This is a genomic window from Streptomyces sp. NPDC107471 (genome assembly GCF_055582845.1).
This window is the reverse complement of the sequence record NZ_JBVJPC010000002.1, coordinates 1-55,927: the sequence shown is the minus strand read 5'-3', so window position 1 is coordinate 55,927 and position 55,927 is coordinate 1. Positions and strand designations below refer to the sequence as shown.

General features: G+C 71.2%; 51 protein-coding genes and 1 pseudogene (1 of these 52 cut by a window edge). 25 read left to right on the top strand and 27 right to left on the bottom strand.

The window, feature by feature from the left end; all coding sequences use genetic code 11:
- Window positions 1–1,870, top strand: the 3' portion of a protein-coding gene (locus ACZ66S_RS05090) for a P-loop NTPase family protein (RefSeq protein ID WP_469899763.1). It extends 650 nt beyond the left edge of the window; the window shows 1,870 of its 2,520 coding nt (coding positions 651–2,520); its start codon lies beyond the left edge, outside the window; its stop codon occupies window positions 1,868–1,870.
- A 75-nt stretch (window positions 1,871–1,945) separates the two neighbouring features.
- On the opposite strand, the gene nucS is transcribed toward ACZ66S_RS05090, so the two are convergent.
- On the bottom strand, window positions 1,946–2,617 hold the full coding sequence (gene nucS, locus ACZ66S_RS05085; RefSeq protein ID WP_469899761.1) for an endonuclease NucS: 672 nt from the start codon (window positions 2,615–2,617) through the stop codon (window positions 1,946–1,948).
- Window positions 2,618–2,872: 255 nt separating this feature from the next.
- Here nucS and ACZ66S_RS05080 point away from each other — a divergent pair, with 255 nt between their 5' ends.
- Window positions 2,873–3,265 (top strand): SCO5389 family protein, encoded by a 393-nt coding sequence (locus ACZ66S_RS05080; RefSeq protein ID WP_007384741.1) that lies wholly within the window; start codon window positions 2,873–2,875, stop codon window positions 3,263–3,265.
- An 87-nt stretch (window positions 3,266–3,352) separates the two neighbouring features.
- Here the strand turns inward: ACZ66S_RS05080 and ACZ66S_RS05075 are convergent, their stop codons facing one another.
- A complete protein-coding gene (locus ACZ66S_RS05075; protein WP_469899759.1) occupies window positions 3,353–4,381 on the bottom strand; it encodes an LLM class flavin-dependent oxidoreductase in 1,029 nt (342 codons plus the stop codon).
- 223 nt (window positions 4,382–4,604) lie between these two features.
- On the opposite strand from ACZ66S_RS05075, the gene ACZ66S_RS05070 reads away from it, so the two are divergent.
- Window positions 4,605–4,946, top strand: coding sequence for an ATP/GTP-binding protein (locus ACZ66S_RS05070; RefSeq protein WP_469899757.1), 342 nt, complete (start codon window positions 4,605–4,607; stop codon window positions 4,944–4,946).
- 4 nt (window positions 4,947–4,950) lie between these two features.
- On the opposite strand, the gene ACZ66S_RS05065 is transcribed toward ACZ66S_RS05070, so the two are convergent.
- From ACZ66S_RS05065 to mce, 7 genes are all read right to left on the bottom strand, one after another.
- Window positions 4,951–5,829, bottom strand: coding sequence for an ABC transporter permease (locus tag ACZ66S_RS05065; protein WP_469899756.1), 879 nt, complete (start codon window positions 5,827–5,829; stop codon window positions 4,951–4,953).
- Window positions 5,826–7,100 carry an ABC transporter ATP-binding protein gene (locus ACZ66S_RS05060; protein WP_469899754.1) on the bottom strand — a complete coding sequence of 425 codons (1,275 nt, stop codon included), beginning with the start codon at window positions 7,098–7,100 and terminating at the stop codon, window positions 5,826–5,828. The genes ACZ66S_RS05065 and ACZ66S_RS05060 overlap by 4 nt, the downstream gene beginning before the upstream one ends.
- 112 nt (window positions 7,101–7,212) lie before the next feature.
- On the bottom strand, window positions 7,213–7,983 hold the full coding sequence (locus ACZ66S_RS05055; protein WP_469899753.1) for an ABC transporter permease: 771 nt from the start codon (window positions 7,981–7,983) through the stop codon (window positions 7,213–7,215).
- Between the two features lie 2 nt (window positions 7,984–7,985).
- On the bottom strand, window positions 7,986–8,945 hold the full coding sequence (locus ACZ66S_RS05050) for an ABC transporter ATP-binding protein (RefSeq protein WP_469899752.1): 960 nt from the start codon (window positions 8,943–8,945) through the stop codon (window positions 7,986–7,988).
- 156 nt (window positions 8,946–9,101) lie between these two features.
- Window positions 9,102–10,037: a coiled-coil domain-containing protein gene (locus ACZ66S_RS05045; protein WP_359432135.1), complete on the bottom strand. Its 936-nt coding sequence runs from the start codon at window positions 10,035–10,037 to the stop codon at window positions 9,102–9,104.
- 183 nt (window positions 10,038–10,220) lie between these two features.
- Window positions 10,221–14,099 (bottom strand): polarized growth protein Scy, encoded by a 3,879-nt coding sequence (gene scy / locus ACZ66S_RS05040; RefSeq protein ID WP_469899751.1) that lies wholly within the window; start codon window positions 14,097–14,099, stop codon window positions 10,221–10,223.
- A 232-nt stretch (window positions 14,100–14,331) separates the two neighbouring features.
- Window positions 14,332–14,772, bottom strand: a complete 441-nt coding sequence (gene mce / locus ACZ66S_RS05035) for a methylmalonyl-CoA epimerase (RefSeq protein ID WP_469899749.1) — start codon at window positions 14,770–14,772, stop codon at window positions 14,332–14,334.
- A gap of 148 nt (window positions 14,773–14,920) precedes the next feature.
- Between mce and ACZ66S_RS05030 the strand changes: the two genes are divergently transcribed.
- From ACZ66S_RS05030 to ACZ66S_RS05020, 3 genes are all read left to right on the top strand, one after another.
- A complete protein-coding gene (locus ACZ66S_RS05030) occupies window positions 14,921–16,123 on the top strand; it encodes an acetyl-CoA C-acetyltransferase (protein ID WP_469899747.1) in 1,203 nt (400 codons plus the stop codon).
- A 34-nt stretch (window positions 16,124–16,157) separates the two neighbouring features.
- A complete protein-coding gene (gene meaB / locus ACZ66S_RS05025) occupies window positions 16,158–17,114 on the top strand; it encodes a methylmalonyl Co-A mutase-associated GTPase MeaB (protein WP_053851462.1) in 957 nt (318 codons plus the stop codon).
- Window positions 17,115–17,240: 126 nt separating this feature from the next.
- A complete protein-coding gene (locus tag ACZ66S_RS05020) occupies window positions 17,241–18,428 on the top strand; it encodes an MFS transporter (RefSeq protein WP_469899746.1) in 1,188 nt (395 codons plus the stop codon).
- An 8-nt stretch (window positions 18,429–18,436) separates the two neighbouring features.
- Here the strand turns inward: ACZ66S_RS05020 and ACZ66S_RS05015 are convergent, their stop codons facing one another.
- Window positions 18,437–19,084: a PepSY domain-containing protein gene (locus tag ACZ66S_RS05015; protein ID WP_469899745.1), complete on the bottom strand. Its 648-nt coding sequence runs from the start codon at window positions 19,082–19,084 to the stop codon at window positions 18,437–18,439.
- Window positions 19,085–19,219: 135 nt separating this feature from the next.
- On the opposite strand from ACZ66S_RS05015, the gene ACZ66S_RS05010 reads away from it, so the two are divergent.
- Window positions 19,220–19,888: a response regulator transcription factor gene (locus ACZ66S_RS05010; protein ID WP_469899744.1), complete on the top strand. Its 669-nt coding sequence runs from the start codon at window positions 19,220–19,222 to the stop codon at window positions 19,886–19,888.
- Window positions 19,885–21,429, top strand: a complete 1,545-nt coding sequence (locus ACZ66S_RS05005; protein WP_469899742.1) for a sensor histidine kinase — start codon at window positions 19,885–19,887, stop codon at window positions 21,427–21,429. The genes ACZ66S_RS05010 and ACZ66S_RS05005 overlap by 4 nt, the downstream gene beginning before the upstream one ends.
- A gap of 13 nt (window positions 21,430–21,442) precedes the next feature.
- Here ACZ66S_RS05005 and ACZ66S_RS05000 read toward each other — a convergent pair whose 3' ends face one another.
- From ACZ66S_RS05000 to ACZ66S_RS04985, 4 genes are all read right to left on the bottom strand, one after another.
- Window positions 21,443–21,919, bottom strand: coding sequence for a MarR family winged helix-turn-helix transcriptional regulator (locus ACZ66S_RS05000; protein ID WP_468381853.1), 477 nt, complete (start codon window positions 21,917–21,919; stop codon window positions 21,443–21,445).
- Window positions 21,920–22,011: 92 nt separating this feature from the next.
- Window positions 22,012–22,809 (bottom strand): AIM24 family protein, encoded by a 798-nt coding sequence (locus ACZ66S_RS04995; protein WP_469899740.1) that lies wholly within the window; start codon window positions 22,807–22,809, stop codon window positions 22,012–22,014.
- Window positions 22,806–23,456 carry an AIM24 family protein gene (locus ACZ66S_RS04990; RefSeq protein WP_469899739.1) on the bottom strand — a complete coding sequence of 217 codons (651 nt, stop codon included), beginning with the start codon at window positions 23,454–23,456 and terminating at the stop codon, window positions 22,806–22,808. Before ACZ66S_RS04990 ends, ACZ66S_RS04995 begins: the two co-directional genes overlap by 4 nt.
- Entirely contained in the window at window positions 23,456–24,088 is a 633-nt protein-coding gene (locus ACZ66S_RS04985; protein ID WP_393600764.1) for an AIM24 family protein, read from the bottom strand. Before ACZ66S_RS04985 ends, ACZ66S_RS04990 begins: the two co-directional genes overlap by 1 nt.
- A gap of 654 nt (window positions 24,089–24,742) precedes the next feature.
- On the opposite strand from ACZ66S_RS04985, the gene ACZ66S_RS04980 reads away from it, so the two are divergent.
- The 9 genes from ACZ66S_RS04980 (at window position 24,743) to ACZ66S_RS04940 (ending at window position 31,840) form a co-directional block, all read left to right on the top strand.
- Window positions 24,743–25,087: a DUF3817 domain-containing protein gene (locus ACZ66S_RS04980; protein ID WP_469899738.1), complete on the top strand. Its 345-nt coding sequence runs from the start codon at window positions 24,743–24,745 to the stop codon at window positions 25,085–25,087.
- Complete coding sequence (locus ACZ66S_RS04975) at window positions 25,084–25,377, top strand: MTH1187 family thiamine-binding protein (protein ID WP_053847384.1); 294 nt, start codon at window positions 25,084–25,086, stop codon at window positions 25,375–25,377. The genes ACZ66S_RS04980 and ACZ66S_RS04975 overlap by 4 nt, the downstream gene beginning before the upstream one ends.
- A gap of 146 nt (window positions 25,378–25,523) precedes the next feature.
- Window positions 25,524–26,279 carry a hypothetical protein gene (locus ACZ66S_RS04970; RefSeq protein ID WP_469899736.1) on the top strand — a complete coding sequence of 252 codons (756 nt, stop codon included), beginning with the start codon at window positions 25,524–25,526 and terminating at the stop codon, window positions 26,277–26,279.
- Entirely contained in the window at window positions 26,276–26,956 is a 681-nt protein-coding gene (locus tag ACZ66S_RS04965; RefSeq protein ID WP_469899734.1) for a DUF4166 domain-containing protein, read from the top strand. The genes ACZ66S_RS04970 and ACZ66S_RS04965 overlap by 4 nt, the downstream gene beginning before the upstream one ends.
- Entirely contained in the window at window positions 26,953–27,603 is a 651-nt protein-coding gene (locus ACZ66S_RS04960) for a TetR/AcrR family transcriptional regulator (protein WP_469899733.1), read from the top strand. Before ACZ66S_RS04965 ends, ACZ66S_RS04960 begins: the two co-directional genes overlap by 4 nt.
- Window positions 27,604–27,635: 32 nt before the next feature.
- Window positions 27,636–28,535 carry an SMP-30/gluconolactonase/LRE family protein gene (locus ACZ66S_RS04955; RefSeq protein WP_469899732.1) on the top strand — a complete coding sequence of 300 codons (900 nt, stop codon included), beginning with the start codon at window positions 27,636–27,638 and terminating at the stop codon, window positions 28,533–28,535.
- Window positions 28,536–29,123: 588 nt separating this feature from the next.
- Window positions 29,124–29,633: a MarR family winged helix-turn-helix transcriptional regulator gene (locus ACZ66S_RS04950; RefSeq protein WP_086724885.1), complete on the top strand. Its 510-nt coding sequence runs from the start codon at window positions 29,124–29,126 to the stop codon at window positions 29,631–29,633.
- A gap of 43 nt (window positions 29,634–29,676) precedes the next feature.
- Window positions 29,677–30,015, top strand: coding sequence for a DUF3817 domain-containing protein (locus ACZ66S_RS04945; protein ID WP_469899730.1), 339 nt, complete (start codon window positions 29,677–29,679; stop codon window positions 30,013–30,015).
- 124 nt (window positions 30,016–30,139) lie between these two features.
- Window positions 30,140–31,840 carry an acyl-CoA mutase large subunit family protein gene (locus tag ACZ66S_RS04940; RefSeq protein ID WP_469899729.1) on the top strand — a complete coding sequence of 567 codons (1,701 nt, stop codon included), beginning with the start codon at window positions 30,140–30,142 and terminating at the stop codon, window positions 31,838–31,840.
- Window positions 31,841–31,864: 24 nt separating this feature from the next.
- Here the strand turns inward: ACZ66S_RS04940 and ACZ66S_RS04935 are convergent, their stop codons facing one another.
- Window positions 31,865–32,494 (bottom strand): TetR/AcrR family transcriptional regulator, encoded by a 630-nt coding sequence (locus ACZ66S_RS04935; RefSeq protein WP_469899727.1) that lies wholly within the window; start codon window positions 32,492–32,494, stop codon window positions 31,865–31,867.
- Window positions 32,495–32,725: 231 nt separating this feature from the next.
- Here ACZ66S_RS04935 and ACZ66S_RS04930 point away from each other — a divergent pair, with 231 nt between their 5' ends.
- The 4 genes from ACZ66S_RS04930 to ACZ66S_RS04915 all read left to right on the top strand — a co-directional run bounded on the left by ACZ66S_RS04930 (window position 32,726) and on the right by ACZ66S_RS04915 (window position 37,127).
- Window positions 32,726–33,703, top strand: a complete 978-nt coding sequence (locus ACZ66S_RS04930; RefSeq protein WP_469899726.1) for a tetratricopeptide repeat protein — start codon at window positions 32,726–32,728, stop codon at window positions 33,701–33,703.
- Between the two features lie 664 nt (window positions 33,704–34,367).
- Complete coding sequence (locus tag ACZ66S_RS04925) at window positions 34,368–35,009, top strand: DUF6230 family protein (protein WP_469899724.1); 642 nt, start codon at window positions 34,368–34,370, stop codon at window positions 35,007–35,009.
- Between the two features lie 185 nt (window positions 35,010–35,194).
- A complete protein-coding gene (locus ACZ66S_RS04920; protein WP_469899723.1) occupies window positions 35,195–35,803 on the top strand; it encodes a DUF6114 domain-containing protein in 609 nt (202 codons plus the stop codon).
- Complete coding sequence (locus ACZ66S_RS04915) at window positions 35,793–37,127, top strand: hypothetical protein (RefSeq protein ID WP_469899721.1); 1,335 nt, start codon at window positions 35,793–35,795, stop codon at window positions 37,125–37,127. The genes ACZ66S_RS04920 and ACZ66S_RS04915 overlap by 11 nt, the downstream gene beginning before the upstream one ends.
- Before the next feature lie 97 nt (window positions 37,128–37,224).
- On the opposite strand, the gene pyk is transcribed toward ACZ66S_RS04915, so the two are convergent.
- The 3 genes from pyk to pta all read right to left on the bottom strand — a co-directional run bounded on the left by pyk (window position 37,225) and on the right by pta (window position 42,108).
- On the bottom strand, window positions 37,225–38,652 hold the full coding sequence (pyk, locus tag ACZ66S_RS04910) for a pyruvate kinase (protein WP_469899719.1): 1,428 nt from the start codon (window positions 38,650–38,652) through the stop codon (window positions 37,225–37,227).
- Window positions 38,653–38,767: 115 nt separating this feature from the next.
- The gene (locus ACZ66S_RS04905; protein ID WP_469899717.1) at window positions 38,768–39,976 is read right to left on the bottom strand and encodes an acetate kinase; all 1,209 of its coding nucleotides are present in this window, start codon (window positions 39,974–39,976) and stop codon (window positions 38,768–38,770) included.
- Window positions 39,973–42,108 carry a phosphate acetyltransferase gene (gene pta, locus ACZ66S_RS04900; RefSeq protein WP_469899716.1) on the bottom strand — a complete coding sequence of 712 codons (2,136 nt, stop codon included), beginning with the start codon at window positions 42,106–42,108 and terminating at the stop codon, window positions 39,973–39,975. Before pta ends, ACZ66S_RS04905 begins: the two co-directional genes overlap by 4 nt.
- Before the next feature lie 197 nt (window positions 42,109–42,305).
- Here pta and ACZ66S_RS04895 point away from each other — a divergent pair, with 197 nt between their 5' ends.
- Window positions 42,306–43,331 carry an ATP-dependent 6-phosphofructokinase gene (locus tag ACZ66S_RS04895; RefSeq protein ID WP_469899715.1) on the top strand — a complete coding sequence of 342 codons (1,026 nt, stop codon included), beginning with the start codon at window positions 42,306–42,308 and terminating at the stop codon, window positions 43,329–43,331.
- 29 nt (window positions 43,332–43,360) lie between these two features.
- Here the strand turns inward: ACZ66S_RS04895 and ACZ66S_RS04890 are convergent, their stop codons facing one another.
- From ACZ66S_RS04890 to ACZ66S_RS04865, 6 genes are all read right to left on the bottom strand, one after another.
- Window positions 43,361–44,065, bottom strand: a complete 705-nt coding sequence (locus tag ACZ66S_RS04890; RefSeq protein ID WP_469899714.1) for a helix-turn-helix domain-containing protein — start codon at window positions 44,063–44,065, stop codon at window positions 43,361–43,363.
- Between the two features lie 418 nt (window positions 44,066–44,483).
- Window positions 44,484–45,326 carry a carbohydrate ABC transporter permease gene (locus tag ACZ66S_RS04885; protein ID WP_469899712.1) on the bottom strand — a complete coding sequence of 281 codons (843 nt, stop codon included), beginning with the start codon at window positions 45,324–45,326 and terminating at the stop codon, window positions 44,484–44,486.
- 2 nt (window positions 45,327–45,328) lie between these two features.
- Complete coding sequence (locus ACZ66S_RS04880; RefSeq protein WP_469899711.1) at window positions 45,329–46,189, bottom strand: carbohydrate ABC transporter permease; 861 nt, start codon at window positions 46,187–46,189, stop codon at window positions 45,329–45,331.
- Entirely contained in the window at window positions 46,186–47,547 is a 1,362-nt protein-coding gene (locus ACZ66S_RS04875; protein ID WP_469899710.1) for an extracellular solute-binding protein, read from the bottom strand. Before ACZ66S_RS04875 ends, ACZ66S_RS04880 begins: the two co-directional genes overlap by 4 nt.
- A 135-nt stretch (window positions 47,548–47,682) precedes the next feature.
- Window positions 47,683–48,372 (bottom strand): response regulator, encoded by a 690-nt coding sequence (locus ACZ66S_RS04870; RefSeq protein ID WP_469899708.1) that lies wholly within the window; start codon window positions 48,370–48,372, stop codon window positions 47,683–47,685.
- Window positions 48,369–50,324, bottom strand: a complete 1,956-nt coding sequence (locus ACZ66S_RS04865; protein ID WP_469899706.1) for a sensor histidine kinase — start codon at window positions 50,322–50,324, stop codon at window positions 48,369–48,371. The genes ACZ66S_RS04870 and ACZ66S_RS04865 overlap by 4 nt, the downstream gene beginning before the upstream one ends.
- Window positions 50,325–50,500: 176 nt before the next feature.
- Here ACZ66S_RS04865 and ACZ66S_RS04860 point away from each other — a divergent pair, with 176 nt between their 5' ends.
- Window positions 50,501–51,907, top strand: a complete 1,407-nt coding sequence (locus tag ACZ66S_RS04860; RefSeq protein ID WP_469900846.1) for a cation:dicarboxylate symporter family transporter — start codon at window positions 50,501–50,503, stop codon at window positions 51,905–51,907.
- 189 nt (window positions 51,908–52,096) lie between these two features.
- Here ACZ66S_RS04860 and ACZ66S_RS04855 read toward each other — a convergent pair whose 3' ends face one another.
- On the bottom strand, window positions 52,097–52,705 hold the full coding sequence (locus ACZ66S_RS04855) for a TetR/AcrR family transcriptional regulator (RefSeq protein WP_469899705.1): 609 nt from the start codon (window positions 52,703–52,705) through the stop codon (window positions 52,097–52,099).
- A gap of 119 nt (window positions 52,706–52,824) precedes the next feature.
- Here ACZ66S_RS04855 and ACZ66S_RS04850 point away from each other — a divergent pair, with 119 nt between their 5' ends.
- Entirely contained in the window at window positions 52,825–54,495 is a 1,671-nt protein-coding gene (locus ACZ66S_RS04850) for an MFS transporter (RefSeq protein ID WP_469899704.1), read from the top strand.
- A gap of 75 nt (window positions 54,496–54,570) precedes the next feature.
- Complete coding sequence (locus ACZ66S_RS04845) at window positions 54,571–55,368, top strand: DUF2127 domain-containing protein (protein ID WP_469899702.1); 798 nt, start codon at window positions 54,571–54,573, stop codon at window positions 55,366–55,368.
- On the opposite strand, the gene ACZ66S_RS04840 is transcribed toward ACZ66S_RS04845, so the two are convergent.
- Entirely contained in the window at window positions 55,334–55,747 is a 414-nt protein-coding gene (locus tag ACZ66S_RS04840; protein WP_469899700.1) for a hypothetical protein, read from the bottom strand. The two genes, ACZ66S_RS04845 and ACZ66S_RS04840, sit on opposite strands and share 35 nt — an antisense overlap.
- A 50-nt stretch (window positions 55,748–55,797) precedes the next feature.
- A pseudogene (locus tag ACZ66S_RS04835) lies at window positions 55,798–55,927 on the bottom strand (IS5/IS1182 family transposase); the annotation flags it as partial.

Genomic DNA, 55,927 nt, shown 5'->3' with positions numbered 1-55,927 from the left:
CACCCCCGAGTGCGCGTTCGTGATCGGCGCCACCCCCGACGTGCCCGCGCCCGCGGCCGACTCCGCCGTCGAGGAGGTCTTCCTCAGCGGCCTGGAGCGCGCCGACGGCGTGGAGCTCCTGGAGCGTTCCGTCGGCCGGGTGCTGACGGAGGAGGAGTCGAACTGGGCGGGCGACCTCTGGTTCGAGTCCGAGGGGCTGCCTCTGCGCTTCGTCCAGGCCGGCGCCCTGCTGCGGCAGCGCGACCGGCTGCGCGCCGGGGCGAACGCCGTCGACGAGTTCGGCGTCTTCGCGGACGCGGCCCCCGTCGACCCCTCGTTCGCCGCCGACGAGGGCGAGGACATACCGCTGCCCGCGCTCGGCGAGGCCGCGGCTCCCGCCCCGCTGCTCGCCTCCCGGCTCAGCGAGTCCGCGCGTGCCACCCTGCGGTTCGCCGTCGCGCTCGACGGCGAGGTGCCCCACCAGGCGCACCTGCCCGCGCTGATCGGCGACACCCACGCGGACGCCGCCCTCGGCAAGCTCGCGGACTGCGGCCTGGTCTCCCCGGTCGGCTCCCGCTACCGGCTCGCCGCCGGCGTCCTCACCCAGCTCGAAGCCGCCGGATACGGCGACGACACCGAGAGCCGCGCCCGCACCGCGGCCCAGCACTACGGCTGGTGGGCCGGCCACCCCTCGGTCACCCCCGAGCGGGTGTGCGCGGAGGCCGACGCCCTGCTCGCCGCCCTCGCCGTCCTGGTCCCGGTGACCACCGCGCCCGCCGAGGGCGAGGAGGCCGCCACCGTGCAGCTCGCCCGCACGGCGGCGCCCGCGTTCGCCGCCGGCGGCCACTGGGGCGCCTGGGAGCGTGCGCTGCGGGCCGGTTCCGAGGCCTCCCGGCTGGCCGGCGAGGTGTCCGAACAGGCCTACTTCCACCACGAGCTCGGCATCCTCGCGCTCTGCGGCGGACAGCTCGACCGGGCCCGCGCCGAACTGGAGGCCTCCGTCGGCCTGCGCGGCGCCCTCGCCGACAAGCGCGGCACCGTCGCGGGCCGCCGTGCCCTCGCCCTGGTCTCCGACCGGGACGGCAGCGCGCCCGGCCTGCCCGTCGCGCTCGGCGCCACCGCGGGCGAGGAGGTGCCCGACGCCCGGTACGACGAGTCCGCCTCGCCGCCCGGGGGCGTCCCCGCGGCCTTCCCGCCGCTCCAGCTTCCGGCCGACTCGCAGACCGTCGTCGTCCACCGCTCCGCCGGGCCCGCGCCCTCGCGCAAGGCCCGGGGCGGGCTCAAGGGCCTCGCCAAGCGCAACCTCGTCGCGGCCGGCGCGGGCGCGCTGCTGGTCGCGGTGCTCGGCACGGTCGTGACCCTGGGCGCCACCTCCGACAACGACCCGAACGGGCCGTCCGACCAGGTCGGCGTCAACCCGTCGGCCAGCGTCGGCATCGACGACGGCAACCTCGGCGCGGACGTCCCGAAGAGCGACGACGGCAAGAGCGACACCGGTACGGCCACGTCGCGTCCGACCGACCCGGGTCCCGACGGGACGTACGGGACGTCGGACGACCCGACCCCGACGGGCGGGGCGGAGCCCAGCGACGATCCGAGCGGGACGAAGGGGACGGGGGGCACGCCGAGTTCGCCTAAGCCGTCGACCCCCAAGCCCTCGACGACCAAGCCGTCGACGCCGTCCAGCCCGACGACTTCCGGTTCGTCGACACCGACGCCCACCCCGACGCCGACAGACCCGACCGAGACGCCTACGAGCACGCCCACCACCGAGCCCTCCACCTCCGACTCGGCCAGCGGTCCCGCCTCCACCGCCCCGGTGGAGACCAGCAGCTCGGCGAGCGCCCCGCAGAGCAGCGCCGTGAGCTCGCCGAGCGGTGCGGTCATCTAGGGACACCGCGCGACACAAGAGGGCCGGGTCCGTGCAGCGGACCCGGCCCTCTTCGTCGTAGTGCGGAAGGCGCTGTCAGAACAGGCGCAGCTTGTCGTCCTCGATGCCCCGCAGCGCGTTGTAGTCCAGCACGGTGCAGCCGATGCCGCGGTCGGTGGCCAGGACGCGGGCCTGGGGCTTGATCTCCTGGGCGGCGAAGATGCCGCGGACCGGGGCGAGATGGGGGTCGCGGTTCAACAGGTCGAGGTAGCGGGTGAGTTGCTCGACGCCGTCGATCTCGCCGCGCCGCTTGATCTCCACCGCGACCGTCTGCCCTTCGGCGTCCCGGCACAGGATGTCGACCGGGCCGATGGCCGTCATGTACTCGCGGCGGATCAGGGTGTAGCCGTCTCCGAGCGTTTCGATGCGGTCGGCGAGCAGCTCCTGAAGGTGTGCTTCCACGCCGTCCTTGATCAGGCCCGGGTCCACGCCCAGTTCGTGCGAGGAGTCGTGGAGAACTTCCTCCATCGTGATGATGAGCTTCTCGCCCGCCTTGTTGATGACGGTCCAGACGCCTTCCTCGTCGCCGGTCCCCTCCTTCAACGTGCAGGGCGGCGACATCCAGTTCAGGGGCTTGTAGGCCCGGTCGTCGGCGTGGATGGAGACGCTTCCGTCGGCCTTCACCAGGATCAGACGGGGGGCCGAGGGCAGGTGGGCGGTGAGCCGGCCCGCGTAGTCGACGGAACACCGGGCAATGACGAGACGCATGGTCGGCAACGCTACTCGACGGGCGCATGTCCACGCGATTCGGCCCGTAAGGCTGTGGAGAAACCCTGTTCACTTGTGGCCGATTGTGGGCCTGTTGGGAGTGCCCTTTGTTCGCATTCTCCTGGTGCCGTCACCGTCCGTTGCCTACCGTAGTGAACGGGAGGTCGCGAGGCGTGTACTGAGCGTGTCCGGCAGCGCGAACTCCCTTATCTGTCCGGCAACCCCTGAGGAATCAGGGGTGCGAGAGGAGAACCCATGTCGCTCGACGTCTCACCGGCCCTACTCGAGAAGGCCGAGCGAGGCGAGGTCGACGAAGCCGAATTCGTCGACTGCGTCCGGACCTCCCTGCCCTACGCATGGGAGATGATCAGCTCCCTGGTGGCCCAGCTAAAGGTCGACGGCGGCAACTTCGCCGACAACCAGACGCCCCCGCCGGACGAGCAGGCACGCGGTCAGTTGCTGCGTGCGCTTGCGAGTGACGCGATACGCGGCGCGCTGCAGCGGCACTTCGGTGTGCGGCTGGCCTTCCAGAACTGCCACCGGGTGGCGGTGTTCCCGTTGGACTCCTCCGTCGACGAGACGCTTGTCCGCTTCACCTCGGTGCGCAGTCAGTTGCTGAACCAGTCTCCGGAGTTCCGGGACTGCTGACGCGGCGCCGCTCGCTTGCCGCTCCGTACGCGGGAGGTGCATCAGTACCGGGGCGGCAAGCTCCCGCCGGACAGGGTTGTTCCGAATTCAGGTCAGATGCGGCAGCACCTCCGCACCCAGCCGCCGTACGTTCTCCTCGGTGGCCGCCAGGTCCCCCGAGCCCTCGACGAGCAGGGCGAAGCGGGAGACGCCCGTCCGTTCGCTGGTCGCCGCGAGGCGGTCGGCGGCGAGCCGCGGGGTGCCCACCGGGTGCAGCCCGCAGAGCAGTTCGGTGTAGGCCACCGGATCCCGCATCTGCCGTGCGCGGCCGTCGACCGTGACATGGGCGCCCAGCCCCTGCCTGAGCCAGCCCGGCATCGCCTTCACCAGGGCCTCCACCGCGTCCGTGCGCCGGTCCGCGATCTGGCAGACACCGGCCGAGACATGGGGCGCGTCCAGGACCTTCTCCGGAGCGTGGCCCGCGGCGCGCGCCTGCCTGCGCCACAGCGCGACCATCTCCGCCTTCTCCTCGTCCCCGACGTGCATCCCGAGCAGCATCGGCAGCCCGCGCTCGGCCGCCAGGCGGACGCTCGCCGGGGAGGTGCAGGCGACGATCACCTCGGGGCCCTCCGTCTCCGTGAGCGCCTCCGACGGCCGTGGCACGACCGGCACTTCGCGGAAACGGAAGCGCTCGCCGTCCGCCCCGACGGACGGTTCGCGCAGCCAGCGCACCAGCAGATCGAGTGATTCCGGGAACCCCTTCTCGTATGCCTCGAGACCCGACCCGAACACCTCCAGGTCGACCCACGGTCCGCCGCGCCCCACGCCCAGCGAGAAGCGCCCGCCGCTCGTCATGTGCAGCAGCGCGGCCTGCTCCCCGAGGGCCACCGGGTGCACCGTGGGCAGCACGCTCACGGCGGTGCCGACGCGGATACGGCGGGTGCGGCCCAGCAGCAGTGCGGCGAGTGTGATCGCCGACGGGCAGGTGCCGTACGGCACGAAGTGGTGTTCTGCCAGCCAGACCGCGTCGAGCCCGGCCTCCTCCGCGACCTCGGCCGAGCGGACCGCGCGGTGCAGCGCCTCCCCCTGGCCCTGCCCCGGGAACTGGGCCGCCAACACGAAACTTCCAACGTGCATGTGCTTTTCCTGCTTCCTTGGCTCCGACACGGAGCTCCCCCACCCGGCATAACCGCCTGACACGTGCCGAGGACACGGCCTGGCGGAGAGATTTGCCGATTGTCTGCAGAATCGTCGCCCCCGAGGGGGGACTTGTGGGGGTTGGTGCCCTACGCGTACCCGGCCGCGTCCCGCGTAGGCTGGACGCGGCCCCTGCTTCCTGTATAGCCCCGTGAGGTGTCCTGTGTCCCCGCGTCGCAACCGACCCAAGGGCTCCGGTTCGTCGGACCCGTCCGGCCGGAGTGCCGAGGACGACCGGTCCGGCCGGTACGGCGGCTTCCAGTCCTCGACGCACTGGCAGGGCGAGGACTGGAACGTCCGGCACGTGGCCGGGGCGAGCGCGCAGGGCAAGTCGTACCGGTGCCCGGGCTGCGACCAGATGATCCCGGACGGCGTCCCGCACGTGGTGGCCTGGCCGGACCACTCGGGTGTCGACGAGCGCAGACACTGGCACAAGGCCTGCTGGAACGCGCGGGACCGCCGCACCACGCGGGTGCAGCGGTCCCGTAACGCGCCGAGGTTCTAGCGGATCACACGTCCCGCTTCTCCAGCAGCACGAAGGCGGCGGCGAACACGGCGGCCGTCACGCCGAGGATGATCCACAGCGGGTCCCAGCCCGACGGGCCGGTCTCCGTGAGCGAGGTGGAGTAGAAGACGCTGAGCTGGCTCGGGATGGAGTACTCGAACAGCGCCTGGCGCAGGTCCTCAAGGGACCGCGAGAACATGAACAGCGCGATGACCAGCGGGGCCAGCAGGACACCGATCATGAGGGTGATCGCGCCCGCCGAGTGCCGGATGACCGAGCCGACGATCAGCGACAGCAGGCCGAGCAGCGCGATGTAGAGCGAGACGCCGACGGTGCCCTTCAGCCACTCCTGGCCGGTCGGCGTGCGGGCCCCGTCCAGCAGGGCCACGTCCGCGAGGGCGACGACGAGGACCGAGACCAGCGTGGTCACGAAGGCGACGGCGAAGAACACGACCGCCTTCGCCGCGAGGACCCGGCCCCGGGAGGGGCAGGCCACCATCGTCGTACGGATCATGCCGGTGCCGTACTCCGACGCCGTGGTCAGCACGCCGAGCGTGATGACGCACATGCTGCCCAGCAGCACGCCGAAGAAGCCGAACGACAGCGGGTTCTCGTCCCGCATGCTCTCCGAGGAGGCGTTGGCCGCGATCAGCGCGGCGGCCCCCAGCCCGATCCCGATCACGAGCAGCACGAACACGCCCAGCGTCCACATCGTCGACCGGACCGACCGGATCTTCGTCCACTCGGAGGCGATGGCGTGCCCGAGGTGCGTGCGCACGACGGGGATCGGTGAGGTGTAGCCGGCGTACGACGGTCCACTCGCCGCCTGCCAGTTCGGCACGGCGGCCTGGGCCTGCGGCATCGAGGGCTGCGGGGTGCTCATCGGGCGTCCTCGGGCTCGGTCGGGGTGGCGGGGGCGGAGGTCTGCGGGGCCGGTGCGGCCGCGGTCGCGGGCGGGGCCTGCGGCGGCGCGGGCGCGGCGGCCGGGGCCTGGGCGGCGGGCGCCTGCGCCGGCGGCTGGGGCAGGCCCTGGGGAGCCGCGGGGCCCGCCTGGGCGTACGGGTTGGGCATACCGGCGCCGGGACCGCCGTAGGGCCCCTGCGGACCGCCGAAGGGCGGCTGCCCGCCCTGCTGGGGCGGCGGCGGGGCGTACCAGCCCGGCTGGCCCTGGCCGGGGACCGGCATGGGCGGCTGTGCGCCCGGCGGCAGGGGCTGCATCAGGCCCGCCTTCTGGTCGGTGGTCGAGCGGTAGTCCACCGCGCCCTGCGTCATCCGCATGTACGCCTCCTCCAGCGAGGCCTGGTGCGGTGACAGCTCCCACAGGCGTACGTCCGTGGCGTGCGCGATGTCGCTGATCCGGGGGAGGGGCAGCCCCGTCACCCGCAGCGCGCCGTCCTGCTCCGGCAGGACGTGGCCGCCCGCCTCGGTGATCGCCGCCGACAGCTTCTCGCGGAGCTGCGGCTCGGTGTCCGGGGTGCGCACGCGCGCGAAGCCCGCGGAGTTCGCCGCGATGAAGTCCTGGACGCTCATGTCGGCGAGGAGCTGACCGCGTCCGATGACGATGAGGTGGTCCGCGGTCAGCGCCATCTCGCTCATCAGGTGCGAGGAGACGAAGACGGTCCGGCCCTCCGCCGCGAGCGCCTTCATCAGGTTGCGCACCCACAGGATGCCCTCGGGGTCGAGTCCGTTGACCGGCTCGTCGAAGAGCAGCACCTGCGGGTCGCCGAGCAGCGCGGCCGCGATCCCGAGCCGCTGGCCCATGCCGAGCGAGAAACCCTTGGAACGCTTCCTCGCCACGTCCTGGAGACCGACCACGCCCAGCACCTCGTCCACCCGGCGGGCCGGGATCCCGGAGAGCTGGGCCAGGCACAGCAGGTGGTTGCGGGCCGCCCGCCCGCCGTGCACCGCCTTCGCGTCGATCAGCGCACCGACCTGCCGGGCCGCGTTGGGCAGCCTGCGATACGGGTAGCCGCCGATCGTCACCTGCCCCGAGGTGGGGTTGTCCAGCCCGAGGATCATCCGCATGGTCGTCGACTTGCCCGAGCCGTTGGGGCCCAGGAAGCCGGTGACGGTACCGGGACGCACCTGGAAGGAAAGGTTGTACACAGCGGTCTTGTCGCCGTAGCGCTTGGTCAGGCCGACTGCCTCGATCATGCTCCGCACCCATCGCAAGGTTCAGGACAGCGGGGCACATGCCCCCCGTAAGAGTTAGGAGCTTATCGGGGCGCTGACGGTTCCGCTCATGGGCGGGACGGGGCTCCTCGCGTCACGCGTCCCGCTTCTTCAACAGGACATAACCGCCGATCAGGGCCGCCGCCACCCACAGCGCCATGATCCCGAGACCGCCCCAGGGACCGTAGGGGGTGTCGTCGTCGATCGGGGTGACCACCTGCATGATCTTGCTGCCGGCCTGGTCGGGCAGGAACCGGCCGATCTTCTTCGTCGCCGAGACATTGCCCAGGATGTTCGAGATCAGGAAGAAGAACGGCATCAGGATGCCCAGCGACAGCATCGGCGAGCGCAGCATCGCGGCCACGCCCATCGAGAACATCGCGATGAGGGTCATGTAGATCCCGCCGCCGATCACGGCCCGCAGGACGCCCGGGTCACCGATCTCCGCCCGGTGCGAGCCGAGCACCGCCTGGCCGAGGAAGAAGGTGACGAAGCTGGTGACCAGGCCCACCACGAGGCAGAGCCCGGTCGCCACCGCGATCTTGCTGACCAGGAAGGTGGCGCGCTGCGGCACCGCGGCCAGCGAGGTGCGGATCATGCCGGTGCTGTACTCGTTCGAGACGACGAGCACCCCGAACACGATCATCGCGAGCTGACCGAGGCTCATCCCGGCGAAGCTGATGAACGTCGGGTCGAAGGAGAGCTTGTCCTCCCGGCTCATGTTGTCGAACTCGTTCTTCGACAGCGCCGAGATCAGGATGCCGAGCCCGATGGTGACGACCACGGCGAGGGAGAGCGTCCACACCGTGGAGGCCACCGAACGGATCTTGGTCCACTCGGAGCGGATGACCTGGGTGGCCGCCATGGTCACTTCCCCTTCCAGCCGTCGCCCCATTGCTGGGGTGGTACGTCGACGGGTGCGTCGCTGTGGGCGTGGTACTCGACCGACTCCGCGGTCAACTGCATGAACGCCTCCTCCAGGGAGGCCTGTTGCGGGCTCAGCTCGTGCAGCACGATCTGGTGCTGGGCGGCCAGCTCGCCGATGTACTCGGACTTGCTGCCGTCCACCTCCAGCGCGCCGTTGCCGGTCTCCACGACGGTGACCCCGGCCCCGTGCAGCACGTCCAGCAGCCGCTCGCGCTGCGGGGTGCGGATACGGACGTAGGACCGCGAGTTCTGCGCGATGAAGTCGGCCATGGAGGTGTCGGCCAGCAGCCGGCCCTGGCCGATGACGACGAGGTGGTCGGCGGTCAGCGCCATCTCGCTCATGAGGTGGGACGAGACGAAGACCGTACGGCCCTGGGCGGCAAGGGACTTCATCAGGTTGCGGATCCAGTGGATGCCCTCGGGGTCGAGCCCGTTGACCGGCTCGTCGAACATCAGGATCCGCGGGTCGCCCAGCAACGCGCCCGCGATGCCGAGCCGCTGGCCCATGCCCAGCGAGAACCCCTTGGCCTTCTTCCTCGCGACGGCGGTGAGCCCGACCGTGTCGAGGACCTCGTCCACCCGCTTGCGGGGGATGCCGTTGCTCTGCGCGAGGCACAGCAGGTGGTTGAAGGCGCTGCGCCCGCCGTGCATGGCCTTGGCGTCCAGCAGGGCCCCGATGTACGTGAGGGGGTCCTTGAGCTGGTCGTAGTGCTTGCCGTCGATACGGACGTCCCCGGCGGTGGGCCGGTCCAGGCCCAGCATCATGCGCATCGTGGTCGACTTGCCCGCGCCGTTGGGACCGAGGAAGCCCGTGACGATGCCCGGTCTGACGGTGAAGGTCAGGTTGTTGACCGCCACCTTCTCGCCGTACCGCTTCGTCAGGCCCGCTAGCTCGATCATGCGGACCACGCTAGGGGCGCGCCGGGGCGGATGCCACTCCTATGGGCAAACGGAGACCGACGGATCCGGTAAGAAACCCGCACGCGTCCCGTGCACGGCGAGAGGCCCGCACCTGTCGGGGGAGAAGGTGCGGGCCTCTGGTGCCGTCAGGCGGTGTTACCGGGACTGCTGGGCCGGGACCCCACGGGAGATCGGCTCGTCGTCGGCCGGGGTGCCGGCGGCGGCCACCGCGGCGCCCGTGAGCGTGGCGAGCATCTCGCGCACGTTCGTGAGCTGAGCGTTGATCGAGTCGCGACGGTTCGTCAGAGCCGCCAGCTCGCGCTCGGATTCCGAACGGATGCGGTCGGCCTTGGCGTTGGCGTCGGCCACGATGTCCTCGGCCTGGCGCTGCGCGGTCTCCACCGTCTGGCGGGCGCGGCGCTCGGCGTCGGTGCGCAGCTTCTCGGCCTCCAGGCGCAACTGCTCCGCGCGGTGCTCGATCTCCGCGAGACGCTTCTCCGCCTTCTGCTGACGGGACGCCAGGTCGCGCTCGGACTGCTCCCGGCGCTTGGCGAGGTTCGTCTCGAAGTCGGCGGCGGCCTGCGCGGCCTTGGCGCGGGTCTCCTCGAAGAGGGCGTCCGCCTCCTCACGCTTGGACTGCGCGTCCTTCTGGGCCTCGGAGCGCAACTGCGAGGCGTCGCTCTTGGCCTTCTCGACGATCCGGACGCCCTCGTCCTCCGCCTTGGACTTGCGCTCCGCAGCGAACGATTCTGCGTCGTTGCGGACCTGCTGGGCCGCCGACTCGGCGAGTTCGCGGTGCTGCTCGGCCGCGCGACGGGCCTCCTCGCGCAGGTCCTTGGCCTCCTCCTCGGCGAGGCGGAGGATCTTCTCGACACGCGCGCCGAGGCCGGCGTACGACGGCTCGGCGTCGGAGACCTGGGCCTGGGCGTTCTGGGTCTCGAGGTGGAGCTCCTCGATGCGCTTTTCCAGGGCGGTGATGCGGGAGAGAGCGCTGTCACGGTCGGAGACGAGCTTGGAGATCCGTTCGTCCACCTGAGCGCGGTCGTACCCACGCCGCACAAGCTCGAAGCCGTAGGGGGAAGTGTCGCTCATGGGGTTCCTGTCAAATGAGACCGGTGAGGTGATAGGGGGAATCCTAGGGGCCGAAGCGGTGTGTCATCGAGCGGATACGTGTTTGATCTGGAGAATGACACCCCTTTTGAGTGGCTAACCCTCGGACGGCTTGCCAAAAAGTTGGTCAAAGGCCCCAGACGGCACCGGATTCCGACCAGTCGGTCAGCCGTCCGACGGCTTACCCGAACGAGGGGCGCCGACCGTGGCGCCCGCCTTGACGCCGCCGTCCTTGCCCGCCGTCGGGGCCTCGAAGGATTCCAACGCCTCCAGGACGTCCTGGACACGGGAGATCTCCGTATTGATGTCCTCACGGCGACGGACGAGGACCTCCAGCTCGCGCTTGCCCTCCTCGACCGTGCGCTTGGCCTCGCGGATCGCCTCGGCCTTGAGCTCCTCGGCCTCCCGGACCAGCGTGGCCTTCTTCTGCTCGGCCTCCTTGAGCAGCCCCTCGGCCTTCTTGACCGCGGCGATGCGCACCTTGCCGGCCTCCGAATTGGCCTCCGAGACCAGCTCCTTGGCCTTCGCCTGCGCCTTCGCGAGCTGCTCCTCCGCGGCCTTGATGAGCGCGTCGCAGCGGTCGCCGGTCGACTTCATGGTCTCCGCGGCCTCACGGCGGGCCCGCTCGTGCAGCGCCTCGATCTCGCCCGTGATCCGGTCGCGCAGCTCCTCGGCGCGCTCCCTTATGGCGGTGGCGTCCCGGCGGGCCCCGACGAGCAGCTCGTCCGCGTCCGTACGGGCCTTCTCCACACGTGAGTTGCCCTCGACCGTGGCCTCGGCCACCACCCGGTCGGCCTCCTTGCGGGCCGCGCCCACCATGGTGTCGGCCTGCGCCTCCGCGTCCGCGGTGGTCTTGAGCGCCTGCTGCTGCGCCTCGGTGAGCAGCTTGTCCGCCTCGGCGGTGGTCTCCGTGATGAGCGTGTCGACCTGCTCGGCCGCCTCGGAGCGCCGCTTGTTGGCGTCCTTGCGTGCCTCGTCGAGGGTGCGTTCGGCCTCCGTGCGCGCGGAGTTGACCAGTTCCTCGGCCGCGGCCGCCGCGTCCGCCCGGACCCGCTCGGCCTCGGTGCGGATCCGCTCCGCGTGCCGCTGCGCCTGACCCACCGTCTCGGCGGCCTCGGCCCGCAGCCGCTCCGCGTCCCCGGTGGCCTCCCCGATCAACTGCTCGGCCCGGGCGACCGATTCGGACCGCACGCGCTCGGCCTCGGCGACCGTCTCCGTGCGCAGCCGGTCGGTGTCGGTGATGGTCTCCTCGGTGAGCCGCTCCGCCTCGCTGCGCGCCTCGGTGATGAGGGTGTCGGCCTGCCGCGCCGCGTCCGAACGGATGCGGTTGGCGTCCTCGCGGGCCTCCGCCCGGGTGCGCGAGGCGTCCTGGTCGGCCTGGGCGATGGCGTCCGAGGCCTCGGTGCGGGCCCGCTGGGCGTGCTCGGACGCCTCCGAACGCAGCCGCTCCGCCTCCGCGATCGCCTCCGAGACGGTGCGCTCCGCAAGGGACTTGGCGGCGTCCGTCTCCTCGGCGGCCTCGCGCCGGATCCGGGCCGCGTCCTCGCTGGCCCGCTCCCGCTCGGAGTAGGCGTCCGAGCGGACCCGGTCGGCCTCCTCCTCGGCCTCGCGCCGGGTGCGGTCGGCCGCGTGCTCGGCGGCGCTGCGCAGCCCGGTGATCTCCTCCTGCGCCTGCTCGTGCAGCCCGGCGACGGAGTCGCGCACCTGCTGGGCGTGCTGCTCGGCCGCCGACACCATCTCCGTGGCGCGCCGGTCCGCCTCCTCGACCAGGCGCACCGCCTCGGCCTGCGCCTCCTCGACGCGGTTGCGCGCCGAGGCCAGCAGCTCCTCGCTCTGCTCGCGGGCCCGCTCACGCTCCTGGTCGGCCTCCTGGCGGGCCGAGCCGAGGTACTCCTCGGCCTCGCGGCGGCGCCGGTTGGCCTCCTCCTGCGCGGCGGCCAGCGTCTCGGACGCCTCGGCGGCGATCCGCTCGGCGGCGGTCTGCGCCTCCGCCCGGACCCGGTCCGCGGTGTCCTGGGCCTCCGTCTTGAGCCGCTCCGCCTCGGCGGCGGCCTCGGAACGCAGCCGTACGGCGACGGCCTCGCCCTCGGCGCGGGAGGCGGACGCGTCGGACGCGGCCTCGGTGCGCAGCCGGTCGGCCTCCGTCTCGGCCTGCTGCTGCAGGGTGCGGATGCGCTCGGCGGCCTCGGTGCGCAGCCGCTCGCTCTCCTCGGCGGCCTCGCGGCGGATCCGCGCGGCCTCCTCACGGGCCTCGGTCAGGGCCAGCTCGGCGGCGGCCAGACGCTCCTCGGCCTCGGTGTGCAGCCGGGTCAGTTCCTCGTCGGCCTCGGCACGGCGTGCCGCTATGGCCCGCTCGGTCTCCTCGCGCAGTTCGCTCGCGGTCCGCTCGGCGGCGGCCGTGATCTCCTCGGACAGCTCGACGGCCTCGGCGCGCTGCCGTTCGGCCTCGTTGCGGGTGCGCTCCAGGGTCTCCTCGGCCTGCCGGCGCAGCGTGGTGGCGCGCTCGATGGCCTCGGTGCGGACCTTCTCGCTGTCCGCGGTGGCGCTCTGGCGCAGCTCGTCGGCGTCGGCCTTGGCCTTGGAGAGCAGCTCCTCGGCGGTCTTGGCCGCCTCCTCGATCTGCTGGACGGCCTCCTTGCGGGCCTCCGCGCGGATCTTCTCGCCCTCGGCGACCGCGTCGGCGCGCAACTGCTCGGCCTCGCCGCGCAGCCTGCGGGCCTCCTCCTGCAGCTCGACCGTCTTGGCGCGGTACTCCTTGGTGTCGTCCTTCGCCGTGCCCTTGAGCTGTTCGGCGATGTCGTGCGCCTCGGCGCGCAGCCGGTCCGCCTCGGTCTCCGCCTCGCGGCGGATCCGCTCAGCTTCCTCGGCGGCGGCCTTGGTGGTCCGCTGCGCGTCCTCCTGCGCCTTGTTGAGGACGTCCTCGGCGGTCTTGGCCGCCTTGGAGAGCTGGGTGGCGCTCTCCTCGGCGGTGATCGTACGGGCCTTCTCGGCGGCCTCGGTGACGATCTTCTCGGCCTCGGCGCGGGCGTCCGCGACGATCTGCTCGGCGGCCTCCTTGGTCGCCTCGGCCTCCTGGCTGGCCTCGGTGACCAGCCGGGCGACCTGCTCCTTGGCCGTACGGGTGCGCTGTTCGTTGGCGGACTCCGCGCTCGCGAGCGTCTTCTCGGCGGCCGACTTCGCCTCGGTGAGCACCTTCTCGGCCTCGGCCTGCGCCTTGCGCAGCGCCTCCTCGGCCTCCGCCATCCGCTGTTCGGCGGCCCGGCTCAGCTCGGTGGCCTGGCGGCGGGCGCTGTCCGACTCGGTCGCGGTGGAGGTGCGCAACTGCTCGGCGTGCTCGGTGGCCTCCTGCGCCTGCGTGGAGGCGGCGTCCAGCAGGCGCTCGGCGTCCGCGCGGGCGCGGCGCAGCAACTGCTCGGCCTCCGCGCGGGCGGCCTCGGCCTCGCTCTGCAGACGCTGGCGGGCCTCGGAGGTGACCCGCTCGGCCTCGGCACGGGCGGCGGCCATGGCCTGCTCGGCCTCGGCGCGCGACTCCTCCAGGAGCCGGCGGGCCTGCGACTCGCTGCGGGCGCGCAGTTGCTCGGCCCACGCCACGTTCTCGTTGACGTGCGACTCGACGGTCTGCCGGCGCTCGGCCAGCTCCTGGTCGAGCTGCTGACGGCGGGTGACGGCCTCCTGGTGCAGCTCCGCCTGCAGACGCGCGGCCTGCTCGGCGTGCTCCTGGAGGATGCGCTGGGTCTGGGCGCGGACCTGGCTCAGTTCGCGCTCGGCGTCCTGGCGCAACTGGTCGGCCTGGATCTGCGCGTTCCGCAGCAACTGCTCGGCCTGGTAGCCGATGTCACCGCCGCCGAATTCGGGCCGGGACATGAGGGTGCGCCGCGCCTCGTGCAACTTGGCGCGCAGCACCTCGACCTGGTAGCCGAGGTCCTCGGCGTGCTGGATCGCCTTCTCCCGCTCGGTCTTCAGCCGATCCATCTCGGCCTCGAACCGAGAGAGGTGGTCGACGTCAGCCGCCGGCTCTCGCTCCTGGCGTTCGTAGCCCCGCACTGCGCGGTCCCATCCGTCCCCTGGTCGCAAGTCTTTCCGAACGAGCCCCGTCCATCCGCCGAACGGGGCCCCCGGGGAATGGTGTCAGATCAACGACGGAGCATGGGCTGCTGCCCGCCGCTCGTCCCCCGAAACCCGGACCCCGGCCCGGTCATGCCGCCATGGGCAGGACCCGGTCGCCCTGGGAAGAGCGGCGACCGCCCCCAACCCTACCGGCCCATATGTACGAGGGTCAGTGCTCAGGTGACTCAACAGGCGCCGAAGTGACCAGTTCTGTCAGTACGCCATGGCAATCCTTGGGGTGCAGGAAGGTGATCCGTGACCCCATGGAGCCGCGTCGGGGCTCCTCGTACAGGACGCGTACGCCCTTGTCGCGGATGTCCGCGGCCTCGGTGTCGACATCCGCCGTACCGAAAGCGATGTGGTGGACGCCCTCGCCGTTCTTGTCCAGCCACTTGGCGACGGTGGAGTCGGGGCGGGTCGGCTCCAGAAGCTGCAGGTAGGAGGCGCCGCCGTCGGAGGTGTCGTTGATCTTGAGCATGGCCTCGCGCACGCCCTGCTCCTCGTTGACCTCGGAGTGGAACACCTCGAAGCCGTAGGTGGCCCGGTAGAACTCGACGGTCCTGTCGAGGTCGAAGCAGGCGATTCCGATGTGGTCGATTCGCGTCAGCATGTAGTCAGTGCAGCGCTCGTGAAACGGTTACGCAACGTGCGCGCGATCACACCGACGGGGCGATGACGGCACGGAGTGCCACTCAGTACATTCGAAGTAAACCCTCGTTCACTCCTCGGCAGTGCAGCCGGTAAGGGGATCGCAGCTCATGTCTGGATCGAACAGCACGACCTCGGTGATCGTCGCGGGCGCCCGTACGCCCATGGGACGGCTGCTGGGCTCGCTGAAGTCCTTCTCCGGAGCCGACCTCGGCGGCTTCGCCATCAAGGCCGCCCTCGACCGTGCGGGGATCGGCGGCGACCAGGTGCAGTACGTGATCATGGGCCAGGTGCTCCAGGCCGGCGCGGGCCAGATCCCGGCCCGCCAGGCCGCCGTCAAGGCCGGCATCCCGATGAACGTCCCGGCGCTCACCATCAACAAGGTGTGCCTGTCCGGCCTCGACGCGATCGCGCTGGCCGACCAGCTCATCCGCGCCGGCGAGTTCGACGTGATCGTCGCGGGCGGCCAGGAGTCCATGACCAACGCCCCCCACCTGCTCCCGAAGTCCCGCGAGGGCTTCAAGTACGGGGCGATCGAGATGCTCGACGCCATGGCGTACGACGGCCTCACCGACGCCTTCGAGAACATCGCCATGGGCGAGTCCACGGAGAAGCACAACACCCGCCTCGGCATCGCGCGCCCCGAGCAGGACGAGTTCTCCGCCCTGTCCCACCAGCGGGCCGCCGCCGCCCAGAAGAACGGCATCTTCGAGGCGGAGATCACCCCCGTGGAGATCCCGCAGCGCAAGGGCGAGGCGGTCGTCCTCAGCAAGGACGAGGGCATCCGCGGCGACACCACCGCGGAGTCCCTGGGCAAGCTGCGCCCGGCGTTCACCAAGGACGGCACCATCACCGCCGGCTCCGCCTCGCAGATCTCCGACGGCGCGGCGGCCGTCGTCGTGATGAGCAAGGCCAAGGCGCAGGAGCTGGGCCTGGAGTGGATCGCCGAGATCGGCGCCCACGGCAACGTGGCGGGCCCGGACAACTCCCTGCAGTCGCAGCCGTCCAACGCGATCCTGCACGCCCTCAAGAAGGAGGGCCTGGAGGTCTCCGACCTCGACCTGATCGAGATCAACGAGGCGTTCGCGGCCGTCGCCGTCCAGTCCATGAAGGACCTCGGCGTGTCCACCGAAAAGGTGAACGTGAACGGCGGCGCGATCGCCCTGGGCCACCCCATCGGCATGTCCGGCGCCCGCCTGGTCCTGCACCTCGCGCTCGAGCTCAAGCGGCGCGGCGGCGGTGTCGGCGCGGCCGCCCTGTGCGGCGGCGGCGGTCAGGGTGACGCGCTGGTCGTGCGGGTACCCAAGGCCTGAGCCCCCTCAGGGAAACGCGTCGAACGGAGCTGTGATGCAGGACGTCTCCACCCTGGTGGCCCAGGCCAGGGAGGGCCGCCCACGGGCCGTGGCCCGGCTGATCTCCCTCGTGGAGGGGGCGTCCCCGCAGCTCAGGGAGGTCATGGCGACGCTGGCCCCGCTGACCGGCAACGCGTACGTGGTGGGCCTGACGGGCTCTCCCGGGGTGGGCAAGTCGACGTCCACCTCGGCGCTCGTGACCGCCTACCGCAAGCAGGGCAGACGGGTCGGCGTCCTGGCCGTCGACCCGTCCTCGCCGTTCTCCGGCGGCGCCCTGCTCGGCGACCGGGTGCGCATGTCGGAGCACGCCTCCGACCCCGGCGTCTACATCCGCTCCATGGCGACCCGCGGCCACCTCGGCGGCCTCGCCTGGGCGGCCCCGCAGGCCATCCGGGTCCTGGACGCGGCCGGCTGCGAGGTGATCCTGGTCGAGACGGTCGGCGTCGGCCAGTCGGAGGTCGAGATCGCCTCCCAGGCCGACACCTCCGTGGTGCTGCTCGCCCCGGGCATGGGCGACGGCATCCAGGCCGCCAAGGCCGGAATCCTGGAGATCGGCGACGTCTACGTCGTCAACAAGGCCGACCGCGACGGCGCCGACGCCACCGCCCGCGAGCTCAACCACATGCTGGGCCTCGGCGAGTCCCGCAAGCCCGGCGACTGGCGCCCGCCGATCGTCAAGACGGTCGCCGCCCGCGCGGAGGGCGTCGACGAGGTCGTGGAGGCACTGGAGAAGCACCGGGCGTGGATGGAGGAGCACGGTGTCCTCGCCGAGCGCCGCCGCACCCGCGCCGCCCACGAGGTCGAGACCATCGCCGTCACCGCCCTGCGTGAACGCATCGGCGACCTGCGGGGGGACCGGCGCCTGGACGCCCTCGCGGAGCGGATCGTCGCCGGCGAACTGGACCCCTACCGGGCGGCCGACGAACTCGTGGAGGGCCTGACCCGGGGCTGAGCCCCTGGTACGTTGACGCCCATGTTCCTCTCCTTGGCGTAGGGCACGCACCGGGCCGCGGTCCGAGCACACCGCTCCCGTGGCCCCTCGGTGTCCTCTCCCACGCCTCCTTCGAGGAACTCACCCATGTCTGCCTCCTATGCGCTGCTGCTGCGCATCCCGCACGCCCGCCGCACCTTCGCCACCGCCCTGCTCGGCCGGCTGTCGTACGGCGTCGTCCCGCTGTCCGTGATGCTCGCCGTGACCCGGGCATCGGGCTCGTACACGGTGGCGGGCGCCGTGATGGCGCTCTTCGGAGCCACCGTCGTCCTCCTGGCCCCCTCGCGGGCCGCCCTCATCGACCGGTACGGGCCGCGCCGGGCGCTCGTGCCGCTGCTCGCCGCCTACCTCGCGCTGCTCGGCCTGCTGACCGCGGCCGTGTGGCGTCCCGGGGCGTCGCCGCACCTCCTGGGCGCCCTCACCGCGCTCGCCGGGGCCGTCGTGCCACCGCTCGGGCCGACCATGCGGACCGTCTGGGCGAGGCTCGCCGAGGAACGGCCGCTGCTCCAGCGGGCCTACAGCCTCGACGGGATCGCGGAGGAACTCCTCTTCCTGACGGGCCCGCTGCTGGTGGGCGTCCTCGTCTCCGTCGCCCCGCCCGCCGTCGGCATCCTCGTCGGAGCGGCCCTCGTCGGGGCGGGGACGGCCGGCTTCGTGGCCTCCCCCGCCGTACGGGCGATCCCTCCCGCCGCGCCCACGGCCCGCCGCGGGACGGGCGAGCGGGGAGTGCTGCGCCGGATCGGCCGGCCGGTCGGCGCGGTCACCGGCGTCGGGCTCGCGATCGGCTCGCTCGACCTGCTCGTCGTGGCCTTCGCCGACCGGCACGGGCACGGCGGGGCGAGCGTGGCCTGGGTGCTGGCCGCCGTGTCCGCCGGAAGTGCCGTCGGCGGGCTGCTCAACGGCGCCGTCGCCTGGCGCGGGCCCGCCGGGACCCGGCTCGCCCTGCTGACCCTCGGTCTGGGCCTGGCCCTGCTGGGCGCGGGACTCGCCCCGGGGCTCGGCACCCTCGCCGTGGTCATGGGGGTCGCCGGGTTCTTCGTGTCACCGGCCATTACCACCGCGTACCTCATCGCCGACGAGATCGTGGGACCCGAGGTGCGCACCCGGGCCGGGGCCTGGGTCAACACGGGCGTGAACGCCGGGAGTACGGCCGGCACGGCCACGGCGGGCGCCCTGGCCGGGCACCTGCCGGTGGCCGTGTGCTTCGCGGCGACGGGGGCGGCGGTCGTCCTGACGGCCCTGGCCGCGGCGAAGGGCGTCGCACCCGCCGGGTAGCGGCCGGCTCAGGCGTCTTCGTCGCCGTCGTCGTCGCGGTCCTGGGTGACCTTGCCCGAGTCGAGGGCGACCTTCCACTCGCTGTGCTTGCCGTCCTTCACGGTCTCCGCCGTCCAGGCCACGGTGCCGTGGTCGTCGTCGAGGCCGACCTCGGTCACCGTGCCCTTCCCGGCGGCGGCCAGAGCGGCCTCGCGGGCGTCGGTCCGCGCGCCCTTCGCCGCGGCGAGCTCGGCCCGGTCGTCGGCGTCGCCGTCGTCGTCCGTGTCGCGCTGGGCGCCGAGCACCTTGCCGGAGTCCGGGGCGATCCGCACGTCGTACTCGGTGCCGTCGCCCTTGACGACGGTCACCTCCCACGCGGCGGTGCCGTCGTCGTCGAGGTCGGCGGAGAGGGCGGTGCCCGAGGTGTGCCCCAGCGCGGCCGCGATCGCCTCGGCCGCGGTGACATCGCCGCCGGAGACCGCCGTACGGTCCTCGGAGGCGTCGTCGTCCCGGTCGTCCGCGGAGTCGTCGTCGCGGTCCGCGGCCGGCCGGACGCTCGTGTCCGACGGGCGCTGCGTCGCCGTCGCGCCGTCGTCGCCCGCCGCGAAGGCCGCGACGGTGCCGCCGGTGGCCAGCGCGGCGGCGGTGAGGGTGGCGATGACGATGTTGCGCTTCATGAGGATTCCTCCAGAGCCGGTCTGCTTCGTTCAGCTTCGTTCGCTTTCGACGACCACCACGCTGCCTGAGGGGAGCTGAAGCCGACCTGAAGCCGCCTGAAGGCGTCTTCAGGTTCGCTTTGCGACGCTGTACGCATGCGCCTGCTGATCGTCGAGGACGAGAAACGACTGGCCCTGTCCCTCGCCAGGGGCCTCACCGCCGAGGGCTACGCCGTCGACGTCGTCCACGACGGCCGGGAGGGGCTGCACCGGGCCGGCGAAGGGTCGTACGACCTGGTCATCCTCGACATCATGCTGCCCGGCCTCAACGGCTACCGGGTCTGCGCCGCCCTGCGTGCCGCGGGCCACGAGGTGCCGATCCTGATGCTCACCGCGAAGGACGGCGAGTACGACGAGGCCGAGGGCCTGGACACCGGCGCCGACGACTACCTGACCAAGCCCTTCTCCTACGTCGTCCTCGTGGCCCGCATCAAGGCCCTGCTGCGGCGGCGCGGGAACGGCTCCGGAGCCTTGCCGGTGCTCGAACTCGGCGGCCTGCGGATCGACACCGCCGCCCGCCGGGTCTTCCTCGACGGCACCGAAGTCACCCTCACCGCCAAGGAGTTCTCGGTCCTGGAGCAGCTCGCGGTACGGGCCGGCGAGGTGGTCTCCAAGGCGCAGATCCTGGAGCACGTCTGGGACTTCGCGTACGACGGCGACCCGAACATCGTCGAGGTGTACGTCAGCACCCTGCGCCGGAAGCTGGACGCGGGCCTCATCCGGACCGTCCGCGGCGCCGGGTACCGGCTGGAGGCCGGGGGATGAGGCGGCTGTTCGGTTCGGTCCGGGCGCGGGCCACGCTGGCCGCGACCCTGGTCGTCGCCGTGGCGCTGGTCGCCGCCGGGGCGGCCGTGCTGCTGTCCCTGCGTTCCAACCTGATCGACCAGGCGGGCACCCAGGCCGAGCGGGCCGCGCGGAACGTCGCCGCCGACCTCTCCGGCGGGACGCCGTACACCGGCCTGGAGCTGGACGACGACGAGCCGGTGCAGGTCGTCGACGCGGACGGCCGCCTGGTCGCGGCCACCGAGCACCTGGAGCGGATCAGCGGCACGGGAGTCACCGAGGTGCGGTCCCGGCCGTCCGCGGGCGGCACGGCGGGCACGGGGGCCACGGCAGGCACCGGGGGGACGGGCGACTCCGTGGGTTCCGGCGACCGCGAGGACTCCGAGGGCTCCGCTGACTCAGAGGACTCCGGGGACTCCGGGGACTCCGGGGACTCCGGGGACTCCGGGGACTCCGATGACGACACGTCGGGGGACGACCGCTCCGTCCTGGAGCCGGGGGAGATCGCCGACGACGTCCGGCTCACGGCCGGTTCCGCCACGGTCGACGGGAAGAGTGCCGACTACCGCTTCGCGGCCGTGGAGGTCGAGGTGCCCGACAAGGGCACCCTCACCGTGTACGCGGGCGCCTCCCTGGACCCCGAGCAGAGCGCGGTGGACACCGCCCAGACCGTCATGCTGGTCGGCTTCCCGCTGCTGCTCGGTGTCGTCGCCGCCGTGACCTGGCTGGTCACCCGGCGCGCGCTGCGCCCGGTCGAGGGCATCCGCGCCGAGATGGCCGCGATCACCGCCTCCGAGGACCTCGCCCGCCGTGTCCCGGTGCCCGACACCCACGACGAGGTGGCCCGCCTCGCCCGCACCACCAACGAGACGCTGGCCGCCCTGGAGACCTCCGTCGAGCGCCAGCGCAGGTTCGTCGCCGACGCCTCGCACGAGCTGCGCAGCCCGATCGCCTCCCTGCGCACCCAGCTCGAAGTGGCCGCCGCGCACCCGGAGTTGCTGGACCTGGACGGGGCGGTCGAGGACACCGTACGGCTCCAACGCCTCGCCGCGGACCTGCTGTTGCTGGCCCGCCTGGACGCGGGGGAGCGGGTCTCCGACGCGCGCATCGACCTGGGGGTGCTGGTGCGGGAGCGGGCCGCCGGACGGGACGGCGTGACGGTCCGGGCGGACGCCGTCGAAGTGACGGGCTCGCGGGGGCAGTTGGAGCGGGTGCTCGACAACCTGCTGGACAACGCGCGGCGGCACGCGCGGTCACAGGTCGCGGTGACGGTACGCCGGGACGGTGACCGCCGCGCCGTGGTCGAGGTCGCCGACGACGGGGACGGGGTGCCGGCCGGGGACCGGGAGCGGATCTTCGAACGGTTCGTCCGACTGGACGAGGCCCGGGCCCGGGACGACGGCGGGGCCGGGCTGGGACTCGCCATCGCCCGGGACGTCGCCGCCCGGCACGGCGGCACGCTCACGGTCCGCGACGCGCCGACAGGCGGAGCCCTGTTCGAACTCCGCCTGCCGCTCGCCTAGTCGTGCCCCGGTGTCAGGGACGTCCCCGCTGCCCGCGCAGATGCTCCGCGATCGGCTTCAGGGCCTTGTCCAGCTCCGTCAGGGACTCGGGCGGTACGAGATCGATGAAGTGCCTCCGCACGGACGCCACGTGATGGGGCGCGACCTTCTGCATCGTCTCCATGCCGTGCTCGGTCAGGACCGCGTACAGGCCGCGGCGGTCGGACTCGCAGTTCTCACGCCGGACCAGGTCCGCGTTCTCCATGCGGGTGATCTGGTGCGAGAGCCGGCTCTTGGACTGGAGGGTGGCGGCCGCGAGGTCGCTCATCCGCATCCGTACGCCCTCCGACTCGGAGAGATTGACCAGGATCTCGTAGTCGTTCATCGTCAGGCCGAACGGCTGCAGGTCCCTCTCGAGCTGATACGTCAACAGCCTGTTGACCTCCAGGTGGGTGCGCCAGGCGCACTGCTCCGCATCGGTCAGCCAGCGCGTGGCCGTCTCGGTCTCCATGAATGAAGTCTACCTAAAAGGTTGAAAGGCGAACTAATGAGGGTGGTGTGACGGTGCGCACGCGTTCGATGTCACACTCCGCAGACTACCGCTCACAGCCCGAAGCGACGCTGGAGGTCCCCGAGCTGTCCGGGAAGGCGCGGTGCCCCCGGCTGCTGTGGCTGGCCTGTGGGTACCCCGTGACCACCGGGTACTCCGGGCTCGGACGGGACCATGCCGGTGGCCTGCTCGGCCATCAGGACCTCGGTCGACTGGAGCAGTACGGTTCCGGCCCCCACGAACTCGAACTGGTGCTCCTCGCCGGAGGCCCCGCCGAGGCCCGTCATCGCACGTAGACCGCCCATAAGGCCGGCCATGTACCCGTGGTCGTAGTGGTGGCAGGGGGAGGGGCAGTCGGCCCAGCCCACAAGCGCTTGCGGGTCCACCCGGATCGGGGGCTCCATGAACACCACCGGACCGTTGGACGCGGCCACGAACTTCCCGGTTCCGATGAGGGTGAGGAAGCCGGGCACGATCGACTGCTTCAGCGCCAGACTTGGCTGAAAAGCGAGCAGATTGCCCGAGCGAATGGTCAGGTTGCCGTCTTCGAGGTCGTACGAATTCACGTCGAAGGCCCGGTCGGCGAGGAGCATCTTGCCCGAGCCCTGCGCCACGACCCAGTCGCTCGCGTGCAGAGGCGAATGGAACGACGTACGGACGAGACCGTCGAGGCGGCCGTGTCCGATGCCGTTGAAATCCATCTGCCCGTAGTAGGCGATCATCTTCCCCTTCTGCAGGAACCACTGGCTCCCCTTGAGCTCCACGCAGAAGGTGTAGTTGTTGACGTTGTCGTCGGACGGCAGCGTCATCGGGTCGTAGACGGTGGGGCCCGCGCCCGGGTAGTGACTCACAGCTTCTCCTCGGACGCCTGGACGTAGACCACGCCGTTCCCGCTGAGCTCCAACTGGAAGGCCTCGCCGGAGCCGCGGCCCACCATGTCGCGCCAGCCGAGCGCCGTCGACAGCTTGTTGCGGACGTCGCCGTAGTGGGCGACGTAGGCCTGCGGGTCCACGTGGACCGGGCGCTGCGGGCTGATCGGGACCTCGAAGACCCCGCCGTGGGCCATCACGGCCACCGAGCCGTGGCCCTTCAGGGTGGTGGTGAACAGGCCCTGGCCGCTGATCTGGCCGCGCACCATGCCCATCACGCCGCCCTGCGAGCCCATGAACATGGTGCCCTGCTGGAGGGTGCCCTCGAAGGCGAGCAGCCGGTCCGCCTCGACGAACAGGGTGTCGCCGGAGAGGTTGATGACGGTGACGTGGTGGCCGCCGTGTCCGAAGAGCACGGTGCCGCTGCCCTCCACCGTCATCAGGGGCGTGTCCTCGTTGGCAACGCGGCGGCCGATCATCGACATGACACCGCCCTGGCCGCCCTGGATGTTCGGGGTGAAGGACACCTCGCCCTTGTACGCCAGCATGGCGCCGCGCTGGCTGAACAGGCGCTGGCCCGGCATGACGGTCGCCTCGACCATCTTGGAGTTGATCTCGCGGAACGGCATCACACATCCCCCGCGATCGTGTTGCGCTCGCTGGGCTGGACGTACACCAGGCCGTCGCCCTCGAAGCGGATCTGGAAGGCCTCGCCGCCGCCCTCGCCCATGAACGTGCGGAACGTCACACCGGACTGGAAGGACTGGTTCAGGTTGCCCTGGTGCGCGATGTACGCGCCGGGGTCCACGGTCAGCGGGTACTGGCGGCTCACGCGCAGGACGACCGCCGGGCCGTCCGACATGATCGCCGCCTGGCCGTGCCCCTCGACCGTGGTCGTGAACAGGCCGTTGCCCTGCGAGGCGCCGCGCATGCCGGTGAAGCTGGTGCCGGTCCTGAGGCCGGCGTCGGTCGCGAGCAGGTTGCTCGACTCCACGTACAGCTTGTCCCCCTGGAGGCTGACGAGGTTGATCTCCGAGGCCCGGTCCGCGAACCAGCACGTCCCGTGCCCCGACACCTCCATCACGGTCATCTGCTCGCCGGTGATGCGCCGGGTGACCATGCCCCGGATGCCCTCACCACCGCCGCTCATCTTCTTGAACGCCATCTGCCCGTCGTACGCGACCATCGAGCCGTTCTTCGCCTTCACGGCGTCGCCGGTCATGTCTACGGCGAGCACCTTGCTGCCTTGGAGTCGAAACATCGCCACGGAGTGAAGGTAGCGGGCGGAGGGGGTTTGCGGACAGAGGTGTGTGTTTCGTGTGCGGCTGGGTGGGGGCGGGCGTTTTGCGCAGTTCCCCGCGCCCCTGAAATGCCTGCGGCGGCCCGCTGCTGTCCGGTGGGGCTCGTGTAGCGCTTTGGGTCCGGTGGGTGGGTCGGTGCCGGGGTGGGGGGTATCCGTCCTCGGTCCGGCGCCTCGGTCTCTTTAGCTGTTGCTCGGTAACGGACGCCGGCCGCTGCGGGCGGACACCCCCCACCCCGTCCCCTCACCGCCGTAAGCGTCTGCACGAACGTCCACCTGCCCCACCCAGGGGCGCGGGGAACTGCGCGACCGGACACGACGGACCCGCACCCGACGGCCGGTAGTGGCGCACGGTCCCTCATGGCACGGGCGACTGCACCTCCCCAGGGGCGCGGGGAACTGCGTGACCGGCCACGACGGACCCGCACCCGCCAGACGGACCCTTTGTGACACGGGCGACTCCAACCCCCCAGGGGCGCGGGGAACTGCGCGACCAGCCGCAACGGACCCGCAGCCGCCCCCCGGCAGAACGCCCCCCGAACCGTTTGTCACAATGGACGGACGTTTGTGCGTTCGTTCACAAGCCGTCGACCGACCTCCCACCGAAGGTGACCCGTGGACCTCAAGACAGCCTCCGCCATCCGACGCCTCCGCCTGGTCTCCGCTCCCGAGGCGATCTCGTTCCTGATCCTGCTCGTCTGCTCGGTGCTGAAGCGGACCACGGACTTCAACGCCGTACCGGTGATGGGCTACGTACACGCCTTCCTGTTCGTCCTGTACGTGGTCTTCTGGCTCGACGCCTGGAACCGCACCAAGTGGTCCGCGAAGACCGGCATCTGGTACTTCGTGCTCTCCGTCCTGCCCACCGGCGGCTTCTTCGCCGAGCGCAGGCTCAAGCGGGAGGCCGAGGACGCGGTCATCGCCTCCCGGGCCCGCCAGGAAGGGATCGTGAACGCATGATCGTCGCCTTCTCCGTGACCCCGCTCGGGGTCGGCGAGGACGTGGGGGAGTACGTCGCCGACGCCGTGCGGATCGTGCGCGAGTCGGGGCTGCCCAACCGCACCGACGCCATGTTCACCTCGATCGAGGGCGAGTGGGACGAGGTGATGGACGTCGTGAAGCGGGCCGTGGCCGCCGTGGAGGCGCGGGCGCCGCGCGTGTCGCTGGTGCTCAAGGCGGACATCCGGCCCGGCGTCACCGACGGTCTGACCTCCAAGGTGGAGACGGTGGAGCGGCACCTCGCAGGCTGACCGGGTCCGCCACCACGGACGAACCCCGGCCCACGCGGGCCGGGGTTTTCTCATGCCCACTGATTGAGCGATCGCTCAAAAGCGTGTAACTTCCCGTCCTGAGAGTTTGAGCGGTCGCTCAAACAGTGAGCTCACCTGGGGGAACATTGGGGCTCTACGTAGAGACACGCATTCGTGCCGATCTCGACGACCTCTGGACGCGGACCCAGGAGCCGTCCCAGCACCAGCGCTGGGACCTCCGCTTCACCCGCATCACGTACCTTCCGCGCGGGACGGCGGACGAGCCGCAGCGCTTCCGCTACGCCACCCGTGTGCTGCCCGGTCTCACCGTCGCCGGCATCGGTGTCGCCGCGGGTGAGCGGGAACGCCCCGACGGCACCCGCACCTCCGCCCTGCGCTTCTCCTCCCCGCACCCCCTCTCGCTCCTGGCCGAGGGCAGCGGCTACTGGCGGTACGTCCCGGACGGCGACGGCGTCCTTTTCCTCACCGGTTACGACTACCGCCCGCGCTGGGGCCGCTTCGGCGCCGTGGCCGACCGCCTGCTCTTCCGCCCCCTGATCGGCTGGGCGACGGCCTGGTCCTTCGACCGGCTGCGGCTGTGGCTGGAACGGGGGATCACCCCGGAGCGGGCCCTGTGGAACTGGCTGGCCGAGCTTCTGGTCCGCGCCGTCGTCGTGCTCGTCGCCGGCACCGGCCTCGGCCTGGAGCGCTTCCTGCGCCTCTTCGGCCCGCTGGCCGCGTCGATGGCGTACCTCTCGCCGCTCCTGCTCGCCCTCGCCATCTCCGTGGCCCTGTTCAAGTCGCCGCTCCCCGGCACCCCGGCCGCCCGGCGCTGTCTGCGCCGGCCCTCCACACGCGTGCGTGCGCCGCGTGTCCTGCGCACCCTGGAGACCCCGCGATGACCTCGATGTTCCGCACGGTGATGGGCGCCGACTTCGACCGCCTCCACCCCCGCCTCCAGCGCCGCTTCTCGGTCGGGCTGACGTCCGGCGAGGCCTGCACCGGCCGGGGCGTGATGGACCGCGTCTGGCACGGCGGGGCCTTCGTGAGGCCCTTCCTGGCCCTCGGCGCGACCCGCAACATCCTGGTGCCGACCCCGGGACGCAACGTGCCGTTCGTGATCGAGAACGTGCCCTACGTCGACACCCACGGCCGTGAGACGGTGACCTTCGTGCGCACCTTCCACCTGCCCGGCGGCCCCCGCCGCTTCGACGCCCAGATGGTGCTCAGCCCCAAGGGCGACCGCATCCTGGACTACCTCGGCACCCACCAGCACCTGGCAAGCGAGCTGCACTTCAGCGCCGAGCCGGACGGCTCGCTGCTGATCCGCTCCGGGGAGCACCGGTTCCGGGAGGGCGTGGTGGACGTCCGGGTGCCCGAGCTGATCGGCGCGACGGCGGAGGTGCGGGAGTCGTACGACGAGCGGGCGGACCGTTTCCGCATCCGGGTCCGGGTCGTCAACCGGTACTTCGGGCCGCTCTTCGGTTATGAGGGGTCCTTCGAGGCGACGTACAGCGACATCGAGACCTGCGGGGTCCGGCCGGGTCTGCGCCCGGTGCGCGAGGAGGTGCGGGCGTGAGCCCCGAGTCCGCCAAGGCCCTGGAGACCAAGACCAAACTCCTCGACGGCGCCCTGCGCACCCTCACCGAACAGGGCATCGCCAAGACCTCCGCCCGCACGGTCGCGGCGGCCGCGGGCGTCAACCAGGCCCTGGTCTTCTACCACTTCGGCACGGTCGACGAGCTCCTCGCCGCGGCCTGCCGCTACGGGGCGGAGCGCTCGGTGGCCCGCTACCGGGAGCGGCTGGCCGAGGTGACCTCGCTGTCCGAACTGCTCGCGGTGGGACGGCGGGTCCACGAGGAGGAGCGGGCCGGAGGCCATGTGGCCCTCCTCGGCCAGCTCCTGGCCGGCGCCCAGACCCACGCCACCCTCGGCCCGGCCACCGCGGCGGGCCTGGAGCTGTGGATCGCCGAGATCGAGAAGGTCCTCACCCGGGTCCTGGCGGCCACCCCCTTCGGTGAGTTCGCCGACCCGGCGGGCCTGGCCCGGGCGGTGGCCGCGTCCTTCGTGGGCATCGAGCTGTACGAAGGAGTCGACGCGGCCGGCGCCACCTCGGCACTGGACGCCCTGGAGCAGCTCGGTGTGCTCGTCGCCGCGCTGGAGGACCTGGGGCCGGTCGCCCAGCGCGCGGTACGCCTCCACCTCCGGCGGACCGGCCGCCGCTGACCCCGTCCCCGCCCCGACCCGAGAGGACCCCCGTGCCCGACAGCGTCTACGAGATCCTGGACGACCGCTTCCTGCCCTGCACCAAGGGCGACAGCAGGCTGGAGACCCTCCACGACGGCTGCCGCTGGGCCGAGGGACCGCTGTACCTGCCCGCCTGGCGCCAGCTCGTCTGGAGCGACATCCCGAACGACCGCCTCCTGCGCTGGGACGAGGCCACCGGCACTGTCGGCGTCCTCCGCTCCCCGGCCGGCAACAGCAACGGCAACACCGTCGACCGGCAGGGGCGGCTCGTCACCTGCGAACAGGGCAACCGCCGCGTCACCCGCACCGAGCCCGACGGCACGGTGACCGTGCTGGCCGAGCGCTGGCAGGGCAAGCGCCTGAACAGCCCGAACGACTCCGTCGTGCGCTCCGACGGCACGATCTGGTTCTCCGACCCGGACTTCGGCATCCTCAGCGACTACGAGGGGCACCGGGCTCCCTCGGAGATCGGGGCCTGCCACGTGTACCGGATCGATCCGGGCACGGGCGAGGTGTCCCTCGCCGCGGACGGGCTGGACGGGCCGAACGGGGTGATCCTCACCCCCGACGAGCGGCGGCTGTACGTCTCGGACTCACGGGCGGCCCGGATCCACCGGTACGACGTCCACGCCGACGGCACCCTCTCGGACGGCGAGGTCTTCGCCGAGGCCCCCGCCGGCGTCCACTTCGACAACATCCGCTTCGACGACGAGGGCCGCCTGTGGGCTGCCGCCCTGGACGACGGCATCCACTGCTACGCCCCCGACGGCACGCTCCTCGGCCGCGTCCGGGTGCCGGAACGGGTGGCCAACGTGACCTTCGGCGGCCCGAAGAAAAACCGCATGTTCATCACGGCGACGACTTCGCTGTACTCGCTGATGATGTCGGTGACGGGGGCGGGGCGGGTCTAGGGGAGTGCCGGTCCGCTCGCCGGGAGGGTGCGGGTCGGTGGGGGCTTGTCGCGCAGTTCCCCGCGCCCCTGGGGGGTTGGAGTCGCCCGCGTCACGAGCGAGCGTGCGCCACGAGCGGCCGTCTGACGGGTGCGGGTCCGTCGTGGCCGGTCGCGCAGTTCCCCGCGCCCCTGGGGGGTTGGAGTCGCCCGTGTCACAAAGGGTCCATCTGGCGGGTGCGGGTCCGTTGTGGCTGGTCGCGCAGTTCCCCGCGCCCCTGGGTGGGGCAGGTGGACGCTCGTGCAGACGCTTACGGCGGTGAGGGGACGGGGTGGGGGGTGTCCGCCCGCAGCGGCCGGCGTCCGTTGCAGAGCACCACTCAAGGGACCGAGGCGCCGGACCGAGGACGGATACCCCCCACCCCGGCACCGACCCACCCACCGGACCGCACGCGCTGCACACGCCCCCACCGGACAGTAGCGGGCCGCCGCAGGCATCAGGGGCGCGGGGAACTGCGCAAAACGCCCGCCCCCACCGAATCCGCACCCGAGCAGTCTGAAGGGCGAGACACTGCTGACCACCATGTGACCGGCCGGTAAGGTCGTTGCCGTGCCGAAGCCGCTCAGTCTCCCCTTCGACCCCATCGCCCGCGCCGACGAGCTCTGGAAGCAGCGCTGGGGAAACGTGCCGTCCATGGCCGCCATCACCTCGATCATGCGGGCCCACCAGATCCTGCTCGCCGAGGTCGACGCGGTGGTCAAGCCGTACGGGCTGACGTTCGCCCGGTACGAGGCACTGGTGCTGCTCAACTTCTCCAAGGCGGGCGAGCTGCCGATGTCGAAGATCGGCGAGCGCCTCATGGTGCACCCCACCTCGGTCACCAACACCGTGGACCGCCTGGTCAGGTCCGGCCTGGTCGACAAGCGCCCCAACCCCAACGACGGCCGCGGCACCCTCGCCTCCATCACCGACAAGGGTCGCGAGGTCGTGGACGCCGCCACGCGGGACCTCATGGCGATGGACTTCGGGCTCGGCGTGTACGACGCCGAGGAGTGCGCCGAGATCTTCGCGATGCTGCGCCCGCTGAGGGTGGCGGCGCGGGACTTCGACGAGGAGTGACCCGGGGCAAGATCTCCCGGAACGGGCGGTTACGCTCGACGGCATGAAGAAGAGCGTGCTGACCCGCTACCGCGTCATGGCCTACGTCACCGGTGTGCTGCTGGTCCTGCTGACCCTCGGCGTCATCGCCAAGTACCTGCTCAAGATCGACGGTGCCGACAGCTTCACGACGGCCGTCGGCATCGCGCACGGCTGGCTGTACGTGGTCTACCTCGTCTTCGCCTTCGACCTGGGCTCCAAGGCGAAGTGGCCGGTCGCCAAGCAGTTGTGGGTCCTGCTCGCCGGGACGATCCCCACGGCGGCCTTCTTCGTGGAGCGGAAGGTCAGCCGGGAGCTGGAGAGCAGCATCACGGACGGGACTCCGGCCCCCGCCAAGGCATAACGCCCACCGACCCCCAGGGTCCCCACCCCCACCCCCACCCCCGCCCCGCCCCCACCCGCCGTACGGCACACGCACAGCGGTCGCGTGTCGACGTTTACTAGGACGTCCCAGTAACTTCGATGGTATGGACGCTGACGCCATCGAAGAGGGCCGCCGACGCTGGCAGGCCCGGTACGACGCCTCGCGCAGGCGTGAGGCCGACTTCAGCACGCTGTCGGGCGATCCCGTGGAGCCGGTGTACGGGCCACGGCCGGGGGACGTGTACGAGGGCTTCGAGCGGATCGGGTGGCCGGGGGAGTACCCCTTCACGCGCGGGCTGTATCCGACCGGCTACCGGGGCCGGACCTGGACCATCCGGCAGTTCGCCGGGTTCGGGAACGCCGAGCAGACCAACGAGCGGTACAAGAAGATCCTCGCCAACGGCGGTGGCGGGCTGTCGATCGCCTTCGACATGCCGACGCTGATGGGCCGGGACTCCGACGACCCCCGTTCGCTCGGGGAGGTCGGGCACTGCGGGGTCGCGATCGACTCCGCCGCCGACATGGAGGTCCTGTTCCGGGACATCCCGCTGGGTGACGTGACGACGTCCATGACGATCAGCGGACCCGCCGTCCCCGTCTTCTGCATGTACCTGGTCGCGGCCGAGCGGCAGGGCGTGGACCCGTCCGTCCTCAACGGCACGCTCCAGACGGACATCTTCAAGGAGTACATCGCGCAGAAGGAGTGGCTCTTCCCGCCCGAGCCGCATCTGCGCCTCATCGGCGACCTGATGGAGCACTGCGCGGCCGGCATCCCCGCTTACAAGCCGCTGTCGGTCTCCGGGTACCACATCCGCGAGGCGGGATCCACGGCCGCGCAGGAGCTGGCGTACACGCTCGCCGACGGCTTCGGCTACGTCGAACTGGGGCTCTCCCGCGGCCTGGACGTCGACGTCTTCGCGCCCGGCCTCTCCTTCTTCTTCGACGCGCACGTCGACTTCTTCGAGGAGATCGCCAAGTTCCGCGCGGCGCGCAGGATCTGGGCGCGGTGGATGCGGGACGTCTACGGGGCGAGGTCCGAGAAGGCGCAGTGGCTGCGGTTCCACACCCAGACCGCCGGGGTCTCGCTGACCGCGCAGCAGCCTTACAACAACGTCGTCCGTACGGCGGTCGAGGCGCTCGCGGCCGTCTTGGGCGGCACCAACTCGCTGCACACCAACGCCCTGGACGAGACCCTCGCGCTGCCGTCGGAGCAGGCCGCGGAGATCGCGCTGCGCACCCAGCAGGTGCTCATGGAGGAGACCGGGGTCGCCAACGTGGCCGATCCGCTGGGGGGTTCGTGGTTCGTGGAGCAGTTGACGGACCGGATCGAGGCGGACGCGGAGAAGATCTTCGAGCAGATCAGGGAGCGCGGGCTCAGGGCGTGTCCCGACGGGCGGCACCCCATCGGTCCGATGACCTCCGGCATTCTGCGGGGCATCGAGGACGGCTGGTTCACCGGCGAGATCGCGGAGGCGGCCTTCCGCTACCAACAGGCCCTGGAGAAGGGCGAGAAGAGGGTCGTAGGAGTGAACGTCCACCACGGCTCGGTCACCGGCGACCTGGAGATCCTGCGAGTCAGCCACGAGGTGGAACGGGACCAGGTACGACTGCTGGCCGACCGCAAGGCGACGAGAGACGAGGAGGCCGTGCGAACCGCCCTGCAGGCGATGCTCGTTGCCGCCCGCAACGGCTCCAACATGATCCCCCCGATGCTGAACGCGGCACGCGCGGAGGCAACCCTCGGCGAGATCTGCGGGGTCCTCCGGGACGAGTGGGGGGTGTACACGGAACCGGCCGGGTTCTGAGCGCCCGGTGCGGCAATCCCGTCCCTACTGTTCCGCGGTCTCTCCCGCGAGACCTGTCAGCAGGACCTGGGTGAAGCCGTGCACCCACGCCTCGTCCGCCGGTTCCGCGCTGACCAGCGTGCGGTGCACGACCGCTCCCGCCACCATGTCGAAGATCAGGTCGACCGTGCGGGCCGCCTCCACGGGGTCCGCCTCCGGCGGGAGTTCGCCGCGGGCCTGGGCGCGTTCTCGGCCCTCCAGGACCAGTCGTTTCTGGCGGTTGACGATCGAGGAGCGGATGCGCTCGCGCAGGGCGTCGTCGCGGCAGGACTCCGCCACCACCGCCATCAGGCCGTTCTTCGCCTCCGGCCGGGCCAGGATCGCCGCGAACTGGAGGACCACTCCCTCGATGTCCGCGGCGAGGGTCCCGCTGTCGGGGAGTTCGAGTTCGTCGAAGAGCTCGGCCACCGCGTCGACCACGAGTTCGTTCTTGCCGGCCCAACGGCGGTAGAGGGTGGTTTTCGCGACCCCCGCACGGGTAGCCACATCTCCCAGCGTGAGCTTCGACCAGCCCAGCTCCACCAGCGCGGCCCTGGTCGCCGCGAGGATCGCGGTGTCCGCGGCGGCGCTGCGCGGGCGGCCGGTGGCGCGGGGGGCGGGGCTGCGGCTCTGCATCCTCCGACCATAACCGGCCGTTCTTGTGCGGCAGTGAGGGAGATCACCGGGGCGGGGTACCGGGTGGGCACGCGGTGCCATTACGCTACGACTCGTAGCGAAAGCTCGCGACGGACGTACGCGAGTCAGGTGCGCACGGCGTGGGGTGGGGACCCGGCGTCAGGACCGCGCTGCACGACCGGCTTTCACATCGCTTTTCACAGACGCGCGCGCACGGGGGAGGATAGACGCATGCAGCCACGGAACATGTCCATGAGCGGAGTCGTCGACCTCGCCGCGGTGAAAGCGGCCCAGGAGGCCAAGGCGAAGGCGGAGCAGGCCCGCGCCGAAGCGGCCCGGCACGGCGGCGGCCCCGGTGCCGTCTCCCCGGCCGATCTCGTCATCGACGTAGACGAGGCGGGTTTTGAGCGCGATGTCCTGCAGCGGTCCACCGAGGTCCCGGTCGTCATCGACTTCTGGGCCGAGTGGTGCGAGCCCTGCAAGCAGCTCAGCCCGGTGCTGGAGCAGCTCGTCGTCGAGTACAACGGACGCCTGCTCCTCGCCAAGATCGACGTCGACGCCAACCAGATGCTGATGCAGCAGTTCGGGGTGCAGGGCATCCCGGCCGTGTTCGCCGTCGTCGCCGGGCAGGCCCTGCCGCTCTTCCAGGGCGCGGCCGGCAAGGAGCAGATCCAGCAGACCCTGGACCAGTTGGTGCAGGTCGCCGAGCAGCGCTTCGGGCTGACCGGCCTCACCGTCGACCCGGACGCCCAGCCGGGCGCCGCCCCGCAGCCCGCGGACGTACCGGCGGGGCCGTACGACGCGCTCCTCGAAGCCGCCGTACGCGCCCTGGACGCCGGGGACTTCGGCGGTGCCGTGCAGGCCTACAAGAACGTACTGAGTGACGACCCGGGCAACTCGGAGGCCAAACTGGGACTCGCCCAGGCGGAGTTGCTCCAGCGGGTGCAGTCCCTCGACCCGCAGCAGGCGCGCAAGGAGGCGGCCGAGAAGCCCGGTGACGCGCAGGCGCAGATCGCCGCCGCCGACCTGGATCTGGTCGGCGGTCATGTCGAGGACGCGTTCGGGCGGCTCATCGACACCGTGCGGCGCACGGCGGGTGACGAGCGCGACACCGTACGGCTGCGGCTCCTTGAGCTCTTCGAGGTGGTCGGGGCCGACGATCCGCGGGTCTCGGCGGCCCGCAGGGCGCTGTCCCGCGCCCTGTTCTGAGGGGCGGCAACCGAGCGGGGCGCGAGGCCGGTTCTGACCAGTTGCTAAACGCCACCGCATGTGTTGCCCGAGTGAAAGATCTGTCGTCCGGGTGTCACTGCGGCCGCGCTTTGCCAAAACTTGGCAATCGCGGCCGCTGTTACTTGCAGTAAGTCACCGGCGTTGATCTGTCGGATTCTGTCCATCGATCAACAGCTTTGTCCACCCCCTCTCTGACACCCAGCGTCGCCGACCGAGACCAGCGGGTCGTTGTTCGGTTATCCGGCCGTTACTACCGAGTAACGAAGCCCCTTGTGCGGGCGGCGAGAATGCACCACGATCGGCGACGCTCGGTCCTTTCCCGTACCCCGACAGCCGGTCGGGCCGCGGGATTCCGTGGGTCCCCACCGAGCAGAGCAGGCGGCAGGTGCGCCGGCTCTCGGACAGGGGGGTCTTCGCCCATCCGGCGAAGCCTGTCCAGCAAGGTTGTGCGTGATGTGTGTCAGGCGCGACCAGTGGTTGTCGCTCGGGGGTGATCGCCGGTGATCGGTGCGCGGTTCGCGCCTCCGAGTGCGGGCGCTCTCCTTCCCGAGGACGTAGCACTTCTCCCATCCCTGCCCGGCTGAGCCGTCCTTTTCGACAGGGCAGTCAGGGTCAGGAGATGTACGTCCGAGAAGGAGGAAATATGCAGTCCCAGGTGCGTGGCGGGACCAGATGGAAGCGGTTCGCTGTGGTCATGGTGCCCAGCGTCGCCGCGGCCGCGGCGGTGGGTGTCGGGCTGGCGCAGGGTGCGCTCGCCGCGTCGTTCAGCGTCTCCGGCCAGCAGTTCAAGGTGTCGGCGGCTGAGCTGCACGGTCAGGGCTTCGCCCAGTACGGCGGTATAGACACCGTCTACACGAAGACCGACGGCAAGGAAAAGACCCAGGTCCCGGTGGCGATCTCGTCGTTCGACGACGCGACCATCACCAAGATGTGCCAGTCGGTCAAGACCGAGATCCCGCTCATCAACAAGACGATCTACCTGCGTCTTGACGCGGGTGGCGGCAAGACGCCGGTCTCGGCCCACAACCTCTACATCGACGTCGCGCAGCTCGACGCCGATGCGGAGTTCCACAACATCGACATCGGTGTTGCGGTCAAGGACAAGACCCGCGGTCCCGCCGTGAAGCAGGGCGAGAACGTGCTGCCGGGCGGCTTCGCCCAGCAGGCCGAGTCGGCCGACCTCTACGACGTCAAGCAGACGGCCTGGGCGACCACGGCCGGCACGTTCAAGCTGAGCGGTCTGTCGATGAAGCTCGGCACGGACGCCAAGATGGAGTGCTACTGACGGCTCCGGCAATGGGGTGTCCTGAGAGCGGCTGAGCCGCTCTCAGGGGGTGGCGGAGCGTTCGCTTCTCCGCCGCCCCCGCCCGGCCGACCGCGCTGCGGGCACCCGCACAGACTCAGACTTCCGGCTTCACACGCCTACGGCCGAGCCGGTACGAACTTCCACCGGACCAGGGAGCTTTTTCCATGAGTGCCGAGACTCCGGTCCAGAGCGCCGGGACCTTCACCCGGCTGCGTCTGCGATTCCGTGCCTGGCGGGGCAACCGGCCGTTCTGGGGGGGCTTGTTCACCCTGCTCGGAGGGGTGCCGATCGCCTACTTCCCGTACGCCACCCTGAAGTTGGGCACCATGTCGGTCGCCATGGCGACGACCGCGGGTGCCGGCTCCCTCATCATCGGCGTACTGCTCGTCACGCTGGGCCTGACGATGTGGTTCCAGCAGGCCACCCGCGTCTTCGCCGGCGTCGCCGCGATCGTGCTCGCCCTGGTGTCCCTGGTGGTCTCCAACATCGGCGGCTTCATCCTGGGCTTCCTCTTCGCGCTGATCGGCGGAGCGCTCGCCGTCTCCTGGGCGCCCGGTGCGCCGCCCCGGCCGCAGCCGATGGGCGAGGACGGGACGCAGGGCGGTGCGCCCCAGGCCGCCGACCCCGACACCGCGATGCTCAAGCCGGTGGGGGACGAGCCCGCAGCCGCCTACCCGGCGCCGGAGCACGGCCGGAACGGATCGTCGGACCGGACGCCGGAGAACGCCTGGGCTGGCGGCGACGACGCGAACGGGGGGTACCGTGTCGGCTGAGAACCTTCATGGCGAGGGCTCCGCGGCCGCCGCCGAGGTCAGAACGGGCCCCCGGCACGCGGCGCCCAGGAAACCGCTGTTCAACAGGTTCCACGTGCCGGCCGGCAAAGCGATAGCCATGGCCGCCATGCCCACGGCCGTCCTCATGGGCATCGGGTTCACGCCGACGCTCGCCCTCGCCGACGACGCGCCGACCGCGAAGAGCCTGACGGCGGACGAGTACAAGGACTGCGTCGCGGCACTGGACGGCAGCGCCTCCCCGTCCGCCTCGGCGAGTGCCTCCCCCGGCTCCGGTGACGCCACGGCGACGCCGTCCCCGTCGGCCTCCTCCGGCGCGGGGTCGGACTCCGGCTCGGGCTCGGACGGTTCCTCTTCGTCGGATTCAGGTTCCGACGACGAGGCCACGCCGACGCCCACGCCGTCCGCCTCCGCGACCAAGCAGGAGAGCAGCTCCGGCTCCTCGGCTTCCTCCGGCTCCGACGCCGCCACGCCGTCCCCGTCGGCCTCCGCGAGCGACGACGGCAACCTGCTGACGGACATCGGCGACGCGCTCACCGGGATCCTCACCGGCGGCTCCGGCTCCGGCGCTTCGGCCAGTGCCACCCCGACGCCGACCCCCTCGGCCTCGGCGTCCAAGAGCGCGGACGACAGCGCGGGCGACACCGTCAAGGAGACGACCGACAAGGTCACCGACACGGTCAAGGACACCGTAAAGAACACGACCGACACGGCGTCCAAGGCGGCCCAGGACACCACGAAGGCCGTCGAGGACACCACGAAGGCGGCGGCGGAGGAGGCGGCGGCCGACGCTACGGCCTCCCCGAGCCCCTCGGCGAGCGCCGGCACCGACCCGGAGGACTGCCCGGCCGCCACGGACGAGGAGGGCGACACCGAGCCCGGGATCACGGTGGCGGACAACGCCTGGACCCTGAAGGCCAGTTCGCTGACCCTCAAGGGCGCCGACTACCAGGGCGTCGTCAAGGTCAAGACCGCGAGCGGCAAGACCAAGAAGGTCCTGAAGTACGTCGTGTCCGGCGGCACCGACATCGGCGACCTGCACCAGATCGTCACCGAGCGGGGCAAGACGTACCACGTGCAGGCGGGCAAGGGCACGACGTCGACGATCACCGACGGCAAGACCACGATGTACACCGAGAGCATCTCCGGCAACCTGCTGGGGCTGATCCCGATCACGTTCAGCCCGGACAACCCGCCGCCGCTGAACATCCCCCTGATCTACTTCACCAACGTCACGGTCCAGCAGGCCGCCCAGTACGGCGGGACCCTGACCGTGCCCGGGATGCACCAGTACAGCGAGGGCTGACCCACGCCCCTCACGAACCCTTCCGGGAGCCGCGAAAGGACTGTGCCCCACCGGGTGTCCGGTGGGGCACAGTCATGTTCGTCGCGGCGGGGCTGTGTCAGCCCTTCGTGCCGCCGATGTGGTGCACGCGGATCATGTTGGTGGTGCCGGGGACGCCGGGGGGCGAGCCGGCGGTGATGATGACGGTCTCGCCGGGGTTGAAGCGGTTGATCTTGGCGATCTCCTGGTCGACCATGTCGACCATCTCGTCCGTGGTGTTCACGAACGGCACCACGTGCGACTCCACGCCCCAGCTCAGCGCGAGCTGGTTGCGGGTGTTCTCGTCGGTGGTGAAGGCGATGATCGGCTGCTGCGCGCGGTAGCGCGACAGGCGGCGGGCGGTGTCACCGGACTGCGTGAAGGCCACCAGGCCGCGGCCGCCGAGGAAGTCGGCGATCTCGCAGGCCGCGCGGGCCACCGAACCGCCCTGCGTACGGGGCTTCTTGCCGGGGACGAGCGGCTGCAGGCCCTTGGAGAGCAGCTCCTCCTCGGCCGCGGTGACGATCTTCGACATCGTCTTCACAGTCTCGATCGGGTACGCGCCCACGCTCGACTCCGCCGACAGCATGACCGCGTCCGCGCCGTCCAGGATCGCGTTGGCCACGTCGGAGGCCTCGGCGCGGGTGGGGCGGGAGTTGGTGATCATCGACTCCATCATCTGGGTCGCCACGATCACCGGCTTGGCGTTGCGGCGGCACAGCTCGATGAGGCGCTTCTGCACCATGGGGACCTTCTCGAGCGGGTACTCGACGGCCAGGTCGCCACGGGCCACCATGACGGCGTCGAACGCCATCACGACGTCCTCCATGTTGTCCACCGCCTGCGGCTTCTCCACCTTGGCGATGACGGGGACCCGGCGGCCCTCCTCGTCCATCACGCGGTGGACGTCGGCCACGTCCTTGGCGTCCCGGACGAAGGACAGCGCGACCATGTCGCAGCCCATGCGCAGCGCGAACCGCAGGTCCTCGACGTCCTTCTCGGACAGCGCCGGGACGTTCACGGCGGCGCCGGGCAGGTTGATGCCCTTGTGGTCGGAGACGACACCGCCCTCGATGACGATCGTCTTGACCCGGGGGCCGTCGACGTCCAGGACCTTCAGCTCGACGTTGCCGTCGTTGATGAGGATCTGGTCGCCGCGGGAGACATCACCGGGCAGGCCCTTGTAGGTCGTCCCGCAGATGCTCCGGTCACCGGCGACGTCCTCGGCGGTGATGACGAACTCGTCACCGCGCTCCAGCTCGACCGGACCCTCGGCGAAGGTCTCGAGGCGGATCTTCGGGCCCTGGAGGTCGGCGAGGACACCGATGGCCCGGCCGGTCTCCTTGGCGGCGGCACGGACGCGGTCGTACCGCCCCTGGTGCTCGGCGTGCGAGCCGTGGCTGAAGTTGAAACGGGCCACGTTCATGCCGGCTTCGATCAGCGAGACCAGTTGCTCGTGGGAGTCGACCGCGGGGCCGAGAGTACAGACGATTTTCGAACGGCGCATGGGGCGATCCTATCGGTTTGTTTCGCTGCGGAATATTCCGTCTGGCGGAAGATACAAATGGGCGGAACGTCGCTCAACTGGGTTACCGCTCGGTCGCCGGACGCGGGTACCGAAATCAATCCCGCCCGACCAGCGCGTACGTCTGCGTCGCGATTTCCAGTTCCTCGTCGGTCGGCACCACGGCCACCTTCACCCGTGCGTCGGCGGGCGAGATCAGCCGCGGTTCGTCGCTCCGTACGGCGTTGAGCTCGCGGTCCACCGCCAGGCCCAGGGTCTCCAGGCCCGCCACGGCGGCCTCCCGCACCGGCGCCGCGTTCTCGCCGACCCCGGCGGTGAACGCGATCGCGTCCACCGTACCGAGAACGGCGTAATAGGCGCCGATGTACTTCTTCAGACGGTGAATGTAGATGTCGAAGGCGAGCTCGGCCCGCTCGTCCCCCTCGTCGATCCGGCGCCGAATCTCCCGCATGTCGTTGTCGCCGCAGAGGCCGACCAGTCCGCTCTTCTTGTTGAGAAGAGTGTCGATTTCGTCGATGGACATTCCGCCAACGCGCGCCAAATGGAAGATGACGGCCGGATCGGTGTCCCCGGAGCGCGTACCCATCACGAGTCCCTCCAAAGGCGTCAGCCCCATGGAGGTGTCCACGCACCTGCCCGCCCGGACCGCGGAGGCGCTCGCGCCGTTGCCCAGGTGCAGCACGATCACGTTGACGTCCTGCGGCGACCTGCCGAGCAGTCGCGCGGTCGCCCGGGACACGTACGCGTGCGAGGTGCCGTGGAAGCCGTAGCGGCGGACCCGGTGCGCGTCGGCGGTCTCCACATCGATCGCGTAGCGCGCCGCCGACTCCGGCATCGTGGTGTGGAACGCGGTGTCGAAGACGGCGACCTGGGGCAGGTCGGGGCGCAGCGCCCGCGCGGTGCGGATGCCGGTGAGGTTGGCCGGGTTGTGCAGCGGGGCGACCGGGATCAGCCGCTCGATCTCGGCGAGCACGGCCTCGTCGATCACCGTCGGCTCGGTGAACGCCTTGCCGCCGTGCACGACCCGGTGCCCGATCGCGGCCAGCTCGGGGGAGTCCAGGCCCAGCCCGTCCTGCGCCAGCTCCTCCGCCACGGCCTTCAGCGCCGCGTCGTGGTCGGCGATCGCGCCGGTGCGCTCCCGGCTGTCCCCGCCGGTCGCGAGCGGCGTGTGCTTGAGCCGCGAGGACCGCTCACCGATGCGCTCGACGAGCCCCGCCGCCAGCCGGCTGCTGTCCCGCATGTCGAGCAACTGGTACTTCACCGACGAGGAACCGGAGTTGAGGACGAGGACACGGGTGGCGCTCACTGGGCGGAAGCCTTCTCTGTCGAAGCGGTCGCGGCGGTCGCGGCGGTCGAAGCGGTCGCGCCGGTCGGGGTCTGGGCCTGGATCGCCGTGATGGCGACGGTGTTGACGATGTCCGAGACGAGGGCGCCCCGGGACAGGTCGTTGACGGGCTTGCGCAGGCCCTGGAGCACCGGGCCGACGGCGATCGCGCCGGCCGACCGCTGCACGGCCTTGTAGGTGTTGTTGCCCGTGTTGAGGTCCGGGAAGATCAGGACCGTCGCCTGCCCGGCCACGTCCGACTCCGGCAGCTTGGTCTCCGCGACGGTCGGCTCGACGGCCGCGTCGTACTGGATCGGCCCCTCGATCTTGAGGTCGGGCCGCCGCTGCCGTACCAGCTCGGTGGCCTCGCGCACCTTGTCGACGTCGGCGCCCGAGCCGGAGGTGCCGGTGGAGTACGACAGCATCGCGATCCGCGGCTCGACCCCGAACTGCTCGGCGGTCGCGGCCGACTGGATGGCGATGTCGGCGAGCTGCACGGCGTTCGGGTCGGGGTTCACGGCGCAGTCGCCGTACACCAGCACCTTGTCGGCGAGGCACATGAAGAAGACCGACGAGACGATGTCGGCGTCCGGCTTGGTCTTGATGATCTCGAAGGCGGGGCGGATCGTCGCCGCCGTGGAGTGCACCGACCCGGAGACCATGCCGTCGGCGAGGCCCTCCTGGACCATCAGCGTGCCGAAGTAGTTCACGTCGGAGACCACGTCGTAGGCGAGCTCGACCGTGACGCCCCGGTGGGCCCGCAGGGCCGCGTACTTCTCGGCGAACGTGTCGCGCAGTTCCGAGGTCGATGGGTCGATCAGCCGGCACTCGCCGAGGTCCATGCCGAGGTCGGCGGCCTTCTTGCGGATCTGGTCGACCGGCCCGAGCAGCGTGAGGTCGCACACGCCGCGGCGCAGCAGGACCTCGGCCGCGTGCAGCACCCGCGGCTCGGTGCCCTCGGGGAGCACCACCCTGCGCCGGTCGGAGCGGGCCGTCTCCAGGAGCTGGTGCTCGAACATCATCGGCGTGAGCCGGTCGCTGCTCGGCGCGGAGACCCGGCGGGCGAGCTCGGCGGTGTCGGCGTACCGCTCGAAGAGGCCGAGCGCGGTCTCCGCCTTGCGCGGGGTGGCCGCGTTCAGCTTGCCCTCCAAGGCGAAGAGTTCGGCGGCGGTGGGGAAGCTGTTGCCGGCCACCGAGAGCACCGGGGTCCCCGGGGCGAGGCGGGCGGCGAGGGTGAGGATCTCCTTGCTCGGCACCTCGTTCAGGGTGAGCAGCACCCCGGCTATCGGCGGGGTGCCGGCGCTGTGCGCGGCGAGTGAGCCGACGACCAGGTCCGCGCGGTCGCCCGGGGTGACCACCAGGCAGCCCGGGGTCAGGGCGTTCAGGAAGTTGGGCAGCATCGCGCCGCCGAACACGAAGTCCAGCGCGTCCCGGGCGAGCCCGGAGTCGTCGCCGAGGATGACCTTCGCACCGAGCGCCTGGCCGATCTGGGCGACCGTGGGCGCGGCTAGGGCGGGCTCGTCCGGTACGACGTAGCAGGGCACCGGCATCCGGCCGCGCAGCCGCTCGGCGATCTCCTCGCGGTCCTCCCGGGCCACCCGGTTGGTGACCATGGCGAGGACGTCGCAGCCCAGGCTGTCGTAGGCGCGGTAGGCGTTGCGGGTCTCCGCGAGCACCGACTCGGCGGGCTGCTTGCGGCCGCCGACGACCGGGATCACGGAGGCGCCGAACTCGTTGGCGAGCCGGGCGTTGAGCGCGAGTTCGTCCGGGAGCTGGGTGTCGGCGAAGTCGGTGCCGAGGACCAGGACGACGTCGAAGTCGCGGGCCACGAGGTGGAAGCGGTCGACGAGGGTGGAGACCAGCTCGTCGGTGCCGCGCTCGGCCTGGAGCGCGGACGCCTCGTGGTAGTCGAGGCCGTAGACGGTGGCCGGGTCCTGGGAGAGCCGGTAGCGGGCACGCAGCAGCTCGAAGAGCCGGTCGGGACTGTGGTGCACCAGCGGCCGGAACACCCCCACCCGGTCGACCTGGCGGGTCAGCAGCTCCATGACCCCCAGCTCGACGACCTGGCGGCCGTCGCCGCGGTCGATCCCGGTCACGTACACGCTGCGGGTCACGCGTGGTCTCCGTTCCGTCGCCTTCGGAAAAGTCGCTGTCATGAAAATCGCCCACCTAGGTGAGCGGAAACCCTCTTGACAATACCCCGGTCGATGGATAAGGCGCCCGTCAGCACCGGATGCGACGGGGCTGTGCGGGACGTGAAAGAATCGGACCTGGCTCACCGGTATCAACAGCGAGCAGGAGACACAGCACGATGCGCATCGGAGTTCTCACCGCCGGCGGCGACTGCCCGGGTCTGAACGCAGTGATCCGGTCGGTCGTGCACCGAGCGGTCGACAATTACGGCGACGAGGTCATCGGCTTCGAGGACGGCTACTCCGGCCTGCTCGACGGCCGTTACCGCGCCCTCGACCTGGACAGCGTCAGCGGCATCCTGGCCCGCGGCGGCACCATCCTCGGCTCCTCCCGCCTGGAGCGCGACCGGCTGCGCGAGGCGTGCGAGAACGCCTCCGACATGATCCACGAGTTCGGCATCGACGCGCTGATCCCGATCGGCGGCGAGGGCACGCTCACCGCGGCCCGCATGCTGTCGGACGCGGGTCTCCCGGTCGTCGGCGTGCCGAAGACGATCGACAACGACATCTCCTCCACCGACCGCACCTTCGGCTTCGACACCGCGGTCGGCGTGGCCACCGAGGCCATGGACCGCCTCAAGACCACCGCCGAGTCCCACCAGCGCGTGATGGTCGTCGAGGTCATGGGCCGGCACGCGGGCTGGATCGCCCTGGAGTCCGGCATGGCCGCCGGCGCCCACGGCATCTGCCTGCCCGAGCGGCCCTTCGACCCCGCCGACCTGGTCAAGATGGTCGAGGAGCGCTTCGCCCGCGGCAAGAAGTTCGCCGTGGTCTGCGTCGCCGAGGGCGCCCACCCCGCCGAGGGCAGCATGGACTACGGCACGGGCGAGATCGACAAGTTCGGCCACGAGCGCTTCCAGGGCATCGGCACCGCCCTGGCGTACGAGCTGGAGCGCCGGCTCGGCAAGGAGGCCAAGCCGGTCATCCTCGGGCACGTGCAGCGCGGCGGTGTCCCCACCGCGTACGACCGCGTCCTCGCCACCCGCTTCGGCTGGCACGCGGTGGAGGCCGCGCACCGGGGCGAGTTCGGCAGGATGACCGCGCTCAAGGGCACCGACATCGTGATGGTGCCGCTCGCCCAGGCGGTCACCGAGCTGAAGACGGTCCCGAAGGACCGGATGGACGAGGCGGAGTCGGTCTTCTAGACCTGTTTTCCCAGGCCGGGGCGGCGGTCCTACGGCCGTCCCTCGACCGCGTCCCAGAACCGCTCCACGATCTCGTCCAGGAACTTCTGGCCCGCCACGCCGGAGCGTTCGCCGCCGCCGCCCCAGCTCAGGGTGGACACCATCTGCCCCTGGTACTGCCGGTGCAGGTCCATGAGGGTCTCCTCCACCAGGCGCCGGTCCAGGGGCACGATCCTCGCGATCTGACGGACGTAGGCCTGCCAGCGGGTGCTGACCGCTCCGCGCAGGCATTCGGCGAGCCGCTTCTCGCGCCCCGTGACGGCGACGAAGTCCGGCAGGGTCAGCTCCAGCAGGTCGGCGAGGGCGCTGGACTGGCGGTCGGTGCCGCGCCACTCGTCGTGCTCCTCCATGCTCAGGTAGGCGAGCAGTTCGAGCCCCACCGCACGGGCGACGTCCTCGGGGGCGATGCCGCGCGCGACGCGGTGTTCGCGCAGGGTGCGGGGGCGGCCGATGAGTTCACCGGGAGAGCACCACAACACCCCCGCCAGGGCGGTGAGTTCCGGACTGGTGGGGCAGACGATCCCGCGTTCCCAGGCGATGACGAGATCCGGGGTGGCGTAGGGCAGCCCGTACGAGACACGCAGCCCGTAGGCCACGTGCTCGGGCCCCATGCCGAGGGCGACACGGAGTCTGCGGGCGGTGAGGTTGTCGAAGGGCGGTCCGGGCTGGTTCGGCAGGGCTGGGGGTCGGCGCACGGCCCACAAGTTAGGGAAGCGAAGGGCCGGTGACTACGGTCTGTTCGGCCAGGAACACGGATTGTAGGAAGCTACGGTTTCGACCGCGCATTCGGGCTGGTGGAAGATCCGCCGACGTCTTGGCGGACGCGGCGGCGAGGAGGGCGCCGGGTGCCGGGACGGGTGTCCGGAGCGGGGTGCGATCTTCGAGCACGGGGTGAATGGCAAGGTAGGGGGGCATATGCGCGAGCGCTTGTCGACGCCGAGCGTCCGGCACCTCGTGACCGTCGGCCCCGAAAGAGCGCCGCAGGTCTCGCCCGTGCGGTCGGGCCTCGAAGGTGAGTACGCCATGGTCGACACGGCGATCGGACGTGTGAGGGAGGAAAACCCGCGGCGCAATCCGACCGTTCCCCTCTCCCGCCACGACCCGTCCGCCTCGTCACCCCTTGACCGCGCCGCCCAGGGCGAACCCGCCTCCGAGCCGCCGGGCGATCAGCACGTACAGCAGGATCACCGGTGTCGAGTAGACGATCGAGAACGCGGCGAGCTGGCCGTACGCCACCATGCCGCGGTTGCCGAAGAACTCGTTGATGCTGACGGACGCCGGCATCTGGTCCGGGGTGAGCAGCAGCATGAACGGGACGAAGAAGTTGCCCCACATCATGACGAAGGAGAAGACGGTCACGACGGCGACCCCGGGTCCCATCAGGGGCAGCACGATCCGCACGAGCGACTGGAGGGTGCCCGCGCCGTCCGTCCAGGCCGCCTCCTCCAGCTCCTTCGGCACGCCGTCCATGAAGTTCTTCATCAGCCAGATGGCGAAGGGGAGTTGGGAGGCGGCGAAGAACAGGATCGTGCCCTGGAGGGTGTCGATCAGGTCGACCTGCACGAAGAGGGCGTAGACCGGGACCATGATCGCCGTGATCGGCAGGCTGGTCGCGAACAGGATCGACAGCAGGAACGGCCGGTTGAGGCGGGAGCGGAAGCGGGACAGCGGATAGGCCGCGAGGGCCGCGCAGACCACCGTCAGCAAGGTGGCCCCACCGCACAGGATCAGGCTGTTGAGCAGCGGGGTGAAGGTGATCTCCGAGGTCAGGATCGCGTCGAAGTTCCCGAGCGTGAGCCCGTCCGGGACCTTCACCCTCAGGTCGGCGTGCGGGTCCAGAGCCGACAGCACCACCCAGGCGAGCGGCAGCACGAAGGCGGCGGCGACCACCAACAGGCCCGCGTCGGCGGCCAGTCGGCGGTTGCGGCGGCGGTCGGTGAGAGAGGTCCCGGCCATGGTCACACCTCCGTCCGCAGCAGGCGCATGTAGACCACGGAGAAGAGGGACCCCACCAGGAGCAGCAGCAGGGCCACCGCGGTGCCGTAGCCGATCATGCTGTTCTGGAAGGCCTGTTCGTACATGAAGAGGGGCAGGGTCTGGCTCTTGTCGCCCGGTCCGCCTCTCGTCATCACCCAGATCAGCCCGAAGACCGAGAGGGTCTGGAGGGTGTTCAGCATCAGGTTCGTGCCGATGGAGCGCCGGATCATGGGCAGGGTGATGTGCCACATCCGGCGCCAGCCGCCCGCGCCGTCGACCTCGGCGGCCTCCGTGATCTCCTTCGGGATCTCGTTGAGGGCCGCCGTGTAGACCAGCATGGAGAAGGCCGTGCCGCGCCACACGTTCGCGAAGGACACCGCCAGGATCGGCAGGGTGAACAGCCAGTTCTGGGACGGGAGATGCAGCAGGTCGAGCACGGCGTTCAGGGTGCCCTCCTTGCGGAAGAAGGCGTAGAGGAGGAAGCCCGCGACGACCTCGGGCAGCACCCACGCGGTGATGACGATGCCGCCGGTGAGCGTGCGCACGGGCTTCGAGGCGCGCTGCATCAGCGAGGCGAGGGCCAGGCCCAGGGTGTTCTGCCCGACCAGCGACGACACGACCGTGAACACCAGTGTCAGCCATACGGCGTTGAGGAACTCCTCGTCCCCGAACGCCGTACGGAAGTTCTCGAAGCCGACGAACGACGACTCGGCCTGGCCGGTCAACTGCAGGTCGGTGAAGGCGATCCAGGCGCAGTAGGCGATCGGACCGGCGAGGAACAGGAGCAGCAGGACGAGGGCCGGGGTGAGGGGGAGGGCGCGGGTGAGGGAACGCGGGTTCACTTCTCGATCACTTGGTTGTCCGTGGCCTCCTTGAGGGCGTCGGTGTAGCCCTTGGCCGCCTCCTCGACGGGGACGTCACCGGTCGTCACGCCCTCCATCGCCTCCTGGATCGCGGTGGAGACCTTCGGGTACGCCGGATAGGCGGGCCGGTAGTGGGTGCTCGCGACCAGGTCGGTGAAGAACTTGATGCCGGGCTGGGCGTCGGCGTACGCCGGGTCCTCGGCCACGTCCTCGCGCACCGAGATACCGGAGTTGGCGACGTACCACTTCTGGGCGTTGGCCTTGGTCTGCATGGTCTTCACGAACTCGAAGGCGAGGTCGGGGTTGCCCGCCTTGGCCGGGACCGCCCAGGTCCAGCCGCCGGACATGCTCACCTTGCCGGGGGCCTGTCCGTGCTGGGTCGGCATGTACGCGAGTCCCAGCCTGCTGGACCACTCGGGCCATTCGTGGCCGCTGCCGGGCAGCCAGTCCTGGGGGAGCCAGGAGCCGTCCAGGTCGATGCCGAGCTTGCCCTTGGGGAGCAGGTCGCCGCGGACGATGGTCTGGATGTTGGGGTCGAGGGCGGTGGAGACGTCCGGGCCGAGCTTCTCCCGGTAGACGGTCTCGACGAAGGAGAGGGCGTCCTCGAAGCCCTGGCTGCCGCCGATCCACTTCTTGGCGGACTCGTCGTACAGGCGGTCCTCGGTGCCGTAGAGCAGCATCTCGAAGCCCTGCATGGTGGCGGCCTCGCCCGCGGGTTTGCCGGTGTAGACGTTGAGGGGCGTGACGTCCGGGACCCTGCGCTTGATGGTGCGGGCGGCGTCGAGGACCTCGTCCCAGGTCTTCGGCTGCCAGTCCGCGGGCAGGCCCGCCTTGGCGAAGATCCCCTTGTCGAACCAGAGCCCGCGGGTGTCCGTGCCGTCCGGGACGCCGTAGGTCCTGCCGTCCTCGGCCTTGGCCGCCGCCTTGGCGGTGTCGATGAACCGGTTCCAGTCCGGCCACTTGTCGAGATAGGCGTCGAGCGGTTTCAGGTAGCCGCTGGTGATGTCGGAGTTGATGAGGAAGGTGTCCTCGTAGACCAGGTCGGGCGCGGTCTTCGCGGAGCGGAGCATCTGCTGCAGCTTGGTGTAGTACTCCGAGTCCGGGGCCTTGATCGGGACGAGCTCGACCTTCTTGCCGGGGTGGGCCTTCTCGAACTGCTTCTTGATGTCCGCGAGGTAGTCGTCCATCACATGGATGGAGTTGTCGGTGGACTGCTTGTACGAGACCTTCACGGTGTCCGGATCGCTGCCGGAACCGCCGCCGCATGCGGTGAGGGCGGACGCGGCGAGGGCGGTGACGAGCAGGGAGGGGAGTACGGCGGTGGGGCGCACGGGCATGACCTCCTACGGGCTCACGTCGTTGTGGCCGGGACGGCTGCCGTGTGAACGTAAGTGGAGTGGTCTAGTCCCGTCAATGACCTTGCATCGGAAGGGACTTGCCGGGCGCCGGACCGGGGTGCCGCGGGGCCGGCCCTACTGCCCCTTGACCCACCGGTACTGCAGCTCCGGCCGCCCCACGGTCCCGTACTGCGGACTGCGTGCCGCCCGGCCCGCGTCGACCAGGTGCTCCAGATAGCGCCGGGCCGTGATCCGGGAGATGCCGACCACCTCGGCGAGACCGGTCGCCGTGAGCCCCTCCGCGCAGTCCCGCAGCGCCACCGTCACCCGCTCCAGGGTCGGCGCGCTGAGCCCCTTGGGCAAGGCGGCCGGGCCTGGCGCCCGCAGTGTGGCCAGCGCGCGGTCCACCTCGTCCTGACCGCTCGCCTCACCGGCCGCCGCGTGGAACTCCGCGTACCGGATCAGCCGGTCCCGCAGGGTGGCGAAGGTGAACGGCTTCAGTACGTACTGCACGACCCCGAGGGAGACGCCCTCGCGGACGATCGTCAGGTCCCGGGCCGACGTCACCGCTATCACGTCCGCCTGGTGCCCGGCCGCGCGCAGCGAACGGGCGAGCTGGAGGCCGTGCCCGTCCGGCAGGTGCAGATCGAGCAGGAGCAGGTCGACGGCCGTACGGTCCAGGAGGCGACGGGCCTCGGCGCCGGTGTGCGCCTTGCCGACGGCCGTGAAGCCGGGCACCCGGTTGACGTACAGGACGTGCGCGTCGGCGGCGACCGGGTCGTCCTCGACGACCAGGACACGGATGGGCTGCTGGGCGGTGGTCATGCGTCGCCTCCGGGGACGGGGGCGGGGGTGGGGACGCCGTCGCGGGCCGGGGGAGGACCGGCGGCGGGGGAGCGTTCCGGGGCCGTGCGGCTTGCGGGTTCCGTGGCGTCCTCCGGACCCGGGGGCCGCCCGTGGGCCTCCTTCTCGTTCCCCAGGGGCAACCGGACCTCGAACTCGGCTCCGCCGCCCTCCGCCTCCGTCACGGTCAGGGTGCCCTTGCAGCGGTTGACCGTCTGCCGGACCAGCGCGAGGCCCAGCCCACGGCCGCCCGGGCCCGCCGGTTTCGTGGAGAAGCCCCGCTGGAAGACCGTCTCCACGTGGTCCGGGTCGACGCCCGCGCCGGTGTCCGAGACCCGCAGCACCAGCCCACGCCCCACAGCGCCCGCCGAGCCGGCCTCGTCCGCCGCGTCCGCCGAACCGGCGCCGCCCGCCGCGTCCGCCGAGCCGGCGCCGCCCGTCGTGTTCGCCGAGCCGGCCGCGCCGGCCGTGCCCGCCGCGCCGGCCGTGCCCGCCACGCCGGCCGTGCCCGCCGTGCGCGCCCTGCTCGCCGCGTCCGCCAAGCCGCCCCTGCCCGCCCCGCCCGCCGTGTACGCCGTCACCGTCACCCGTGCCCGTACGCTGCCCTGGGCCGCGTCCACCGCGTTGTCGATGAGGTTGCCGAGGATGGTGACCAGGTCCCGGGCCGGCAGGCTCTCGGGCAGCAGTCCGTCGTCCAGGCGGCTGTCCTCCGAGACGACCAGCTCCACGCCCCGCTCGTTCGCCTGGGCGGTCTTGCCGAGCAGGAGGGCGGCCAGGACGGGCTCGCCGACCGCCGCCACGACCTGGTCGGTCAGGGCTTGCGCCAGTTCCAGTTCGGCGGTCGCGAAGTCCACCGCCTGTTCCGCGCGGCCCAGTTCGATCAGGGAGACGACCGTGTGCAGCCGGTTCGCCGCCTCGTGGGCCTGGGAGCGCAACGCCTGGGTGAAACCGCGCTCCGAGTCCAACTCGCCCATCAGTGACTGGAGTTCGGTCACGTCCCGCAGGGTGACCACGGTGCCGCGCTGCTCTCCGCCGGAGACCGGGGAGGTGTTGACGACCAGGACCCGGGTGGACGTCAGATGGACCTCGTCGACCCGCGGCTCCGAGGAGAGCAGGGCACCCGTCAGCGGGGCCGGCAGCCCGAGGTCCGCCACCGACCGCCCGATCACCTCGTCCTGCGGGGACACCCCGAGCAACTCCCGTCCGCCGTCGTTGATCAGCGCGACACGGTACTGTCCGTCCAGCATCAGCAGCCCCTCGCGCACCGCGTGCAGGGCCGCCTGGTGGTAGTCGTGCATCCGGCTGAGCTCGGCCGCGTTCATGCCGTGGGTGTGGCGGCGCAGGCGGGCGTTGACGACGTAGGTGCCGATGGCGCCGAGCGCGAGCGCGCTGCCCGCGACCGCGAGCAGGGCGGTGAGCTGGCCCTGCACCCGCTCGCTGATCTTCTCGACCTGGATGCCGGCGCTGACCAGGCCGATGACGTGCCCCTTGTCGTCCTTGACCGGGGTGACCGCCCGGACCGAGGCGCCCAGGGTGCCGGTGTAGGTCTCCGTGAAGGTCTCGCCCTTCAGCGCCCGCTCGGTGTTGCCGAGGAAGTGCTTGCCGATCTGCTTGCGGTCGGGGTGGGTCCAGCGGATGCCCTGCGGACTCATGATGGTGACGAAGTCGACCTCGGTGTCGGCCATGACCCTGAGCGCGTACGGCTGGAGTTCGGCCGTCGGTCTCGGCGTGCCTATCGCCTCCCGCACGGACGGCGAGTCCGCGACCGCCCGCGCCACCGCCCTGGCCTGACTGCGCGCCGCGTCCTCGGCCTGGCCCCGGTCGCTGACGTAGGTGAACAGCGCGTACCCCGCCACGACCACGGCGATCAGCACGGCCTGCATGGCGAAGAGCTGGGCCGCCAGGCTGCGGGGTCTCGGCACGGGGATGCGCATGCCGTCAGTGTGCCCCATGGCCGATTTTGGCCGCTCCCCTCGCGTGGACGCCGGCCGGCCCGGTGCTCCGGGGGGCTTGTCGGTGAACTCAATGAACGGAAGGGTGACCGCCCTCACAGGGCGGGAGATAGTCACGGCATTCCTTCAAAAGCCCGGACGTGAGCCGCACGCCGGTCATGCCGACGAAGACGTCAAGGAGGGCAGCCGTGGCCGCCAGCACCCCCGATACGGCACCCGCAGTCAAAAAGGACCGCACGCACTACCTGTACATCGCGGTGATCGTCGCGGTCGCCCTCGGTATCACCGTCGGTCTGGTCGCTCCCGACTTCGCGGTCGAGCTGAAGCCGATCGGCACCGGGTTTGTGAACCTGATCAAGATGATGATCTCGCCGATCATCTTCTGCACGATCGTGCTCGGTATCGGATCGGTACGGAAGGCCGCCAAGGTCGGTGCCGTCGGCGGCATCGCGCTGATCTACTTCACGATCATGTCGCTGGTCGCGCTGGGCATCGGCCTGGTCGTCGGCAACATCCTCGACCCGGGCACCGGTCTCGCCGTGACCGACGCGGTCAAGGACGTCGGCCACGCACAGGTCGACGCGGAGGCCAAGGACACCACCGAGTTCCTGCTCGGCATCATCCCGACCACGTTCGTCTCCGCCTTCACCGAGGGCGAGGTGCTCCAGACCCTGCTGATCGCGCTGCTCGTCGGGTTCGCGCTGCAGGCCATGGGCCCGGTCGGACAGCCGGTCCTGCGCGGTGTCGAGCACATCCAGCGGCTCGTCTTCCGTGTCCTCGCCATGGTGATGTGGGCCGCCCCGATCGGCGCCTTCGGTGCCATGGCCGCCGTCGTGGGCTCGGCCGGCGTCGACGCCCTGAAGGACCTCGCGCTCCTGATGGTCGGCTTCTACACCACGTGCGTCCTGTTCGTCTTCATCGTGCTCGGCACGCTGCTGCGGCTGGTCGCGGGCCTCAACATCCTGACCCTCTTCAAGTACCTGGGCCGTGAGTTCCTGCTGATCCTGTCGACCTCCTCCTCCGAGTCCGCGCTGCCGCGGGTCATCGCGAAGATGGAGCACCTGGGCGTCAGCAAGCCGGTGGTCGGCATCACCATCCCGACCGGCTACTCCTTCAACCTCGACGGCACCATGATCTACATGACCATGGCCTCGCTGTTCATCGCCGACGCCATGGGCACCCCGATGTCGATCGGCGAGCAGATCCCGCTGCTGCTCTTCCTGTTCGTCGCCTCGAAGGGCGCCGCCGGTGTCACCGGCGCCGGTCTCGCGACCCTGGCCGGCGGTCTCCAGTCGCACAAGCCCGCCCTGGTGGACGGCATCGGCCTGATCGTCGGCATCGACCGCTTCATGAGCGAGGCGCGCGCCCTGACCAACTTCGCGGGCAACGCCGTCGCCACCGTCCTGATCGGCACCTGGACCAAGGAGATCGACCGCGAGCGCGTCGACCAGGTGCTCGCCGGTCACCTGCCCTTCGACGAGAAGACGCTCCTCGACCACGACGACGACGTCCCGGCGGCGGACATCCCCGAGCAGGGCGGCGAGAAGGAGCTGGCCAAGGCCTGAACGGCCGCACGCCGGTGCCGGGAGCCGGTACCGGACCCCGGTGCCGACGCCGGACACCGGGAGCCGGTGGCCGTCGGCCACACAGAGCAGAGCCGGGCCCGACCTGAACCCGGGCCCGGCTCCCCACCCCGGGCGGCCGAGTACTCCCCCCGTGGCTCGGCCGCCCGGGCCCCCTCCGCGCGGGGGGGGTCAGTCGCTCAGCTTCGCCACCAGCGCGGTGGCCAGAGAGGCGGGTACGCCCGCCGCGGTCAGAACGGTGACCGCGGTGGAGCGGCCCGCCTCCTCCGCGTCCAGCAGTCCGTCGTTCACCGCCTCCATCACCGCGAACATCATCTGCTCGTGGACGTACGCCAGCGCGGGCGCGGGCAGCGGGGAGACGAAGACGCCCTCGTCCAGGCCGCGCCGGAGCAGTTCGGTGCAGGCCGCGCGCACCGGCGCGAGCCGCTCCCGGATGCCCTGCACGGTGACGCTGCGCTGGGCGAGCGCGACGAGGATGCGATAGCGGTCGGCGACCTCCCAGACCGCGAGCACGGAGCCCGCCACGGCCTGCGCCAGATCCTCGGTCCCCTCCCGTCCCGCCGCGTGCGCGGCCGCCACCGCCGCCACGGCCTCGTCGACGAGCGTGCCGATCAGCGCCTCACGGCTCGGGAAGTGGCCGTACACGGTCCGTCGTACGACGCCCGCGGCGCGCGCGATCTGGTCCATGGACGCGTCGGGGTCGCGCAGCAGTTCGGCGAGCGCGATGTCGAGGATGCGGCGGCGGTTGGCGTCGGCGCGGCTGGAGTGGCCCGTGGTCATGGCCGTCATTGTGCCCCTCCCGGCTGGACTTGCACACCGTTGTGCAGCAGGCGTACATTGCACAGCATTGAGCAAATGCACATCACTGTGCAAGTCCGCTGAGGAAGGCCACCCCTGCCATGCGACTCGTCATGACCGAACCGGTCGAGAAGATGGAGCGCCCCTACGCCCGCCGCTGGTGGGCGCTCCTCGTCCTCTGCCTCAGCCTGCTGATCATCGTGATGGCGAACACCGCCCTCACGGTCGCGGCCCCCGACATGACCGCCGACCTCGGGCTGTCGAGCGCCGACCTCCAGTGGGTCATCGACGGCTACACCGTGCCGTACGCCGCCCTGATGCTGCTGCTGGGCGCGATCGGCGACAAGTACAGCCGTCGCGGCGCGCTCCTGCTGGGGCTCGGCGTGTTCGGCGGCGGCGCGGTCCTCGGCTCCTTCGCCGGCAGCGCCACCACGGTCATCGCGGCCCGCGCGGTGATGGGCACCGGCGCCGCGATGATCATGCCGGCCACGCTGTCCCTGCTCGCCGCGACCTTCCCGCGCGGGGAGCGGGCCAAGGCGATCACCGTGTGGACCGCCACCTCCGGCGTGGCGATCGCGGCCGGTCCGCTGGTCGCGGGCGCGCTCCTGGAGAGCCACGCCTGGACCTCGACCTTCCTGATCAACGTCCCGATCGCGGCCGTCGCCGTCGTCGCCGCCCTCGTCCTCGTCCCGCCGTCCAGGGCCGCCGAGCACGGCCGCATCGACTACGTCGGCGGACTGCTGTCGGTGGTCTGGATCGGCGCGCTGGTCTACATGATCATCGAGGGTCCGCACTTCGGCTGGCACGCCAGGGCGATCGCCGCCGCGGTGGTCGCGGGGGTCGGCCTCGTGCTCTTCGTCGCCTGGGAGCTGCGCCACCCGCGCCCCGTCGTCGACGTGCGCCGCTTCGCCGACCGCGGTTTCGCGGGCTCCAACCTCGCCGTCGCCCTGTTCTTCCTGGCCGTCTTCGGCGCCTTCTACTACCTCACCCAGCACCTCCAGTTCGTCCTCGGCTACAGCGCCCTGGAGACCGGCCTGCGCATGCTCCCGCTCGCCGGCGCGGTCTTCGCCGGCTCCGCCCTGACCGGGTTCCTCACCCCGCGGGTCGGCATGAAGTGGACGGTCACCGCGGGCATGGTCGGCGGCACCACGGCCCTCGCGCTGCTCACCCGGATCGACGCGGGTTCGTCGTACGGCGACTTCGTCGCGCCCCTGATCGTGCTGGGCCTGGCGATCGGCCTCGCCCTCTCGCCCGCCACCGACGCGATCATGGGTGCCTTCCCGGAGTCCGAACTGGGCGTCGGCGGCGCGGTGAACGACACCTCGATCGAACTCGGCGGCTCCCTCGGCATCGCGATCCTCGGCTCCCTGCTGGCCACCTCCTACTCGGACCACCTCTCCGACGCCACCGCGGGCAGCGGGCTCCCCGCCTCGGCTCTGGCCGGCGCCCAGGACTCCGTCGGGGCCGGGTACACGGTCGCGCAGGGCATCGGCGAACAGGCGCAGAAGGCCGCCGCGCGGGCCGCACAGGCCACCGACCCCCAGCAGGCGGCCCAGCTCAAGGCGCAGGCCGACCAGCTCGCCTCCGGCGCCCGGCAGATGGCGGACGCGGTCGGCTCGTCCTTCTCCGACGCGGTGGCCCACACCAGCCTGGTCGGAGCGGTCGTCCTGGGCGTGGGGACGGTCCTGGTGGCGGTGCTGCTGCCGGGCCGGAGGACCGCGGAGCCCGCTGCTCAGGAGGAGGCGGAGAAGGAGCTGGCCGGCACCCGCTGACTCACCGAACTCTTACCCCGCCCCACTAGCGTGTCGTCCCCGGACGGCACGCTCTCGGTTTCGGAGGCACGGGGGATGAAGATCGACTGGGACCGGCGGACGTGCGCGCGCCGCGGCCATGTGACGTACGCGCCCGACGAGCCCCGGCTGCGGGAGCGGCTGTACGCCGGGACCGCCCTCGGAGCGGCCTGGCGCTGTCTGCGCTGCGGCGACTTCGTCCTCGGCGAGCCGCACGGCTCGGGGCCCGCGGACCACGCGCCCCTCGTGCCGCGCGGCAAGGTGCTCAGGGACCTGTTCGTGCTGCGCTTCCTCGCGGTCGAGCGGGCGGTGCGCGGGGTGTTCATCGTGCTGGCCGCGCTGGCGGTGTGGAAGTTCAGCAACAGCCAGGACGCGGTGCGCCGGCTCTTCGACGAGTACCTGGACGTCTTCCGGCCGGTGTTCCGGCACTTCCACTACGACCTCGACCACTCGCCGGTCGTCGACACCGTCCGCAGGACGTTCGGCTACCGGCACGGCACGCTCGTCCTGGTGGCCGTCCTGCTGCTGGCGTACGCCCTCATCGAGCTCGTCGAGGCGGTCGGCCTCTGGTACGCCAAGCGCTGGGCGGAGTACCTGACGGTGGTCGCCACCGCCGCGTTCCTCCCCCTGGAAATCTACGAACTCACCGAGCGCGTCAGTTGGCTGAAGATCGCCACCCTGCTCCTCAACATCCTCGCCGTCCTCTACATCCTCCTGGCCAAGCGCCTGTTCGGCCTGCGCGGCGGCCACCGGGCCTTCGAGGCAGAACGGCAGAGTGCGTCGCTGCTGGAGGTCGAGGAGGCCGGCGGAATGCGCGACCTCAGCGCATCCAGCCAGGGGTCCCGACACCCGTGAAGTCGTTCCAGGCCCGGCAATAGGCACGTGAGTGCGGGCCGAGGGCCGGCCAGACGGAGCGGAGGTCGAAACCCTTGTCCCAGGCGTTCAGCAGCGCCTCGAAGAACCCGGTGGCGACGGCGTCCCCGTACCGCTCGCCGTCGTGGACCTGAACCTCTTCCAGGAGCCGGAACAGTTGCCGGGTCTGCTCCGGGGCGAAGTCGGCCGAGCGCTCGGCGAAGACGCGTCCGAGCGTGCCCAGCCGGACGGTGAGGGGCGGGACGTCGTCGTCGCCCTCCGGCATCGCGCCGCCACGCCAGGCCGCGACCCCGGCACGGTCGGCCTCCGCCAGGACCGCACTGACGCCCACCAGTTCCGCCCACCACGCCGGAGTGGTCATCCGCCCTCCCTGAACCGGCACCGCGTACACCCTAGGTCGTGTCCGCAAAGTCAGGGCAGCCAGAGGCGTAGGCAGGCGAGGGTGACCAGGGCTTGGTAGTGGCGGGCGCGTTTGTCGTAGCGGGTGGCCAGGGCTTTGTTGTGCTTGAGCCGGTTGAAGCAGCGTTCGACGACGTTGCGG

Coding starts and splice junctions, on each gene's coding strand:
- nucS (WP_469899761.1), bottom strand. CDS start 2,617: ATGCGTCTCGTCATTGCCCGGTGTTCCGTCGACTACGCGGGCCGGCTC.
- ACZ66S_RS05080 (WP_007384741.1), top strand. CDS start 2,873: ATGTCGCTCGACGTCTCACCGGCCCTACTCGAGAAGGCCGAGCGAGGC.
- ACZ66S_RS05075 (WP_469899759.1), bottom strand. CDS start 4,381: ATGCACGTTGGAAGTTTCGTGTTGGCGGCCCAGTTCCCGGGGCAGGGC.
- ACZ66S_RS05065 (WP_469899756.1), bottom strand. CDS start 5,829: ATGAGCACCCCGCAGCCCTCGATGCCGCAGGCCCAGGCCGCCGTGCCG.
- ACZ66S_RS05060 (WP_469899754.1), bottom strand. CDS start 7,100: ATGATCGAGGCAGTCGGCCTGACCAAGCGCTACGGCGACAAGACCGCT.
- ACZ66S_RS05055 (WP_469899753.1), bottom strand. CDS start 7,983: ATGGCGGCCACCCAGGTCATCCGCTCCGAGTGGACCAAGATCCGTTCG.
- ACZ66S_RS05050 (WP_469899752.1), bottom strand. CDS start 8,945: ATGATCGAGCTAGCGGGCCTGACGAAGCGGTACGGCGAGAAGGTGGCG.
- ACZ66S_RS05045 (WP_359432135.1), bottom strand. CDS start 10,037: ATGAGCGACACTTCCCCCTACGGCTTCGAGCTTGTGCGGCGTGGGTAC.
- mce (WP_469899749.1), bottom strand. CDS start 14,772: ATGCTGACGCGAATCGACCACATCGGAATCGCCTGCTTCGACCTCGAC.
- ACZ66S_RS05030 (WP_469899747.1), top strand. CDS start 14,921: ATGTCTGGATCGAACAGCACGACCTCGGTGATCGTCGCGGGCGCCCGT.
- meaB (WP_053851462.1), top strand. CDS start 16,158: ATGCAGGACGTCTCCACCCTGGTGGCCCAGGCCAGGGAGGGCCGCCCA.
- ACZ66S_RS05020 (WP_469899746.1), top strand. CDS start 17,241: ATGTCTGCCTCCTATGCGCTGCTGCTGCGCATCCCGCACGCCCGCCGC.
- ACZ66S_RS05015 (WP_469899745.1), bottom strand. CDS start 19,084: ATGAAGCGCAACATCGTCATCGCCACCCTCACCGCCGCCGCGCTGGCC.
- ACZ66S_RS05010 (WP_469899744.1), top strand. CDS start 19,220: ATGCGCCTGCTGATCGTCGAGGACGAGAAACGACTGGCCCTGTCCCTC.
- ACZ66S_RS05005 (WP_469899742.1), top strand. CDS start 19,885: ATGAGGCGGCTGTTCGGTTCGGTCCGGGCGCGGGCCACGCTGGCCGCG.
- ACZ66S_RS05000 (WP_468381853.1), bottom strand. CDS start 21,919: ATGGAGACCGAGACGGCCACGCGCTGGCTGACCGATGCGGAGCAGTGC.
- ACZ66S_RS04990 (WP_469899739.1), bottom strand. CDS start 23,456: ATGCCGTTCCGCGAGATCAACTCCAAGATGGTCGAGGCGACCGTCATG.
- ACZ66S_RS04985 (WP_393600764.1), bottom strand. CDS start 24,088: ATGTTTCGACTCCAAGGCAGCAAGGTGCTCGCCGTAGACATGACCGGC.
- ACZ66S_RS04975 (WP_053847384.1), top strand. CDS start 25,084: ATGATCGTCGCCTTCTCCGTGACCCCGCTCGGGGTCGGCGAGGACGTG.
- ACZ66S_RS04965 (WP_469899734.1), top strand. CDS start 26,276: ATGACCTCGATGTTCCGCACGGTGATGGGCGCCGACTTCGACCGCCTC.
- ACZ66S_RS04945 (WP_469899730.1), top strand. CDS start 29,677: ATGAAGAAGAGCGTGCTGACCCGCTACCGCGTCATGGCCTACGTCACC.
- ACZ66S_RS04940 (WP_469899729.1), top strand. CDS start 30,140: ATGGACGCTGACGCCATCGAAGAGGGCCGCCGACGCTGGCAGGCCCGG.
- ACZ66S_RS04935 (WP_469899727.1), bottom strand. CDS start 32,494: ATGCAGAGCCGCAGCCCCGCCCCCCGCGCCACCGGCCGCCCGCGCAGC.
- ACZ66S_RS04930 (WP_469899726.1), top strand. CDS start 32,726: ATGCAGCCACGGAACATGTCCATGAGCGGAGTCGTCGACCTCGCCGCG.
- ACZ66S_RS04925 (WP_469899724.1), top strand. CDS start 34,368: ATGCAGTCCCAGGTGCGTGGCGGGACCAGATGGAAGCGGTTCGCTGTG.
- ACZ66S_RS04920 (WP_469899723.1), top strand. CDS start 35,195: ATGAGTGCCGAGACTCCGGTCCAGAGCGCCGGGACCTTCACCCGGCTG.
- pyk (WP_469899719.1), bottom strand. CDS start 38,652: ATGCGCCGTTCGAAAATCGTCTGTACTCTCGGCCCCGCGGTCGACTCC.
- ACZ66S_RS04895 (WP_469899715.1), top strand. CDS start 42,306: ATGCGCATCGGAGTTCTCACCGCCGGCGGCGACTGCCCGGGTCTGAAC.
- ACZ66S_RS04885 (WP_469899712.1), bottom strand. CDS start 45,326: ATGGCCGGGACCTCTCTCACCGACCGCCGCCGCAACCGCCGACTGGCC.
- ACZ66S_RS04875 (WP_469899710.1), bottom strand. CDS start 47,547: ATGCCCGTGCGCCCCACCGCCGTACTCCCCTCCCTGCTCGTCACCGCC.
- ACZ66S_RS04870 (WP_469899708.1), bottom strand. CDS start 48,372: ATGACCACCGCCCAGCAGCCCATCCGTGTCCTGGTCGTCGAGGACGAC.
- ACZ66S_RS04865 (WP_469899706.1), bottom strand. CDS start 50,324: ATGCGCATCCCCGTGCCGAGACCCCGCAGCCTGGCGGCCCAGCTCTTC.
- ACZ66S_RS04860 (WP_469900846.1), top strand. CDS start 50,501: ATGCCGACGAAGACGTCAAGGAGGGCAGCCGTGGCCGCCAGCACCCCC.
- ACZ66S_RS04855 (WP_469899705.1), bottom strand. CDS start 52,705: ATGACCACGGGCCACTCCAGCCGCGCCGACGCCAACCGCCGCCGCATC.
- ACZ66S_RS04850 (WP_469899704.1), top strand. CDS start 52,825: ATGCGACTCGTCATGACCGAACCGGTCGAGAAGATGGAGCGCCCCTAC.
- ACZ66S_RS04845 (WP_469899702.1), top strand. CDS start 54,571: ATGAAGATCGACTGGGACCGGCGGACGTGCGCGCGCCGCGGCCATGTG.
- ACZ66S_RS04840 (WP_469899700.1), bottom strand. CDS start 55,747: ATGACCACTCCGGCGTGGTGGGCGGAACTGGTGGGCGTCAGTGCGGTC.